The sequence below is a fragment of the Rhizobium sp. 18055 genome, from assembly GCF_902706285.1.
Classification (GTDB): domain Bacteria; phylum Pseudomonadota; class Alphaproteobacteria; order Rhizobiales; family Rhizobiaceae; genus Rhizobium.
On sequence record NZ_CACSKD010000022.1, the window covers coordinates 1 to 57465 of the forward strand.

Sequence of the window (57465 nt, forward strand, 5' to 3'; positions counted from 1 at the left end):
GCCGGAGCGGAATTTCACCCTCTTGTTCACGCCACACCGCGATGGGCGGGCGGCCCAAAGTGCGGTGGATTGACTGATGGTAGTTACCGACAATGTCGAGGGCGATGTATCGCTCGAGTTCGCGGAGAGTCAGCGCCGAATGCTGCTTCGAATCGTATTCGCCAAGCTCCTGTGCATTGCTGAAAGTAGTGCCGGGGAGCAGGTGGAGTCTTCCCATTTGGGTGCCGATCAGCCGCTCAATATGCCCGCCGAAGCGCGGTTCGCCCGGTGGTCGCCAGTCGATCGCAACCCCAGCATCATCGCACCCCCTCTTAAAAGCGCGGCTCCTGAAGTCGCTGCCGTTGTCGACGTGTAGTGTCTCAGGGAGGCCGGCGACCGGCCACGGCTCAATGATCTCGCGCTCCCGTAGCCAAGGCGATTTGTCAAAGACGGAGTGTAGTAAGCACAAACTTGTCGACAGTCGGGAGGGTGCGTCCATCGTGAGGTAGAACCCCGTCACCATCCGACTGCAGACATCCATTGCCAGAGTTAGCCAAGGCCTGCCAATGGGTAGGCGCGTCTCCTCGTCGACGACAAAGATATCTGCCTTCGTATGGTCGACTTGGACGATCTGGAGTGGGCGCGAGGCGGTGAGTCCTCCGGGCACGGCCATTGTCCGCTTCACGATTTCGGATTCGCCCCGTCGTTTGGCGCGTTGGTGAAGGTCGATGTCCTGGAGACGAGTTTCGATCGTCCGCCGATGTGGCGGCTTCAGCCCCGCCGAGAGGCAGCTCGTTCGGATTTCGCGAACCAATTGAGAGATGCCTGGCCGGTTTTTTGTCAGATGATACCGATATATCGTGGCGCGGATGATTTCTTCCCGGCCTTCGTCGAGCACCCGTCGGCCGTCAGGACGGCCAGGTTTCCGCTCCACCAGCGACATCACCGTTCCCCCAGCCCGAAATAGCTTGATAAGACGGAATGCAGTCGCTCGACTGACTCCAAGTTCGACAGCAAGCAGCGCCATATCCCCGGAAATCACATCGCCAGATCGGCGCTTCAGAAACTCTCGGATTGCCTCGGCGCGTCGACACGCCTCTTCCCAAAGCGTTTCATCAATCTCGTCTGGAAACCGATCATCCATACTAACTAAAGCACCGCAGATTTCATCAACGAATGAATCTCACATTAAGTGCTAAAGTCCAAGGGGGAGTCTCAATTCTAGTGCCAAGTCTCAGATTAAGTGCCGGGCTAACTTGTTGAGAGTGCTGGGGCGGAATCTCACGGTTAAATGCAAACCGACATCTGGCCCACGAACGAGACAATGCGACACGGCCGATGTCTGGTGGCCCGTTCGGAAACTTTCTCAAGAAGCTTTCCATCCTGCGCGACATCTATATGGACGAGAAGGGTTTCAGCAAAGTCAGGATCGCCATTGTCACCGCGCGCAATGCACCAGCACATGCGCGCGTCATCCATACGCTGCGTGCATGGGGAACGCCGGCCGATGAAGCACACTTCGTAGGGATCTTCGGTAACCGCCCGATTGGCACCGCCTGCCGCATAAGGCCTTGATGGCCTAAGACACGTGTTTAACGACGTCGTTAGCGACGTGTCTTATGCGGGGATTGCGATGCGCGTTGAAATTCTTGGGCAAGAGCGGCGGCGCCGATGGCGCGACGATGAGAAGCTCGCGATTGTCATGTCGGTTGGGGATGTTGGAGCGACCATCACAGAGGTTGCCCATCGGCACGATATTACGCGGCAGCAGATTTACGCCTGGCGTAGCGAGCTGAAGAAGAAGGGGCTTCTCTCGGCGTCGTCGAATGCATTGTTCATCCCCGTTGAAGTGAAAGCGGTACAGATGGATGTCGCTGATGACCGGGAAAGGTGCTCCGGGATGGTCGAACTGCGATTGAGCTGCGGACGCACCCTTCGCTTCGGCAGTGCGTTCGATACGGCTGCCCTGACGCAGCTCATCCGTGCGGTGGAAGCAGCATGATCGGGCCTGGGACCGGCGTTCGGGTCTATCTTGCATGCGGGATCACGGACATGCGCAAAGGAATTGAGGGCCTGGCTGCGCTTGCGCAGGATGTCTTGCGCCAGAAGCCGACGTGCGGCGCGGTATTTGCCTTTCGCGGCAAGCGTGGCGACCGTTTGAAGCTACTGTATTTTGATGGCCAAGGCTTCTGCCTGTATTACAAGATTTTGCAGAAAGGTCGGTTCCCGTGGCCTTCAGCGTCCGACGGTACAGCGCGACTGACGTCGGCTCAACTGGCGATGTTGTGGGAAGGGATCGATTGGCGTCGTCCTGATTGGGGCGCGCCACCGGCGCGTGTCGGGTGATTTTATCCCTCTGAAACCACTCGTTTTTATGGCAATTTCTCCAGACTTGTGGTAGTCAGGATCATGTCAATCGCAACGACAAATCTTCCTGATGATCCAGCCTTTCTCAAGGCAATGATAATCGCGTTGCAGGCGGAAAACGCGAAGATGTCGGCGACGTTGCAAGCGCACGACCAGTTGATTCAAACCCTGCGGCTGCGCATCGCCAAGCTGAAGAAACAGGTCTTCGGCAAGTCGTCCGAAAAGATTGAGCGTGAAATCGAGCAGTTGGAACTGGCGCTTGAGGTTCTGTTGATCGCCGCCGCTGAGAGCAATACGGCGCCGATAGATGAGCCTGATGAGGAGGCGTCTGTTGTTGCCTTGTCGGATACGTCTGAGAAGATCATGCGCCGGCGCCCACGCGTCTCGGACAAGGCAGTTCGCGAACGCCGGGAACTCGATCCTGGCTGCTGCTGCCCGGAATGCGGAGGTGAGCTGCGTCTTGTCGGTGAGGACACAAGCGAAATCCTCGACATGATTGCAGCGCAGATGAAAGTGATCGAGGTTGCTCGATTGAAGAAGTCCTGCCGCTGCTGCGAGAAGATGGTCCAGATGGCAGCACCCAGCCGCCCGATCCCTGGCAGCATGGCCGGCGCTGGCCTCTTGGCCTACATTCTGGTGTCGAAGTTCGATGACCATTTGCCACTGTACCGTCTGAACGAGATCTTCGCCCGCATGGGTTCCGACATTCCCGACAGCACGATGGTTGACTGGTGTGGTCGTGCCATGCAGGTGCTGCAGCCTCTTATCGAACGGATCGAAAAGGCGGTCATGGCGAATGACCTACTTCATGCGGACGACACCCCAATCCGGGTGCTGGATCGCTCGCTCCGAGACAAGGGGATGGGCAAAGGCGTGAAGAAGGGCAGGATCTGGACATACGTCCGCGATCAACGACCATGGGCAGGCAGTTCTGCGCCTGGTGCAGTCTACTATTTTGCTCCGGACTGGAAAGAAGAGCACGTCCACCGCCACCTCAAGCAATCAAGCGGCATCCTTCAGGCTGACGGCTACAAAGGATACGGCAAGCTATACTCACCTGGAGCGGATGGGCTTCCTCGCTTCAAAGAGGCGGCCTGCTGGGCCCACTGGCGACGCGACTTCCACGATATCTGGACATCGAACAAGTCCGAGATCGCGCGAGAGGCGCTCGATCGTATCGGAGCGCTTTACGACATCGAGCGAGGCATCAGCGGCCAGCCTCCTGAGATCCGGCTTGCCGCGCGTCCGATGCAGAGCAAGCCCAAGGTCGATGCATTCCGCCACTGGGCTGAAGCTCAACTGACGCGCATTCCGGGCAAAGGCGATCTGGCGGCAGCTTTCCGCTACGGTTTGAGCCGATGGTCCTCGCTCTGCCTGTTCCTCGAAGACGGTCGAGTCGCGATCGACAACAATGCTGCCGAGCGAGCGCTACGAGGCTTCGGCGGACCTGAGTCATTGTGCACTCCTTCTCTAAGTGTCTGTAAACATTGGAAGCGTCTCCGTGTCGGCGATGCGACACGGGCGACCCTTTCGGGCCATCGCGGCTTGAACCGTCGCAGAAGTGAGATCGCTGGCCCGGATTTGATACGGCGCGCCGGGAACCACCTGTTCGGCAGCCAACACGTTTGCCTTGATCAGGTAGCGTATCCGATGGTTGGTCACGCCCAGGGCCGCCGCAGCCTCGGTCATGGTCAGCCAATTGCCGTCCTTATCGGCTGATTTGTATGCGTGGATTGCGCGCACACGCCTTACGGAAGAGACGCGGTGTGCAGTCCAGGTTTTTCCTTGTCCTGTGGGCATGCCCATTCGATTGAGCGACGCGGCGATATGTTCATCGGACCAGCGCCCCGCCATGCTGCGCATCACTGCCAGGGCATCCTCCGTGGTAGCACAGCCGTGCTCTCCGCTCTGAGGTTTGCGCACTCGCAGCTCTGAATGCTGACCTCCCTTCCAGTGGATCGTCAGCACCACGTCACGAACAGCATCGTCGACATCGACGACAACGTCGGCAATCAAGGTACGGAGCAATTGCTGGCGCACGCGCATGGTCACATCGGGCGAATCCCAGGCAGCCTGTAGATTATCGGCTAGGTTCGCGAAGGTGCCTGGATCGACCTCGATGATCGAGGGAGTGTCGGCAGGCTTGCGCACTTCCAGATCCCGCACGCGGCGTAGCGCAGTCTCCCAATTCCTCTCGAGCTGCGCCGCAATCAGACGGTTGTCGGGATCGCATGCCGCATAGCGACGTTCAGCCAGGCTGGCCTCGTAGCGAGCCTGCTGTAACTCAAGGTCTTGAATGTGGCGCTGTTCTTCTTGCCGATCCCGGTGCATCCGCTCTGCTTCAAAGGTCGCTTCGATCGCTAACGGTTCTACCGCGCGCAACAACTCGCGCGCAACTGCCGCATCGACCTTCAGGCCGCCGAACGTCATGCACCGGGGCAAGCCCATCATCAGATTCTGCTTGTAGCAGCGATAGACAGGACTGTGTGGATTGCCCGTATAGGCGACACTCAGCCGCTGCCCACACCGTCCGCAAGTCAGGAGACCTGACAACAGCGCTCTGCCGCCGCGGCCCGATTTAGTCCCGCCCGAACGGCCATAGCTGTTGAGCGCCAGTTGCTGTTGGTTACGCTCGTACTCATCCCAGGTGATGTAACCTTCGTGATGGTCCTTGATCATCACCTCCCAGGTGCCGACGGGCTTGCCGTGCCCGTAACTGCGACGTGCTCTTCCATCAACGATGGCAGTCCGCTTCTCGCTTTTCCCATAGACGTAGACGCCAGCGTAGAAGGGGTTTTTGAGGATGCCTATTACGTTGCGATAACGGACCGGTGTCCAGACGAAGTTGGTCATGCGCCCTTCATCCGACGGCCGTGGGAAGTAAATTTGATCTTTTGTCATCGACAGCAGCACCTGCCGTGCGCTTCCAAGCTCATGGAAGCGGGCGAAGATAGATCGGATCACGTCTTGCAGACGCAGATCGGGGTCCAGTCCAAGCCCCGCCTCCCGGTGCCAAATGTAACCGAACGGAACGGAAAGTCGCAATTCGCCGCGTCGCGCTTTCGATCTGGCGGCATCCAGCATGCGGGCTCTCAGCACGCCGAGTTCGAACTCACTGATACTGCCCTTCATTCCCAGAAGCAGCCTGTCGTTCGGGCGGCAAGGGTTGTAGATACCGTCGTGATCTATGACGCGGGCCTCAACGAGGCCGCATAGCTCAAGCAAATGGTGCCAGTCGCGACCATTACGTGCGAGGCGTGAAGCGTCGAAGCATAATACGGCACCAACTTTGCCAGCGCATAAAAGGGCGACGAGGCGATCGAAGCCGGGACGCGCGACCGTTCCGCTGGCAGAGCGTCCCAGGTCATCGTCGATTACTTCGATGTCGCTGAAGCCGCGTTGTCGCGCCACGTCAACGAGATCATATTGCCGTCGCTGGCCTTCCAGATTGGTCATAACCTGCGACTGCGTGGATTGCCGCACATAAACGACGGCCTTGCGCGCGAGCAGCGCTGTCGGAATCAAATCAGTGCTGGTCATCGTTGATCTCCTCGACGACCAGACCGGCTGCCTCCATCAGCAGGCAAGCCAGCGTCGATACCGCCTTCTTGCGATCCTTGTCGCTCAGTGCGTCGAGCGTCCGGGGTTTGAATATCAGGTCGAGCTGCCGGCCTGACGTCGGCACCAGCGTAGTGCGGGATCTCATCGTCTTCCTCCTGAGTGATTCTACGTCCACCCCGGAAGAGTGCAGCCTTGCTGCTGCCGCTGACCAGCCTGTTCAGTTCGACCAGCGTTGCAAGATCGACGCGTGCAACACCCATGGTCATGCCACCGCACACCACAGGATCAATCATCCACCCCGAAATCGAGACCACGACACCTGCGGGCCCCAAAACCTTTAGAAATAAACCTGTCGCTCGCTGCTCGACGCGACGAATACAAACCTTCTGGCCGTAATAGGGATGCCAGCGATAATGAACCTCGACTTCATCGCCGACATGGGCAGAATGAACGGATGATGGGCGTTGGAAGACGCAACTGGCTATTCGCGGGAGCCGACACCGGGGCGGAGACCTTGGCACGCGCCATGACGATCATCGAGACGGCCAAGATGAATGGCCTTGATCCGCAGGCATACTTGGCTGACGTGCTCGATCGCATCCACGATCACAAGATCAATCGGTTAGACGAGCTGCTGCCGTGGAGCTGGTCGCCGCTCGTCACAACCTCTGCCGAGGCAGCCTGATGGCAACAGTTACCTACGTCCGTACGATCAAATTTGTTGCCGAAATTCTCAAAGAGGACCCGGAGCTTCTTCAGGCAATCGTCTCCAACGATGATAATCTGAGCTACGGCAGCATCATCTCCGTCTACACCGGAGACGACGAATCCGTCACCGCACTGACAGACGACGGCATGGACGAGTTGGAGCAGATGCTCAAAGACGCCCGCCGCTCACCCCAAGAATGGAACGACTTCCTCGACAGCTTTGTTGACAACGAGCTGCTCGTCGCTCGCATCAAAGCCAAATCTACGCGGTAGCAATCGGGCGGTTACTTTGTTGGCGATAGAGAGCGGGAAAAAGCCGGGGGTCACGCTGCCAGGTCGAGCTTTGCTTTTTTGAGACGGCCGTCGGCGACGGCGGCTCGAACCTGCAGGACCCGATGAGCGCCAATCGGCGACCAACGCATCTGTCGCTTCTTATTCATGCGGGCATTGACGAGACTGTTTGCTGCGCTTTCAGCGGGGGAACTGGATATGGGCTTGCCTGACCAATATCGCTGGCAGTAGTTGACAATCGAAGTCTTGTTCTGGACCAGATAGGTGCGAAGATTGGTGATCAGCTCATATAGGCGCCTAAGCTTGATGCTGGTGTCGCGCAAACCGGGATACTGGTCCAATTGGGCGAGCAGATGCTTTACTGTTCTGGTCGCCTCCCTGACATACCCGCTCCAAAGGAGATGCCGCATCCTCGGCATATGAACCGCGACGTCGCGAAGGAAGACGTTCAGATCTTGCCGATGTCTGATGCCCTCCCAGGCCTGTTCGATGTGCCCAAGCCGCATCGATAGATGGAACCAGTCAAGAATATGCGTCACAGGCTGGCGCGTTGCGCTTAACACGATGCTTTGCAGTCCGATCTCTCCGTCACTGAAGACAGTAACGTCTCGGCCTGGAAGCCACCCTTGTGCGCGCATCGCTGCGCGAACGACATCGTATTTGGCGGTGGCAATATTAGGCGCAGCAGCAAATTGGCGCGGTGGCCGCCCCTGCACAACAACACGTCCCATGGCGATCTCGAAATGCCGGCTTTGGTAGCCCGGAACTGCGCGAATATAGGCGCCATCAATGAAAACAGAAACGGCCGACTCGCGAGCTCGGCTGATACGATAGGGGCTCGCAATGTCCCACTTTTCGATCTGATCGGCGACCTTTGCGAGCCGGTGACTGACAGTCCGGTGGTTATGTCGATGTGTGGCCGATTCAACCGGCACAACGAGGTCCAGCACGCGGGCTGCTTCTCGAAAGGATAGCCGAGAGCCCAGTTCCGCCTGAATTCGCTCCAATTCTGGTGTTGCTCTTCCATTCAGCAATGTCTCGAGGCTGGATGTGCGGGAATCTTGCGCCTTTCCGCATGCACAGCTGCACCACCGTGGCACGCGCACACAACACGGGCCGAGGAGCGAGTCGATCGTACGGGATCTATAATCATGAACTCTCCGGAGGCCATCACAGTCTTTGCATTTACGATCCTGCTGGCCGGCCTGGGCGGCCTGAAACTGGGTCAACCCGGTTTGTAGACGCCGCTGTATCTCCTTGCCTTCTTCCAGAGAAAGACCAAAATCGTCGAGACGAGCCCCTTCGACAATGCGTTCGACACTGGAAATCTCAAGACGCTGCGGAACGCCGTCCACATGGGGTAATCGCGGGAGCGAGTCGCCCCTGATGCAGTCCCGACAATGGAATCTGGTGGCTGTTCCCCGATAAGATGAAAGTGCGGGCTCAAGACTGGCAGTCAGGCCCAGGCATCTAACGGAGAACAACCATGGAAGAGTATATCGGGCTTGATGTGTCGTTGAAAGAGACAGCCATTTCCATTCGGCGCGGTGGCAAAAAGATCTGGCGCGGTAAATGCAAATCGACCCGGATAGCATCATAACCTTGCTCAATAAGCATGCCCCCGACGCCAGGCGCGTCGTCTTTGAGACTGGTCCCCTTTCGATATGGTTTTATCATGCGCTGACCGATGCAGGGGTTCCGGCGATTTGCATCGACGCGCGGCATGCCAAGGCGGCGCTCGACATGGCTGCGAACAAAACAGATGCGAACGATGCCGATGGCCTTGCGCATCTTGCTGAGGTCGGCTTCTACCGCGAAGTCCGGGTCAAAGGGTACAACAGCATGCTCACCCGGACGCTTGTGGCGGCACGAACGCGGTTGGTGACGATCTGCACGGAGCTGTCAAATCAGATCCGAGGCTTCATGAAGACGTTTGGCTTGGTCATTCCGAGTGGCAAGGGTGCAACCTTCGGAAACAACGTCCGTATGCTCCTAGACGGCCACCAGTCTCTTTCGCGGATCATTCTCCCACTCTTGAAGGCCTGGTACGGCACGCGCGAACAGGCGGCCGAACTCAGTAGGCAGTTGATAGCGATCGCGCGGGCGAGCCAATCGTGCCGGCTACTCATGTCGGTTCCCGGTGTTGGGGTCGTCACGGCAACTTCGTTCGTGACCGCCATTGAAGATCCGGAGAACTTCAAGAAGTCACGGTCCGTAGGAGCCTGGCTGGGACTAACGACACGCCGCTATCAATCAGGCGAGGTCGACTATGACGGTCATATCTCGCGCCGCGGCGACGCCCATTTGCGCGGTCTCCTGTTCGAAGCTGCAACGGTTGTTCTCACGCGCAGCAGTGCCGATAGCGGCCTGCGCTCTTGGGGGTTAAAACTAAGGGAAAGACTGGGGTTCAAACGTGCCGCAGTCGCCGTTGCGCGCAGATTGTCTGTGATTATGCACGCGATGCTCAAGACGGGTCAGCTTTTTGATCGCGCAGTTGGAATGGATCCGGCCAACGGCTAACTGTTCCGAATACTTTCCGCCAGCGTCCTGATGGACCGGCGTCAGAACGTCCCTGCCGGGACGTAGGCAGGGTGATTCCGCGTGTTGGGGTGCAATCGCATGTAAATGGCGAATTGCGTCGTCCACATTGGAACACTCGACCTGCGAAGCCCATCATGCGGCGACCGTGTGTCGACCGCGAAGACGACCCTGCTTCCGGCAAACGCTCACTAGACGCCGTGAAATCATATACTTGGTGCCACATCGTTCGCTCTCCAGCACTGACCACAGTGCCGGCCGGGCTGATCTTTGAAAAAAACGCTTGCAAAATGCCGTGCGATTAGACGACGCCAACAAGCTCGACCCAGATGTTCATCTTCAATTGCGCTGACAACGAGTGCCCTTTCCAAAAAGCTCTCGACTATCCGAAGATTCTTACTCCCACGTTTTTCCCGCTCCCCGTCGGTTCTGGTTACAACCTCAGAGAAACTTGCGCGCGACACGCTGTCGGAGATCGACCGGATCCTGAAGATCCTTCCGACCGCCGAGACCGCGTCCGCATCCTGGCGCGACTACGGCGAAATCATCGTATGCGACACCTACGAGGAGATGCTCGAGGTCGCCAATGACATAGCGTCCGAGCACGTGCAGGTCATGACGAATCGTGACGACTGGTTCCTCCAGAACATGCATTCCTACGGGGCATTGTTCCTCGGCCCACGCACAAATGTCGCCAACGGCGACAAGGTCATCGGGACGAACCATACCCTTCCGACCAAAAAGGCCGGCCGCTACACCGGCGGGCTATGGGTCGGGAAATTCCTGAAGACCCACTCATATCAGAAGGTGGTCACTGATCAGGCTGCTGCCGAAATCGGTGCCTATTGCTCCCGCTTGTGCATGCTTGAAGGTTTCGTCGGTCACGCGGAGCAGGCCAACGTGCGTGTCCGGCGCTACGGCGGCCGCAATGTCCCATACGGTGCGGCCGCGGAATAACCCGCACAGCTCGAAAGGTACCCCGATGACCAGCACGCTACCACGTACCCCTTCGTTTCGGCTCGACGGAAAACGGGCGCTGGTTGTTGGCGCCTCATCAGGTATCGGCTTTGCGGCGGCCGTCGCGCTTGCCGAGGCTGGCGCGGTTGTCTCCCTGGCGGCCCGCCAATCGCCCAAGCTTGACCAGGCTGCCGAGGCAATCGGGGCGGGCGGGTTCAAAGCGAAGGCGCTCGCACTCGACATCACAGATGTCGATGCCCTGTGTGAGGCCGTTGAGGCAAGCGGTCCATTCGATGTCCTCGTGAACAGTGCTGGCCTAGCTATCCACGGGCCAGCACTTGAGACGAAGGCGGAAGATTACGACAAGGTGTTCACGATTAACGTGCGGGGAGCCTACTTCCTGATGCAGGCTGTCGCAAAGGGGCTGATCAGCGCTGGAAAGCCAGGCTCGCTGATCACGATCTCCTCGCAGATGGCTCACGTCGGTGGGATTGACCGGGCCGTCTACAGCGCCACGAAGCATGCCGTGGAGGGGTTTACGAAGTCCATGGCAATCGAATGGGGGAAGATGGGGGTGCGGGTCAATACGATCTGTCCCACGTTCATCCGGACCCCACTCACCGAGCAGACCTTCTCGAATCCTCAGCGCGTGAAATGGATCAGTGAGAAGATCAAGCTGGGAAGGGTTGGGGAAGTCGAGGACATCATGGCGGCAGTTGCATATCTGGCGTCCGATGCTTCAGCCATGGTGACCGGGACGTCCCTCATGGTCGATGGCGGCTGGACTGCTGAGTAGCGCGAGCCCTACATTCCGGTTTTTTGAAAAGTTCATAGTAGTCGGCCCATTGCGGTTTCGAAAGCCGTCATGGGCCGACAATTGAGGATGCGACCGTCGTTCATCTATGAGACGATGAATGTGCTCTGGTCTGCGGCCACGGTTCCAGGTCCTCGCGGACGTAGATTTGACAGTCTGATCCAAGTCCCGCCAGAGCTGCTCGATTTAACGGCTGCCTCGACGAATTCGATACCGATAGCGCCGTCAATGACGTCCGGGAGGTCGCCTATTGCGAAACCGCCGCCCAAGATTAGGTCTGCGGCGTCGGAGTAGATGTTTGCGAATGCTTCAACGAATCCTTCGGATATGCCCCGCGGCAATCGCGAAGAATTCGCCGCCCAGGTTCCATCATCAGTGCGTCGATGCAGAACCGAGACCTCTCCGTTCCCACGGCCGAAAATGAGCTCATTCGGGCGCTCCTGATGCCATGAAAGAGTTCCCTTGTCGCCCGAAACCCGAATGCTTAGGCCGCAGCCACTGCCTTGTGAAACTTGGCTCACCGTCAGCGTGCCCTCGGCCCCAGATGAGAACTTCAGCAGGGCGTGGCCGTAGTCGTCAAGGCGTCTGCCGGGAACGATGCTCCGCAGTCGCGCGCAGACGTCGGTCACTTCTAGGTGCGAGACGAACCTTGCAAGATGCAAAGCATGGGTGCCAATATCGGCGATGCAGCCGCCGGGACCCGCGATGACGGGATCGGTCCGCCATAACGCCTGCTTGTCTCCTAAGGCATCCAGCGGGCTGGCGAGCCAGTCCTGTATGAATTCGACGTGGATCGTATGGATCTTGCCCAGCTCGCCGCCCCGCACGAGTTCACGGGCCTGTCTTACCATTGGGTAACCGGAGTATGCGTGGGTCAGGATGAATTTAGGTCGGCCTACCGTCACGATGTCAACCAGGTCGAGCGAGTCCCGGAGGCTCGTTGCAAGAGGCTTGTCGCAGATGACACTGATACCGTGCTTCAGGAAAATCTTGCTGATTGCGTAGTGCGTGTGGTTGGGGGTGACGATGGCGACCGCATCGATCCCATCTTCGCGTCCCGCCTCAATCAAGCCCATTTCTTCGTAAGATGTGTACGCACGCTCGTTTGCGATATGCCAGTCCCCGGCCGAAGCTTTCGCTTTTGCTGGGTCGGAAGAAAGGCATCCTGCTACGATCTCAAAACGGTCGTCCATGCGCGCCGCCGAAGCGTGAATGGAGCCGATGAAAGCTCCGCGTCCTCCACCCACCATGCCAAGACGCAGTCTTCGCGAGTCTTTCGAACCACGCGCCATTCAAACCTCCCAGGTTTCTCGAAGGAACGGCGCGGCTGAGTAGCCGCGCCGAGCTATCATCGCTATGAGCGAAATGTGATCTTTTCCACGCGTCCGCTCTCTGCAGACCGAGCAATCGCTTCGACCGTTTCCGCCACCCGGTAGCCGTCTTCGAATGTTGCGCGAGGCGCCACCGACTTCCCTGCGACAACCGCTTCCAGCATATGACGGGCCTGATGAGCGAAGCATTCGTTCCAGCCCAGGGGATGCTGCCCTTGAATCCCGATCGGCAGCCAGAAATCGGAGTAGGGGTGATCGGCTTGAGTGGTCATCTGTACCCGCGGCCCGCGACCGGGCTCGTAAATGACAAGCTCGTTCAAGCGCTCCATATGAAATGCGATCGAACGCTTCGTACCATCGACCTCGATGAAGCCACCGAGATTGTGGGCGGCCGCAACACGACTTGCTTCGAACGACGCTGTAGCGCCATTCTCGAAGCGGCCAGCGCATACGAACGCATCATCATTGACGTTCGTGATCATCCCGGCGGAATCCTTGCTCCAGGTTCCCATCATCGCCGTCACGGATGCCAGCTCGCCGACCAGGAAGCGTGCTTGGTCGACGTGGTGAGAACCCAAATCTCCGAGGGCGCCCAAGCCAGCCTTCGTCTTATCGAAGCGCCAGCTTAGAGGGCCACCGTCAAGCATGTTCAGAAGGAAACGGGAGCGGAAATGCCGGATCTCGCCGAGTTCGCCTGCCTGGATCATTTGCCTCGCTAGGTTCAGCGACGGGATCGAGCGGTGCATGAATGCGCAGAGGTTTACGACTCCTGTCTTTTGAACTGCCTTCCACAGCGCGTAGGCCTCATCTGCGGTGCCAGCCAGCGGCTTCTCACAAAACACTGCCTTTCCTGCCTCGGCTGCCGCGATTGAGGGCGCCGCGTGAAGATGGTTCGGCCCGGCGTTCACGAAGAGATCGATGTCAGGCGAGGTCGCTGCTTCGTGCCAGTCCGTGCTGGTGCGTTCGAATTCGTAGCGCTCGGCCAGTTGGGACGCCAATCCCTCGTTTTGATCTGCAATCATTTTGAGGGTGGTTTTGATCTTCGGCTGCCATGACGACATTGAGGCCGTCTTGAAGGTCAGCGCGTGCATCTGCCCGATGAAGCCCGCGCCCAGTATTCCAATTCTCACCATTTCAAATCCTCCGAACGGCTGAATATAGCCTTGGCAACTCTGAAAACCATGTGTTGCCGTTTGTGTCAACTAGATTGTTGACAATCATGATAACAACAATTAGCGTTTGCTCACTGGCACGTCGACCAGCGGGAGGAATTGATGACGATGAAGCTAACAAGACGCATGTTTAATACTGTAGCCGTCAGTGCTGCAGCCTACGCAGCGGTCAGCGGACTGCCGACGATGGCTGCTGGAAAGAAGATCGCGGTCATGCCGAAGACGCTGATCAACGATGTGTTCCAGGTGAAAATCGCTGAGGCTGCAGAGGCTGAGGCCAAGAAGCTCGGATTTGAGACCGAGCGCTTCGCGTCTTCGAGCGATGTTGCCGTCCAGGACCAGATCAATATCATTGAGGCACTGATCGCGCGCGGCGAGTTCGGTGGCATTGTTCTCGCGGCATCGGTGGCGAAGGGGCTTGGTAATGTGGTGCGTCGCGCGAAGGAGGCGGATATATTCGTTGTGCTGGTCGACAGCAAGACGGATGGCGACGACTTCGTGACCGTGATCCAGACCGACAACGCGGCGGCTGCCGCAACAGGCGCGGAATTTTCTGCGAAACTGATCGGCGCCAAAGGCAAGGTCGCACTTCTCGAAGGCGAGCCCGGCGGCGAGACCGCGGCGCTTCGGACGAAGGGCTTCAAGGACGGTGTTTCCAAGTTCAAGGACATCGAAATTGTTAGCTCCATCACCGGGCATTGGACGTTGCCCGGCGGCGTTGAAGCTACCGAGGCCATCATTTCTGCCCATAAGGATCTCGATTTGATCTTTGCTTGCTCGGACATGATGGGCGTCGGTGCCCGGCAGGTTCTGGAGCGAGCGGCCAAAAAGGCTAAGGCTGATGGCGACGACGCCCAGGCGAAGAAATTTGAGGACGTCAAAATCGTCGGCTTCGACGGCGTCGAGGAAGCGGTCAAGCAGATCTGGGCAGGCAAGTTCTCCGGCACTGTTGCCCAGCGTCCAGACATTATGGGCGCCAAGGCAGTTCAGACTCTCGCCGAACTGATCAATGGCACCAAGAAACCCGAAGATTTTCCAAAGGTCATCGACTCCGGCATGCTCCTGGTCACCGCAGAGAATGTCGACCAGTACGCCACCGAGATCGGACTGAAGAAGTCGTAAACTGCCTCCCAAGGCAAGGGGTTGCGGTTCGACCGCAGCCCCATCACTCATTTGGACGGTAGGTGAATGGCAATACTCTCGGTAAAAAACATACAGAAGCAATTCGGCGCCTTGTTCGCGCTTGATGACGTCAGCGTCGATTTTCACGAAGGCGAGGTCGTCGCGTTGCTCGGTGACAATGGAGCGGGGAAATCGACCCTAATCAAAGTTATCTCCGGGACCTATGTTCCAGATGGCGGCGAAATCGTCCTTGGCGGGCAAAGTGTTAAGTTCGACAATCCACGCGCTGCGCTGGATGCCGGGATACAGACGGTTTTCCAGGACCTCGCACTTTGCGACAACCTTGATGTCGTCGACAACCTCTATCTGGGGCGCGAATTGCGCCGATCCTTGGTGCCGGGGATCTCTTTCTTCGATCGGCGCCTGATGCGCGAGAACACGGGGCGGCTTCTGAAGGAGTTGGCGGTGGATCTGCCCTCTGTCGACGCCAAGGTTAAAGATTTGTCGGGCGGACAGCGGCAGTCTGTGGCAATCGCCAAGGCAGTGAATTCCAAGTGCCAGGTTATCATCATGGACGAGCCGACAGCAGCGCTCGGTGTTGCGCAGACGCGAAAGGTGCTTGCGCTCGTCAAGGAGTTGAAGGCACGCGGCATGTGCGTGATCTACATCACTCACAACATGCATGACGTTATGGAGGTCTGCGACCGCTGTGTTGTCATGAAGAACGGCCGAAAAGTCGGCGAAGTCGCAACAAACTCGATCAGCAAAGAGGCGCTGGCGAACGTCATCATCACAGGTGACATGGATCGCTACCGACAAGCCCCCACTGCTGTCCAATAAGGTGAACCATGAGCGATATCGCAACTACAACTCAGTCTGCATCTGGTGGCTTTGGTGTCACCTTCTGGCGCCTCTTCGATAAAGTCGGCCCTTTGCTTCTTTTGATCGTCGTTCTTCTCGTGGTGACAGCGATCAAGCCGTCCTTTCTGACTGGCGCGAACCTCATGACCATCGGTCTTCAGGCATCGGTAAACGCTTTGCTCGCACTCGGAATGACCCTCGTGATTATAGCGGGCGGCATCGATCTCTCAGTCGGGACGTCTATGTCCCTCGCCATGGTGATCATGGCCGTTTGCACGTTGACAGTCGGTGTTCCCATGCCTGTGGGTCTGTTGGTCGCCCTCGGCGCAGGGATGTTGGTTGGCCTAATCAACGGCACTTTGATTGCCTATGGTCGCATCCCAGCGTTCATCGCGACGCTAGGCTTGCTCGGTATTGCCCAAGGCACCGCATTGAAGCTCTCCGGCGGCTATTCGATGTACGGCTTTCCAGACTGGTTCGATTTCATCGGCAATGGACGTATCGCCGGGATACCGATGCCGATCATCATCGTCGCCGTCGCCGCCTTGGGAACCCACTACATATTCACGCAGCGCCCGCTCGGTAGGTATGCATATGCACTCGGAGCGAGCGAGGAGAGCGTACGGCGTGCCGGCGTGAATGTAGGGAGGTTGAAGCTCAAGATTTACCTGTTTGCAGGCGCCATGGTGGGCGTTGCCTCGATCGTACTTTCTTCGCGCATCAGCTCCGCTCATCCGGGAATAGGCCTAGGGTTCGAGTTGGACGCGATCGCAGCGTCGGTCATTGGCGGAGCGAGCCTGATGGGTGGCCGCGGTACGGTCATCGGAGCGATTAGCGGATCCCTCGTTATGGCAACCATCCGTTTCGCTTTGAATGTCTTTGGGATGGAACCATTCCTCCAGCAGATCGTCGTTGGCGTGGTTTTGATTGGGGCTGTCTATCTCGACACGGTCCGGGTTGCTCAGGAAGAGATGCGCACGAAAGCTCGAGCACGCAATTAAACCCGGCATCCGCTGGGCTACCATTGAAACTGTGAGGGGTGTGGCTTTCTGCACCCCTTCTTCATTCAGCCAAGGAGGATAGAAATGAAAGCCATCCGCTTTCACGACCGCAATGACCTACGCTTGGAAGACGTCGCGGCACCAGGGCCGCTTAGGTCCGACGAGATTCTGCTCAAGCCGATCTTCTGCGGCATCTGCGGCAGCGATCTTCACGAGTACGCACACGGACCGATCGGTGCCCGCAGGACCGCGCACCCGTTCACCGGCGCCTCGATGCCACAGATCCTCGGTCACGAATTCTCCGCCACCGTTGAAGCGGTAGGGGACAACGTGGCGAACGTGAAGGTTGGAGACAGGGTCTCCATTCAGCCACAGATGTCGCCGAAGGACCACTTTGGCCGGAAGGGTTGGTATCAGCTGAGTCCAGATTTCGCGGTCGTCGGTTTCAGTTGGCAATGGGGCGGCATGGCACAACAGGCCGTCGTCAAAGACTACAACGTATTCAAGGTGCCGGATGACGTCAGCGACATTCAGGCAGCGCTGGTTGAACCTGCTGCCGTCGCGGTGCACGCTGTCGACAGGGCGGGTATCTCTCCCGGTAATAGCGTTCTAATCACGGGGTTCGGCCCAATCGGGGCTCTGTGTGCGATGGCGGCTCGAGCGGCGGGCGCAACGACGATCTTCGTGAGTGAAACAAACGAGCAAAGACTGGCGCAAGTCAAGGATCTCGTGCCGGAGGCGATCACGATCAATCCAAGGAATGGCGATCTCGTCCAGATTATTCAGCAGCACACGATTGAGGGGCTGGGCGTGGACGCTTCAATTGAGTGCGCTGGCGTCGAGGCGTCCGTCAACGGTTGCATCGACGCGACCCGGCCCCAAGGCAGAATTGTTCAACTTGCCCTGATACCGGAACGAGTAAAGACGGACCTCTTGAAGTTGGTGTTCAAGGACATCGACCTACGCGGCGTCATTGCATATCCGACCGTTATCTGGCCGCGTGTCCTCGAATTGATCAGCAGTGGCCATTTTCCTGTCGAGCGAATTGTGACCAGCACGGTGGCGATGGAGGATGGGATCTCGCGTGGTTTCGATCTCCTTCTCGATCCCTCCAATCGGGAAATGAAGGTGCTGATCGATTTGCGTTAGTGACGAAACGAATTAGGGTAGAGACCGAGCTGCAAAACGACAGCTCGGTTTCTATAAGACATTCGCTAGGGCACCTCTGGAAGTACCTTTTCTCCAGACACAACTAGACGGCGCGGCGGTCGCCGCCGTAGCGAATGTTGTAAATGCGAATATACTCTTCGGGCGAACCGGGGAGGTGGGCGCTTATCAATTCGACCAGCTTCTGGTTGTCTGTTCCCTTCATCGCTTCGATGATCGCCCAGTGCTGACTCACCACCTTTTTCATATGGGTTTGATCTCCATACTTTGTGGCACGGATCAGATGCGCCTTCCTGGCGTAGTCGTGAATTGTCTGAACCAGATGCTTGTTCGGACACGCTGAGTACTGGAGGCGGTGAAAGTCGATATTTAGATGAAACACCTCTCGGAACCGCTCCGCGGAGACGGCCTCCTCGTGCCGGGTTTGCACCGCCTCCATCCGCGAAATCAGTTCCGTTGAGACCGGAAGAAGAGTGATTGCGCCGGCATGTGTTTCAAGCACTCGTCTGACCTCGTAGATCTCCAGAACTTCTGCAGGCGTGAGTTCGGTTACGATGGCTCCCTTGTTCGGGACGCGCTCGACCAAGCCAAGATCCTCAAGCGTAGAGAAAACCTCCCGGATGACGTGCCGTTTGGCATCGAACCGCTCGGAGAGACGTTCCTCGATTAGACGGGACTGAGGTGGCAGCACGCCAAAAACAATATCCTCCTCGATCGCGCTCAAAATCTCACTCGTCTGCATAACTCACCCTCTCGCCGTAGATTTTCGATGCCACCATACAATCGGCAGGTGGCGTCCCGCAAGATTGTTAACAAAATTAGTGACAATTTTTCTTCGCTTGCATTTTTGGTGCTTTACGACCTGCAACTATCATGTTACCGAGATTGTTAACAATCCAATTACGCAGTTTTAACAGATTTCTTGGAGGATCGATGAAGCAGGAATTCATTAAATTTGGCCGACGTTTGCGCGTGGGCATGGTCGGAGGCGGTTTCGATTCCGTTATTGGCGAAACCCACAGGCTGGCTTTTCAAGCTGATGGTCACTGGGATCTTGTGGCCGGGGCGTTCTCTATCAACCCTGTCGTTTGCGAGGAGACAGCAAAGGGACTCTTCATTGCTGATGACCGAAACTACACGGACTATCGCGAGATGGCTCTCAAGGAAGCTGCGCGCGCCGATGGTATCGACGCGGTCGTTATCGCAACTCCTCCCGGTATCCATAATGCTGTTGCAGAAACATTCCTTGATGCTGGAATTCACGTCATTTGCGAAAAGCCGCTGACGAGAACCGTGGAAGAAGCCCGGCAGCTAGAGCAGGCGGTCGCGCGCTCAGGTAAGATTTTTGTGCTTACACATTGCTACTCGGGATTCCCTATGGTTCGCCAGGCGAGAGAACTCGTTGCGTCAGGCGCGCTGGGAAAAATCCGTTTGATCGATATGGAGTTTGCGGGCGGTTCTCCAGGTGTCTCGGAGGAGCCTGAAGACCTGTCGAAGCGCCATTGGCGGTTCCAGCCGCAGAACGGCAAGGAAATGATCCTCGGCGAGGTCGGATCGCACGCATATCACATGGTGCGATACATCACTGGCATGACACCCACTCGTCTGTCGGCGTTCATGCAGACGTTCGTTCCTCGGCGTGAAGTTTACGACAACGCCTTTCTGAACTTTGAATTTGCCGATGGTGCAGCAGGGCGGCTTTGGTCAAGCTATGTCGCGACTGGGACGCAGCACGGTCTTGGCTTTCGCATCTACGGTGATAAGGCGGCAATCGAATGGCATGAAGAGGACGGCGAGTATCTTCGCTTCCGTCCTCTCCGAGAGCCGGAAACCATGCTTCGCGCGGGTCAGGATGGTACCTCGAATTTCGTCGGATATTCTGCGCGGTTCCGTCCCGGTCATACCGAAGGGTACATTCTCGCTTTCGCAAACATCTACCGTGAAGCCGCACTGGCAATCATCCAGGCGGAGACTGGCGGAGATAGCACTCAGTATACATCTGGCCTTCCCAGTGTCTCCGATGGGTTGGCAGGGGTATTGATGATCGATGCAGCAGCTGCCTCTGCGAATGCCGGCGGCACTTGGGTCGATATCGGCTGACCTGAAACTGGGTGCGCATGGTTTGCGCACCCATTCCAGCCAACACCTGAACGAAGACTTGGGCTCAGAGCCCTTTGGAGGAATTAATATGCGGCCGAATGGTCTTCACTCCGTATGGGACGCGGACAAGTATGCCCTCAACGCCTGGCTCTCTATTGGTTCGAGCTACAGCGCGGAGGTAATCGCTAATCTTCCCTACGACGCAGTCACTGTCGACCTGCAGCACGGTATGTTCGACTTCGATACTGCGCTTGTCATGTTGCAGGCGATCTCAGCCACCAACGCTGTGCCTATGGTTCGTGTCTCGCACAATACGGGATGGATGATACAGAAATTGCTCGACATGGGAGCTTACGGCGTCATCTGCCCGATGATCGATACCCGCGCGGATTGCGAGGCATTCGTGCGCTCGATGCGTTACCCGCCAACGGGTGACCGCAGCTTCGGTCCTTCGAGAGGTTTGCTCTATGGCGGCGGCGATTACGCAGCTCATGCCGACGAGACCGTGCTCGCGTGGGCGATGATTGAGACGGAAGCTGCGATCGAGAACCTCAACGATATCGTGAGTGTGGACGGACTGGATGGGATCTATATCGGTCCGAGCGACCTGTCGATGACGCTTGACGGCAAAATCACCAATCCGCTGTCGCCCCGTGTAACGGAGGTGATTGATCTCGTCATCGCTGCTGCCCACGCAAATAAGAAGCGTGTCGGCATCTTTTGTCCGGACGCGAAGTTCGCAAGGGAAATGATCGAGAAGGGGTGCGACTTGGTGACGGTTATGAACGATGCCGGGCTCGTTCGCCAGGCAACAAGCGCGCTAATCAAAGATCTGGAGAGCGCTAAGAGAGTCGCTGCCAGATAAGGGAGGATACCAATGACTGAGACTCAAAGCGGAAACCTTAGTTTCGATAACCACAAGCTTGATCGGCTCCTTGAGCAGGCAGGACTCGATGCTGTCCTCATCACCTCGAAGCATAACATCCAGTACCTGCTCGGAGGATATCGCTACTTCTTCTACAGCTTCATGGACGCGCATGGATTGAGCCGATACCTGCCGTTTATTGTGTACGTTCGGGGCAATCTTGATAAGGCCGCCTACGTGGGCAGCCCAATGGAACGCTTCGAAAAGGACCTTGGCAAATTCTGGATGTCGAAAACCGACTTCACCAGCATGACGACTGTCAAATACGCCGCGGCCGCAGCGGCCCACTTGCAAAAAGTGGGTTTGGCGTCCGGAAGGATCGGAATTGAACCGGGATACCTTCCGGTGGACGCCTACGAAGCGCTCCGTTCGGCGCTACCAGAGGCGAAGCTTGAGAACGCGACGTTTCCCCTGGAGCTGCTCCGTACAGTCAAAACTCCGACTGAACTCGCGATCCTCAAGGCGGCGTCCGAGAAAGTCATCGACTCAATGGCTGCGGTATTTGCCACTCACGGCCCAGGTTCGACCAAAAACGAGCTGATCGCAGCACTGCGCAAGGAAGAACAGGATCGCGGTTTGCTGTTCGAATATTGCCTCTGCAATATTGGTACGGATTTCAATCGCGCTCCATCCAATCAAGTCTGGAAAGACGGTGAAGTTCTCTGCCTGGACTCCGGGGGCAATTATCAGGGATACATCGGCGATCTCGCTCGCATGGCGTACGCAGGCAAGCCTGACAGCGAATTGGAAGATCTTCTTGGATTCATCGAGGAAGTTCAGCAGGCGGCCCGCAAGCCTATCAAGCCCGGTGCGCTCGGTGGAGAAATATATGTGGTTCCCGACCAATTGGTTGCAAAATCGCCTCTCAAAGCGAACCTGGAATTCGTGGCGCATGGAATGGGAATCGTAAGTCACGAGGGGCCATGGCTGACCGACCGCTGCTCCGTCCCCTATGAAGCTTATCATGCTGGGCAACCACTCGAAGCCGGCATGGTGCTCTCGATTGAGACCACTCTTCACCATCCGAAACGAGGTTTCATCAAACTCGAGGACACCGTCGTCGTTACCGACACCTCTTGGGAGTCCTATGGCGATGGCGCCCGAGGCTGGAACGGCTGATCAAATACAATCGGCTCATTAAGGGCCGATCCACATGAAGTTGGATTGTTGACTAGATCGTCAACAAGGGAGAGAGACTATGATTAAGTTTGCGATCGTGGGAACAGGCTGGATTGGCGGAATTCACGCGGACCGCCTTCGGCAGTGTGAAGGCGCAGAGCTTGCGTATGTTTTCGACGTCCGGCCGTACGCTGCACACGCTTTCGCTGCACAGTATGGCGGCGTGGTAACCGGCTCGATCGAAGAAACGTGCCAGAAGGCCGACGCCATAATCATCGCTTCTTCGACCACCTCCCATGAAGCAGTTGCCAAGGCGTGCATCGCGGCGGGCAAGCCTTTTCTGGTAGAAAAGCCGGTTGCGCATAATCAGGCCGCGGCTACCGAAGTTCGTGACGCAGCGGCGAAGTCTGGCGTCCTGTCGATGGTGGGCTTCAATCGGCGATTCCATCCGGGCTATTCTCGGATCAGGGAAGCCATTAGCAATGGCGTGATTGGCAACGTCGAAAGCATCCGCTTCACTGTCAAAACTGCCACTCCGCCATCGGCTGACTTTTTGAAGACCTCCGGCGGACTTTTCGGTGAGTTCGGCATCCATTTCTTCGACCTTGCCTGCTGGCTGACGGACGACCGCCCGGTCGAAGTCTATGCAATGGGCTCCACTCTTACAGACCCAGACTACGAAGCTATCGGTCACATCGATACTGCCGCAGTCGTGGTACGGATGTCTCGCGGAGCGCTGTTTCAGCTGGATATTGGATGGCGCTCGACCTACGGGCACGACGAACGTCTCGAGGTGTTCGGCTCTAAGGGCGTTTTCACTAGCGGCGACGCCGTGATTACAATGCCGATCACCGCTGGTGACGCTCCGCGCGATCCTGAGCAAAGCCTGCCAGACTGGTTCGAGCGTTTTGAAGCAACCTACTTGATAGAACTCGAAGCGTTCGTCGGTATGATTTCTGGTAACGAAGCCTTTGGCGCATCGCTCCAGGATGGCTTGGTCGCTCAGGCACTCGCCGACGCGGCAGGAAAATCGGTCAAGCTAAACCAGCCAGTGAAGTTGGAAGTCCCACCTCTTCCAGGCGTTATCGATTACGTGCGGGAGGCTTCGTCATGAGTGGCCAAGCGCGCAGCCCTGTATGCGCTCTGCGTAGCGTTGGTAAGCAGTTCGGACCAGTAGTTGCCTGCGAGGGTATCTCGATCGAACTGTTCGCGGGCGAGGCGGTTGCGCTCGCAGGCGAAAACGGTGCAGGCAAGAGCACGACCGCAAAATGCCTCTACGGGTATTATTCGCCCACAGCTGGCCATATCGAGGTGGATGGCCAGGAGGCTACCTTGCGCTCGCCGCGGGACGGTGAGGCAGCTGGGATCGTAGTCATCCCCCAGGAGCTAGATCTTTTTCCAGAGCTTTCGATCGTCGAAAACATGTTCATGGGCCAGGAACGTCCACGAACGAAAATCGGCACGTTTGATTGGGGACGCATGAAGAAGACAGCGCAGGACATCCTTGCGCGACTTGGGTTGCGTCTGGACGTCTCCCTCCCTGTAAAACTACTTTCGGCTGCAAACTGTAAGCTCGTCGAGATCGCGCGTGCGCTTAACCGCAACGCGCGGGTCATCATCATGGACGAGCCGACCGCAGCGCTAACGGATCGTGAGGTGAGGCGTCTTCTATCGATCGTCTGCGACCTTAAAGCCCAGGGCGTTGCCGTGGTCTATATCTCTCATCGCCTCGACGAGATCTTCGAGGTCTGTGACCGCATTGTCGTCCTGCGAGATGGCAAGACCGTCGGTGACAAGCCCACTTCGGAGTTCACCGAAAGCAGCCTTGTCAAGATGATGGTTGGTAGGCCGCTTGAGAGCCTGTTCACGCACAGTCCTCATCCGACGGGCGCCGTTGCATTGGAAGTAAAGAGCCTGACGAGCTCACCTTCTTTCCGCGATGTTTCGTTTCAGCTTCGTCGCGGTGAGATTCTAGGAATCTCAGGTTTGATCGGCGCAGGGCGGAGCGAACTTGCTCACGCGTTGTTCGGTCTGCGGCCTTACAGCGGGCAGATTCTGGTCGACGGGACGGAGACTAAGGTTAGATCGGTCTCGGACGCCTTCGCAAATGGTATCGCTTATCTGCCAGAAGAAAGGCGTTCGCAGGGTTTGATCCTGCCGTTCTCTATTCAGGAGAACATATCCTTGGCAAGCCTTGGCCGCTTCACGCGTTTTGGTCTTGTCAGCGATAAAAAAGAATCTGACTTCGCCCACAAGGCGGCTAACGACTTTACCGTGGTGGGAGCAGGGATCGATGCCGCAGTCTCAGTTCTTTCGGGTGGCAACCAGCAAAAGGTTCTGATCGCCAAGACACTCGCTAGGAACCCGAGGATTATCATCCTCGACGAACCCACCCGTGGAGTGGATGTCGGCGCGAAGTCCGAGATCTACAAGATCATCGACGATCTAGCGCGCCAAGGGTGTGCAGTGCTTCTTATATCGTCCGAACTCAACGAGGTCCTAGCCATGTCCGACCGGATCCTCGTTATGAGAGAAGGCGTCGCTGTCCAGACATTCGAGCGAAACGAGTTTTCGCCTGAAGCGATCGGTGCCGCGGCTGCAGGGCAGAAGGTAGTTTCTGATGTCGCTTGAAATCGAAAGCCAGACTCGAACGGTAGATGGTATCGACAACATCTCAATGTGGAAATCGTTAGCTGCATTGCCGGCGGCACCTTCGGCGATCTTTCTAGTCGTTGCTGTGTGCGTCATCGGTGCATTCACAAACGGATTTCTTACCGTAGCAAACATTCAGGGTATCCTGGAACAGGCCGTTCTCATCTCGATCGTCGCGCTTGCCGTGAACCAGGTCATCCTTAGCGGTGAGATCGACGTCTCGACCGGCTCGCTGTTAGCCGTTTGCGCGTTTGTATATGGCAATGTCGCCGATGTTGCCGGCCCATGGGGAGCGTTACTGGCGGCGTTGGTTGTGGGTGGCCTTATCGGAACTTTCAACGGCGTTGTGTCGACGTACGCAAGAGTGCCATCCATCATCACGACACTCGGAATGCTGTTCATTCTGCGCGGCGCCGTCCTGCTATTCGGGGGCGCGCAGGTTTTGAATATGGCTCCCGAATGGCGAATTTTTGGTCAGGGCTTACTCATCGGGATCCCGGTGACCATCGTCCTGACTATTCTTGTCTTCGTGGCGATGGAGATTGCTAGCCGTCACACCGTCTGGGGACGTAACACGATTGCTATCGGCGGCAACGAGAGTGCAGCGCGGACACTTGGCTTGCCCATCCGTCAAACCAAGATCGTATGCTTCGTCTTGAGTGGGCTCGGCTGCGGGCTAGCGGCTGCTGTCTTCCTTGGCCAAATCGGACAGTTGCAGGCGACGGCAGCAACGGGCTTCGAACTCAAGGTTATTGCTGCGGTCGTGCTCGGAGGCACCAGTATTAAAGGTGGGCGTGGTTCGAACGTATCGCCGATCGTCGGAGCCATCCTAGTTGGCGTCATCCTCAACGCCATGACGCTAAATCGCGTACCCGGAACTTTCGAGCTGCTTGTTCTCGGATCGTTGATCCTTGGCGCTGTGTCCTTCGAGGGCATTCGGCAACGGCTCCTTGCGAAAGGTCACTGACATGAACACCTCGATCACAAAAAAGAACGCAAACCCAATTCAGCTCAATAGAAGTGTCGCGCTGGCCGCGCTGTTTGTTGTCCAAATCGCGGTAACGAGCTGGCTCGTTCCCGGATACTTTGATGTCGGCGGACTTCTGGATGCGACCCGATCTTTTTCCGAGGCAGGACTGGTCGCGCTTGGAATGACGCTGATCATCATCACTGGTGGTATCGACCTATCGGTTGGTGCATTGATGGCTTTGGTTTCCGTTACCATCGGGTTCAGCTATCAGGCCGGCTTGCCGCTTTGGTTGGCGTCCACCGCCGGCGTGGGTGTCGGTGTGCTGGGAGGCCTCTTCAATGGCCTGTTCATTACCTACTTCCGCCTCCATCCGCTGGTGGTGACGCTTGGGACATTCGCACTCTTCCGAGGGATTGCTTTCGCAGTCTCCGATGCGAACGCCGTCTCGGGATTCCCTGACTGGTTTTCTGTATTCGGACAAACGATCGTGGGCTCGTTCCCTCTCCAGTTCCTCGTACTTTGCGCGTTTGTCGTTCTGTTTTGGGTCTTGTTGTCGAAGAGCCAGTTTGGTCGCTATGTCTACGCGGTCGGTCACAACGATATTGCTTCGAGGTTCGCGGGAATTCCGACGAACGCGGTGATCATCGCCGTCTATACGCTGACCGGCTTTCTGGTCGGGATTGCGGGGCTGATCTACACCTCGAGAATTGCAAGCGCGCGAGGAAACGCGGGTCTCGGGCTGGAGTTGACCGTCATAGCGATGGTCGTACTTGGCGGAACCAAGATCACGGGAGGGTCCGGCACGATTGCTGGGACGGTGATGGGTATCCTCATTCTATCCTATCTGCAGGACGGCCTCACCTTTGCCGGCGTGCGTGGTGATTGGGGTCTAATCTTTATTGGCATTTTTCTAATCCTTGGCGTCTTCGCCAACGAATTCTTCCGCGAACGCTCGCGGTAAGTGGATGACCAATGGTGGTCTTTTACGGGAGGAACGTATGTACAAGTCAAATACAAGCAATCTGAAAGGCCGCCGAGGCTTTCTCATGACTGCCGTAGCCGCGGTCGCGCTGATGGGCGTCGCCGCGCCGGCATTAGCGAAGGATGTTGTGATCGGCCTTATCCCGAAGTTCACAAGCGATCCATATTTCGTGGCGGCGAACAAGGGGGCCCAGGAAGCGGCGAAGGAACTCGGGTACACAGTCGAGTTCAATGGTCCGGTTGACGCAAACGTCGCGACCCAATCCGACATCATTGACAAGTTCATTCGTAGGCGTGTTACCGCTATCGCGGTTTCTGCGAATGATCCGACCGCGCTTGCTCCCGCGATGAAGCGCGCCCAGGCTGCAGGTATCAAAACGATCACCTGGGATGCTGACGTGACGCCAGATGCTCGGTCTGTTTTCCTCAATCAGGCGACTTTCGAGGGCATGGGCCGCACATTCGCGGACATGATGGTACGTTCCGCTGGGACCGCCGAGGGCGACTTCCTTATCGTTACGGCCGTGTTGACTTCGCCGAACCAGAATAGGTGGATCGGCGAACTGAAGAAGTACGCAGCCGAGAAGTACCCCAAGATGAAGTTCCCGGCGATCCTTCCTGGTGATGAAGATCTTGAGAAAAGCAAGAACGTCACCCTGAACTATCTCCAGGCAAACCCGAACACCAAGGGCGTCATCGCCGTCACCGGGATCGCAACGCCAGGCGTTATCGAAGCGGTTAAGCAGCTTAATCTCGTCGGCAAAGTTGCGGTGACTGGTCTAGGTGTTCCGAGCCTCATTCGAAGCTATCTCATGGACGGCTCCCTGAAAGAGGCCGCACTGTGGAGCCCGGTGGATATCGGCTACGGTGCAATCTATCTCGCCAAGGGCGAGATCGACGGCACAATCAAGCCGGAATCGGGAAGCGTTGATGCAGGGCGCCTTGGTAAGCTGAAGTTCATTAGCAAGGATACCGTTCTTCTCGGCGACCCCTTCATCTTCACGAAGGACAACGTCGACCAGTTTGACTTCTAAATTCCTACGCGCCGAGGCCAGACATAAGCTGGCCTCGGACTTCAATTAGTATGCCCTTGGAGCATTCGGTGTGCCAAAGCTAGCTGCCAATCTGACCATGATGTTTAACGAGGTGGAATTCCTCGATCGCTTCCAGGCCGCTGCAAAGGCAGGGTTTAAGGCTGTAGAGTATCTGTTCCCATATGATTTCGAGGCGGAATTGATCGCTGACAAGCTCGCAGCGGCCGGACTGACTCAGGCTCTCTTCAATATGCCGCCCGGCGACTGGTCAAAGGGTGATCGAGGCACTGCCGCTTTACCCGGTCGAAAAGAAGAGTTCAGGCGCTCGGTCGCAAAGGCTGTGGCATACGGGAAGGTCATCAACACACCCCTTCTTCATATGATGGCTGGCATCGCGGAGAGTGCTGACACCGCAGCAAGAGCTGCTTATCTCGATTCACTCAAGTTTGCTGCAGATCTGACGGGAGAGGCGGGTATTGGCCTTGTGATCGAGCCGATCAATCGGCGAGATATGCCGGAATACTTCCTGAATGATTTCGCGCAGGCAGCCGAGTTGGTCGCCGCCGTGGACCGACCTCATGTGAAGTTGCAGTATGATATCTACCATCGACAGATACTGCACGGCGATGTCTTAGTTTCGCTGGAAGCTTTGCTGCCTATCGTCGGCCACGTGCAAATCGCCTCCGTTCCCAAGCGCAATGAGCCGGGCACCGGCGAGTTGGACGATTTTCGTATCCTTCGCCGGTTAGACGAACTTGGTTACGACGGTCTAGTGGGCTGCGAGTACCGGCCCGCGGGAGACACTGTGACTGGCCTGTCGTGGATCGACAGCATGAAGTCCGCCGCTCTGTGATTTAGTTAAGGAAGAAATTATGTTGCTAGGAGCAATTGCTGACGATCTGACAGGAGCCACGGATCTAGCTCTAACGCTGTCCCGCGAGGGTATGCGCACCGTGCAAGTCGTTGGGGTTCCAGATCAAAACCTGAATCTTGGCGGTGCAGATGCAGTGGTCATTGCGCTGAAGTCGCGGACGATACCTGCCGAAGACGCTGTCAATCAGTCCGTATCCGCGGCTCGCTATCTCCTTGAACATGGAGCGCAACAGCTATTCTTCAAATATTGCTCGACATTCGACTCGACGACCGACGGAAATATAGGTCCGGTCGCAGATGCGCTTCTCGACCTTCTGGGTACGAAAATTGCCTTCGTGTGCCCGGCTTTCCCGACCAATGGGCGCACTGTTTACAACGGGCATCTTTTCGTTGGACAGTCCCTGTTGTCGGAGAGTCCAATGAAGGACCATCCGCTTACGCCGATGAGGGATCCCAACCTTCTGCGGGTACTTCAGTCGCAATCGACTTCGAAAATCGGACTCGTACCGTTCACTTCAGTAGAGGCAGGTGAGACATCGATACGGTATGCCGCTGAGGGACTTGCGAAAGAAGGCGTCAGACTAGCGGTTGTCGATGCCATCAGCGACAGGCATCTGCGCGCAATTGGACATGCCGCTAGCGAAATGAAGCTCGTAACCGGCGGTTCGGGTGTCGCTCTCGGCCTTCCGGACAATTTCAGACGGTCTGGAAAGCTGGCGGATACGACTATCTCGTTGTTCGCTCCTCCGGCTGGCAGAGGCGTGATGTTCGCTGGCTCTTGCTCTGCCGCTACCCGCCGTCAGACATCGGCTGCCATTGCCGCAGGGACGCCAACGTTGAAAGTCGATCCTTTCGAGATTAGCACGGGCAAAGTCAGCGCCAACGACGTCGTCTCTTGGGTGAGGGCGCTACCCTCGCACCAAATCCCGCTAATTTACTCGAGCGCCGACCCAGCTGAGGTTCAGTCTGCCCAAGAGCAACTCGGTCGTGAGAGGGCAGGCACAATTATCGAAATGTTCCTCGGTCAAGTCGCACGCGAGCTGCGTAACGAGGGATTTGACCGGTTCGTCGTTGCGGGAGGAGAGACCTCAGGCGCCGTCGTGCATGCGCTCGGCGTGGAGGCTATCGCAATTGGGCCCGAAATCGATCCTGGCGTGCCGTGGACGGTGAGTATCGACCAGGGGACTCCTGTCGCCCTCGCTTTGAAGTCCGGCAATTTCGGTGCAGATGATTTCTTCGCCAAAGCTTGGCGGTCGATCTAGTGGTCGCGTTCCTGCATGAAGAGACACGGCTTCGCGATGAGATCGTGGCGGTCGGAAAATCGTTGTTTGACCGAGGTCTCACATTCGGGTCCACCGGTAACATCAGCGCTCGCCTTTCGAGCGGCGAGCTCTTGATGACGCCTACCAACGAATCCTTGGGAAGCTTGAACCCGAAGACGCTTTCAAAGTTCTCCGCTGAAGGTGTGCACGTGTCTGGGGCACGCCCCACTAAGGAGGCCTTCCTTCATCAGTGTATGTACTGCCATCAAAGAATGAGTGGGGCAGTCGTTCACCTTCATTCGACCTACGCTGTCGCCGCAAGCATTCTGGACAATGTTAACGCCGACGATGTTCTACCACCTTTAACCGCCTACTATGTGATGCGTGTCGGATCGTTGCCGCTGGTTCCGTACTTCCCCCCCGGTGATGATCAGCTAGCTGCCGCAGTGGGCGAAAAGGCGAAACATAGCCACGCCGTGTTGCTCGCCAACCATGGTCAGGTTGTAGCCGGTCGCACGCTCAAAGACGCTCAGTATGCCGCCGAAGAGCTGGAAGAGACAGCAAAGCTATTCATATTGTTAGCGGGAAAAAGGACGCGGCCACTGTCAAGCGAGCAAGCGGTAGCCTTAAAGGCGAGATGACAGCCCCGCGATCGACCCCCAACTACTCAAACATGTGATGGTTGACGAGATTCTTGAGAGCCGCCGAGCAAAGGGTGGCGGCGTCATGCGAATTACGAGGGATGAAGCTCTTGCTTCACCCCTCGTCAGATTCAATCGTACTTGATACTCTGGCCGGCAGTTCTTGCAGCGGCGGTAACTGCATCAGCAATGGTCTGCACGATGACCGCATGGTTTACATCGAGAGCGTTCTGCTTCCCGTCCAGCGTGTCGATAAAGTATTCCAGTTCGGCCGCATAAGCCGCTGCATACCGCTCAAGGAAAAACGGTGCGTGGACCGCTGTTTGGATTCCACCTGCCGTCCACGATTCCGTCAAATCGACGGGTTGGTTTCTGGTCCGGAGCGTCCCCTTTTCTCCATGGACTTCGACGCGTTGGTCGAAACCGGCGGCCGACCTTCTGGACACTGAATGTGTTGCGATCGCTCCTGACGGCATCTTCAAGATGGCCGATGCAGTATCATGGTCGTGGACCTCGGCGCATACGGGTGAGATCAGCGCGGATCCAGTTGCCCACACTTCTGTGGGATATTCGCCGGCCAAAAAGACCGCGAGGTCGATGTCGTGGATCATCATGTCCCGGAAAATGCCGCCGGACGTCCTGATGTAATCGCCGGGAGGGGGTGATGGATCTTTCCCGATGAGCATCAAAGCTTCGAGGCGACCAATCTCGCCGGATTGTATCCGAGATCGCAATTGCGATAGGGACGGATCGAAACGCTTGTTCAGAGCGATCATGAAGTGCGCGTTGCGCGCCGCAACGAAGTCGCGAGCACGCTTTGCCGTGTCCAGATCGAGCGAGAGCGGCTTCTCGCAAAGCATCGGCCTCCCAATCTTCGCAGCCGCCATTACCTGGTCAACGTGTAGCTCAGTGGGCGAGGCAATTACGATCGCGTCGACCTCAGGATCGCTCAAGAGATCTTCGAACGTGCTATGCTGTTTGCAACCATATCGCTTTGAGGCCTCCTGAAGTCGCGATCCGTCGGGATCATACACCGCAGCAAGTGTTGCTCGCGCTGATGCAGAGACGTTGTATGCGTGGATCTGACCGATCCTTCCTAACCCTATGACACCAAGTCGAACCATTTTTTCTCCGTTACGCCATGACGTTTGTTGAAGCGACAAGACAATTGCGACGGCAGGTCACCCCACTTCCAAGGCAGTCCTTGCCGCGTATGAGGAGAGATAGCCGTCTTTCGCTCGAGGAAGATGGATCTTGACCAAATCGATAAGAGCGTTGCGATCATGCTTCTTAAGAGCATCGATCATTCGCCAATGTTCATCGCAGACGCCGGACAAGAACTCACGCTGTTGGTAGGGATGGAATCTGACGAGCAATGCCCGATTTGCCATTATGTCGATCATCTCGACCAGGTGCTCATTGCCGCATAATCGATACATCTCGCGATGAAACTCGTTGTTGGTGACGAAAATCTTTCGCTGATCAAGCGCTTGAACCGCTTCGGTGTGCGTCTGCTGGATTGCCGTCAGATGTTCGAGCGCGTCATCGTTCAGCGGAAACGGAATGCGATCTACCGCCAGCGTCTCTAGTTCGATTCTGACGTCGTAGATTTTTTCGACTTCGACGGGCGTCAAATCGCGAACGGCTGCGCCACGATTGAGTGTTCGTTGCACGAGGCCGTCCAGTTCAAGCCGCGACAACGCCTCCCGAAGAGCCGCTCGATTCGTTTGTAGACGTTCTACTAACTCGCTTTCGATCAGACGTTCGCGCGGATGGCGTATCCCGAAGACTATCTCTTCTTTCAGCCGCTCGTACGTGGCGGTTGCCGACGGTGAAAGTCGTGACGGCGAATGCATTTTCGTTCCTTTTTAATAGGCCTATGGCCGCCCGACTAGGCACCAAGATCGAACGCTAACTTCCCGAGCGCTTGATGTCAAACACGATTGTCTTACTAAGTTGTTTGACAATCTAGTAAGGCAATGCTTATTTCGACCTCGGGAGGATCGGGAAGAATGGACAACACGAGTGCAGTGGGACTGAGTGTCCCTCTTATCCATGCTGAGGGCGTGACGAAGTCCTACGGGGGTGTTCGGGCCTTGCTTGATGGCCGTCTCACGCTGCGGAGAGGTGAGGTTCACGCTCTCTTAGGCGGGAACGGTGCGGGCAAGTCCACATTTCTGAGCATCCTCACCGGGATCGTCCGCGCAGATGGCGGCCAGGTGAATATTAAGGGGCGGCCTGTGCGCTACATGCGCCCATCGGACGCGCTGGCCGACGGCATTGCAATCATTACTCAGGAGTTGAGTGCGCAGCCTGAAATGACGGTAGCTCAGAACCTTTTTCTCGGCATCGAGAACAATGCTGCTGGGTTCCTCAATGACCGTGCGATGATTGCCGACGCAAAGAAGCTACTTGATACGCTTGGGTTTGATCTCGATCCGAATGCAAAGATGAAGCGTTTGTCGGTCGCGCAGCAGCAGATCGTTGAGATCGCAAAAGCTATCAATCGCCGCAGCGACATCCTGATTATGGATGAACCTACCTCCGCTCTCGGAGATCGTGAGACCGAAATCCTCTTCGAGGCCATACGACGCCTACGGTCGAATGGTATCGGGATCATCTATGTTTCGCACAGGCTCACCGACATTTTCCAGATAGCTGACCGCTATACCATTTTTGGTGATGGTCGATTTGTCGAGACAGGGAACATCGCGGATATTGACCGGGCTGGACTCATCCGCCTGATTGTAGGGCGGACGCTTCCCGATCAGGTCAGGGAACAAAAGCTGGCCGTGACGGAACCTCTCCTGGAGGTACGTGATTTTTCCGCAGCAACGCTCTTCACAGATATCAACTTGACGGTTTGCAAAGGTGAGGTGCTTGGCATCTTCGGCCTGATGGGCGCTGGACGTAGCGAGTTTGCCGAGGCGCTTTTCGGCAATGCGCGAAAAGACCGAGGTGAGGTGAAACTGAACGGTCAGCCTATCGACATCAAGAGTCCTACCGACGCTCTCTCGGCCGGTATCGCGATGGTCACGGAAGATCGCGCGAGCACAGGACTTATCCTGCTCTCATCGATCCGCGACAACATCTCGCTTCCCGCGCTTCGGCAATTTTCACGCGGGGGGATAATCAAAGGAAAGGCGGAGGCCGCAAGTGTGCGAGCACTTATGGAAAAGCTCCGCGTCAAGGCTGCGTCGTCGGCGACGCGCGTTAGAAATCTCAGTGGCGGCAACCAACAGAAGGTAGTTCTGGCCAAGTGCCTTAACACCAGTCCGAAGTTTCTAATCTGCGATGAGCCCACACGTGGTGTCGACGAAGGCGCGAAGCGTGAGATCTACGCGTTCCTCGCGGACTTCGCTTCGCGAGGCAATGGGGCCCTGTTCATCTCTTCGGAGGTTCCCGAGCTAATCGCCAACACCGACAGAATAATCGTGTTTAAGCGTGGTTCTATCGTGGCCGAGGTCAAGTCGGCCGAGACCAGCCAAGAACAGCTTCTACACTTGGCATCATAGGGGTAAAAGTCTTGAGCGTTATCACCACAGATCGGTCGTCGCGAGTTTCGCAGTTCGTCGTCGACTACGGGATTTTCATCTCATTCGCAGCTATCTTCGTCGCGCTATCATTGATGAACGAGTACTTTCTGAGTTCGCAGAACCTACTCAACGTCATGCGGCAGATTTCAATCAACGGCGTGCTCGCAGTTGGGATGACGTTCGTTATCCTGACAGGTGGGATCGACCTTTCCGTTGGTTCGATTTTGGCTTTCGCTGGGATGGTCGCCGCTAGCCTGGTTCCCGCTGCAGATCCACATATGACAGTCGTTGCACTGCTGGCCGCGATCGCTGTAGGCGCCGCTTTTGGCCTGGTCAACGGCTCCACGATCTCGCTTTTTTCCCTGCCTCCCTTCGTCGTTACGTTGGGCATGCTGAGCGGGGCGCGAGGCGCAACGCTTCTCTATAGCGACGGCAGGCCAATCGCAACGCTGGCGGATAGCTACAAGTTCCTAGGGCAGGGTACGCTCCTCGGACTGCCCGTCCCGGTTATTGCCTTCGCTATCATCGCTTTGCTTGGATGGATGCTTCTGCGCTTCACCGTGTTTGGTCGCTATGTATATGCCGTTGGTGGGAACGCTCGCAGTGCACGCACAAGCGGGGTGTCAGTCCGACAGGTGACTGTCCTTGTTTACGTCATCATGGGCTCACTGGCTGGATTGGCTGGTGCGTTGCTCACGGCCCGCACCTCTGCCGCCGTTCCTCAAGCAGGACTTGGCTATGAGCTCGATGCAATCGCCGCAGTAGTTATCGGCGGAACGAGCCTAACCGGAGGCGTGGGCCGCATTGGATACACGATCATCGGCGTCTTGATCATTGGCATGGTCAATAACGGCTTGGACCTCATGGGGGTCTCTTCTTACTACCAGCAGATAATTAAGGGATTTATTATCGTGCTGGCCGTCCTGATCGACAAATCCCGTCATCAACACTGAGTGGAGGAGGAACAAATGAAAGTGTTTACCGGGAAAAACAAATGGTCTGTCGCGGCACTCGCAACGTCCTTTATGCTAGCCAGTTCGGTAGTGGCATCGGGCGCTGATAAGCCGCGTATCGCGATCATCCACCAGAGCTTCGACACCGAGTACAATGTAATCTGGGCGGATGCCGCCAAAAAGCATCCGGCGGTTACCGACGGATCGGTTGAGCTCACCATCCTCGACGGACGACAGGATCCTTCCGTACAAGCGGGGATGATGGACACAGTCCTCGGTCAGAAATACAACGCGATCGTCTTCATTCCTGTTGACTCCGAAGCGGGTAACGATCCGGTTCGCAAAGCGAAGGAAGCAGGTGTTCCAGTTTTTGGGGCGAACACGCTCATCACCGATCAGTCTCTATACACTGCATTTGTCGGTTCTGACGACGTCGAAGCCGGCAGGCTTCTGGCCAAGGCGGTGACGACGCCAAACCAGCCTGGGAACATCGTTATTCTCGAAGGCAAGATCGGGCATTCCGCTCAAGTCCAGCGGCTACAGGGCATTAAAGAAGCGCTCAAAGATATGCCGGACGTCAAAATCCTCGAGACCAAGACAGCAAATTGGTCCCGTGCAGAAGCTCAAGCTCTCGTAGAAAACTGGATCACCGCACATCCTGGCAAGATCACTGGCATTGCTGCCGAAAACGACGAAATGGCACTTGGCGCGCTGGATGCTGTCAAGTCCGCCGGTCTTGACCCCAAGAAGGTCAAGATTGCAGGCATCGATGGTATCGATGACGCGCTGAATGCCGTCAAGCGCGGGGAAATGCAGTCCGTACTGCAGGACGCGACCAACCAGGCGCAGGGTCTAATCGACGTCGTTCTTGGTAACTTGGAAGGTGAAAGCTTCAAGCCCAGCGCGACAATGTGGAAGGTCAACGGTGGGACCGTTGATTGGACACCAGGTCAGCATACCGGCGTCATGGTTCCGTGGGTACCGGTGACACCCGAAAACGTCGACGCGCTGATCGCATCGCGCACAAAGAAGTAGTCGACGGTGTCTCGCGCTGCGGGCGGCGATGCCGCCCGCAGTCCCACAATCGGAATGCGAATGCACTCCAATTCAGAGAGCGACGAAATGTTTGGAAAATTGATTTCTGAGATGAAAAATGCGCCAAACGGCGCAAAGCGCGGAACGTGGATTCATTCGACATCGATGCTAGGCGCCGAAATGCTGGCGATGTCGAACTGGGATTTTTTGACGATCGATTTGCAGCATAGCCTTTCCGACTATTCTGATCTCGTTTCGCTTATCGCGGTCACAACGAGCCACGGCACCCCTACGCTTGCGCGCGTACCGTCACTGGAGCCTGCGATCATTGGACGGGTGCTGGACGCCGGTGCATCAGGCATCATTTGCCCGATGATTAACTCTGCCGAGGATGCAAAGTCCTTCGTCGGTGCTTGCGCTTACCCACCGAACGGCAAACGAAGCTTTGGCCCTATCCGGGCTAAGCTGATCTGGGGTGATAACTATCTCCAGAAGGTGGATAGCGAAATTGCAAAGTTTGCGATGATCGAAACGCGCGAGGGCCTTGAAGCTGTCGATGCGATCGCAAACACAAAAGGGATTTCAGGCCTCTTCGTTGGTCCTAATGACTTGGCGCTTGCACTAGGTTTCTCGCCCTCTATGGACACGGAACAGCCTGAACTCTTGGCGGCCTTCGACAGAGTCGCCGCAGCGGCGAAATCAGCGGGGATCGTCTGCGGCATGGCCTGCGAGTCTCCGCAGTACACGGTTCGCATGATCGCACGAGGCTACCGCTATTTCAATATTTCATCCGACCTCAGGATGATGGCGGCACGTTCGGCGGAAATACACAAACTTCTCGACAACACTATCAATGCCTAGCTCAGAGCCAAGGAAATTGGAGACAATTTAGTGAGTTATGATCTTCTCGCAGACTTCGGACGTCCACTGCGCTGGGGAATGGTCGGTGGTGGCACGGATTCTCTAATCGGTGAAACTCATCGGCTAGCGGCACGGGTCGATGGGCGATATCAGCTTGTCACTGGCTGCCTGTCCTATGATCCGGCGATAGCTAAGCGCTCCGCCGAAGTCTGCCTCCTTGAGCCCTCGCGTTCATACACGAGTTTTGAAGCAATGGCTGAGGCTGAGGCTAACCGCGAAGACGGCGTCGAAGTTGTCACCGTCTGCACGCCACCACACCTTCACGCGGCAGCATCGGAAGCTTTTCTGAAGCGTGACATCGCCGTGCTTTGCGAGAAGCCGATGACTAAAAACTTGGCGGAAGCCCGAGCACTGAAGGAGACGGTGGACAGTTCACAGGCAAAATTTGCTCTAACGCATTGCTATACCGGGTACCCGATGGTGCGCGAAGCACGAGCCCTTATTTCGTCGGGAGCAATCGGCGCCATCAGACAAATTGAATGTGACTTCGTCAGTGGACCGTTTCTCGATGAGAATCCAGACCGCTCCAAGCGGCATTGGCGTTTCCTGCCCGAATACATGGGAACGGCTTCAATCCTCGGTGAGATCGGCGCGCACGCCATCAACATGATCTCCTACACGTGCGGCGAGCTACCTCAATCGGTCTTGGCAAAAATGGTGACGCTTACACCAGGTCGAGAAGTAGCCGATGACGCTCAGATACTGCTTCAGTTTCCTGGGAACCGCATCGGAAGAATGTGGCTCAGCTTCGTCGCGACGGGGTCCGAGCATGGCCTGGCTTTCAGGGTTTTTGGCGACAAGGGCTCTCTTCAGTGGCGTCAGGAACAGCCTGAGCAGTTGATCCACACTCCGCGCGGTGAGTACGCTAGAACGATCACCAGTGGACATCTCGACAGGCTGACACCACTCGGGGCTCACTCTTGCCGTCTCAGAGAAGGGCACCCCGAGGGTTACGTTCTCGCTTTCGCCAATCTCTACCGAGATTTCGCAGACCAGATCATCGGATCGAGACTTGGCGTAGCTTTGAATCCGCACGTCTCTACGGTCCCCGGCGCCGACGAGGGCGTCGAGACGCTTCGGTTCTTCGAAGCGTGCGTGCGATCCAATGATGCCGGGAGCACCTGGCAAAACCTCTAACATCAAAAGAACTGTCTCAGACAAGGTATATGCAATGACTTCAATCACCATGCTTGGCGCTGGCTTCATCGGCCAGATGCACGCTCTTTCCATCCGATCCTGCGAGAATTCCCGTCATATTCTCAACCAGAAGCCAAGGCTGCTGCGTCTCATCGAGCGGGAGGAGGCAAAGAAAAGCGCAACCCAGACCGCTGCACGTTTTGGCTTCGAGGAGCTGCGACTTGAACCATGGCAGGATCTCGTCAAGTCCGACGACTGCGATCTGTTCGTAAATGCGGGACCTAACCCGGTCCACGCCGATGCGTCGATTGCGTTTGCGCAGGCAGGAAAGCACGTGTTTTGCGAAAAGCCGCTTGCCGGGTCTGCTAACGAAGCCCATCGCGCCTGGGCCGGTGTGCATTCAACTGGTGTGAAGCATATGTGCGCTTTCGTGCATCGCTTCATTCCAGCAATCAAGCAAATGCGCCGCATGATCCTCGCCGGTGACATCGGCGAGGTCCTGCACTACCGCAGCCAGTTTCTTCTCGATATGCGCGATCCTAGCGGGGCACTGAGCTGGCGTTTCAGCGAGCCGGGTGGCGGTGCAGCAGGCGACCTCGGATCGCACCATATTGATGTCGCCCGCTTTCTTGTCGGCGAAATTGAAGAGATCAGTGCGTTTACCCGTACTTCGTCCAAGGATCCCGAAGGCAAGCTAAAGCACATTACAGACGACTCGTTCGTAGCTGTAGCAACTCTTGCGAACGGAGCAGTCGCAACTTTCGACGCGTCACGTATTGTCGGCGGTCATGCGCTTACTGGTCGGATCGAGGTCGACGGCACCAAGGGTTCGATTTCATTTGATATGGAGCGGCTCAACGAGCTTCGGCTCTCAGTTAACAGAGGCGGATGGAGGACATTCCTGATTACCGGCCCTGACCACCCTTACGCCGACTTCTACCTTCCCGTCGGTATTCAGGGAGCACATCCGGTGTCTTGGCGCGATTGCTTCGCCTACCAGATGCATCACATGCTGCAGGCTGTACAGCAGGGTTCTAATGTTGCTGAACTCGGAGCGACATTCGAGGACGGCTATCGCGTGGCGGAAATCGTAGAGGCTGTTATTGCGGCTTCAGAGGAACGCGCCGTCAAGAAGGTCAAGTACCGGAACCACTCAGATCGTTCGGCATGACACGCTTTGACGCTCTCAAAAGTTTATCGGAGAATGCAATGCTAGACTTAAAATTTGACACCTCGAAGCTTGACGATCTGATGGCTGAGGCGGGTATCGAGGTCCTCATCATTAATTCAAAACACAACATCCAATATCTGCTGGGTGGCTACCGATTCTTCTTCTTTGAAGCCGCCGATGCGGCTGGCCTTAGCCGTTACCTTCCCTTGATCGTCTATCGGCGCGGTCGACCGGAAGATGCCGTATACATCGGCAATCCGATGGAGCGGGATGAGGAGCAGCTAAACCAACTAGCATTTCCGAATTTGCGCTTGAATACGTGGGGCACAATCCAGGCAATCGATTCTGCGATCTCGGTTGCGGAGTCTTGGGGTGCCAGCGGCAAGATCGGTATCGAGAGTGGCTTCTTGCCTGCCGACGCCTTTATGCGCCTGACAAGCAAGGTCACCAAGAACGAGCTGGTTGACGCCGTTGTCGTTCTCGAGCGACTGCGCGCAATCAAAACAGACGCCGAGATCGTTCTCCTCAGGGAGGCGTCGGAACGCGTTGTTGCCTCGATGTTGGCTGTTCTTCAGTCGCACGCGCCGGGCTGCACCAAGCGTGACCTGAATGAAGCACTCAGGCGAGAGGAAGTTAACCGCGGGCTCGTATTCGACTATTGCCTGATCACCGCAGGGACGAGCTTGAACCGAGCTCCGACGGATCAGGTTATCAAAGAAAACGATATTATCTCGCTCGATTCTGGAGCCAATTACCATGGATATATCGGGGACCTTTGCCGAATGGGCATTTTCGGAAAGCCGGACTCTGAACTGGTAGACCTACTCGGAGAGATCGAAGAAATTCAGCAGTCTGCTCGAAAGAGCATTGGACCTGGAAACCGGGGGGCTGATTGCTTCGAGGAGCCGACACGCCTTATGGCAAACTCCAAACATTCCGCTCAACTCAGCTATATGGCGCATGGCATGGGGCTGGTAAGTCACGAGGCCCCCAGACTGTCGGACAAAGCGCCGCAAGGTTATCCAGCGTTCGATGCTGAGCGACCGCTCGAGCCTGGAATGATTATTTCGGTCGAGACCACGCTGCTTCATCCGAAGCGTGGATTTATTAAACTGGAAGACACCATTCTGGTGACGGCTACGGGTCACGAGAGCCTTGGAGATACCGGACGCGGATGGAGCATTGCGGGCCGATAATCGGGGGTCGAAGTGAAAAGGCGAGGCGCCGAAAGGGCGCCTTGCTGAAAATAGGTGAGCTGCCTGGCAGGTGGCGTCGCCTTAACCGAGCACAGCACGCGATCGTTGCTTCGGCGTGAATTTCACGCTTTGATCGACAAGGCGATTTCACGCCAGGTGGTGCTGGCTTGGGCGCGGAGTTGGCGATGATCGGCGGCAGTCAGGTGTTTTCGATGAAGATGGAAAAGATTGGCAATCTGGCCGTGGGTTGAGACGAAACGCTGGCATTGCCGCGGCGACTTGAACCGCATCATACGGCGCTCTCGTCGTCGCACGGGAAGGTGAGAATTCTCGACGCGGTTGTTGAGGCCCTTGTGCGAACGGTGCTCGATAACCGGCATGAGCTGTCGCCTTGCGGCGGAGTAAGAGCGCAACTTGTCTGTCACCAGCACGCGTGGCGTGACGCCCTGGCTCTTCAGCAGTTTGCGCATCAGCCGAAGAGCGGCTCCCTTGTTTCTGCGGCTTTGTAGCAGAGCATCGAGAACGTAGCCGTTGGCATCGACGGCGCGCCACAGCCAGTATTTCGTAAGCGGCAAGCTGACCCCATCTGGCGTGGTTAGAGCGTGTGCCTGTATTGCGGATAGACGATTCACAAGCTGTGAGCTTCTATGTCTGCGCCTAGCTCTGGAACCAGAAACTTCCATATGATCGAGGCCGTTGCGGAACGGCTTGAAGGCGCGCCGCGGCAGTTTCGGCGTCGTTGGTCCGATGAATTCAAAGAACGGGCAGTGGCTGAGGCGATGGAGCCTGGCGCAAGCGTTTCAGCGATTGCGCATCGCATCGGCATTCATCCATCACAACTATTTGGCTGGCGTCGCGATGCTCGTGCCGGACCAGGACGCTCTTCGTTGCCTGCGGCTGTCGAGGCGGAAATTGGGTCGGTTTGCGCGAGGGCGGTGATTGAGGTGGTTATCGGCGACGTCGTTGTCCGGGCGGGGGCGGATGCCGATGAAGCGCACCTGCGTCGCGTAATCCAAGCGGTGCGATCGGCATGATCCCGTCGAACGTAAAAGTCTTTCTGGCGAGCCATCCGACCGACTTTCGTAAGGGGCCGGATGGCTTGCTTTCGCTGGTTCGAGATGCTGGCAGTGATCCGTTCAACGGAGCTCTCTATGTCTTCCGGGCGAAACGAGCAGACCGGATCAAGATCGTATGGTGGGATGGCTCCGGCGTTTGCCTTTACGCCAACGATTTGAATTCATACTGCATCTCTCTTCTGGCTTCAGTTGAAGGTTTTGGCTTGGCTTTCGTACTGGTTACGCGCGGCGACGCGATCAACGAGTTGGTTCCACCGGCTGCATTGCTTTTGCGGTATGTCTGCCGTGGGAAGCTCGTACAGGTAGTAGTGTCCGTTGTAGGCATGGCTGGTGACGAGGCCGTGTTCAGCCCATCTGGCGAGGGTATGCTCATGGATATTGAGGCGTGCGGCCGCCTCCTTTTTTGTCAACATCCCACGATCCCGGAGGCGGTCATAGCGTGATCTCAGCTTGTACTCGCGAACGAGATAGGTGACGCGTTTGGTTGTGAAGCGGGCGTTGCGCTGGTCGCGGCGCGTCACCGAGCCGGGACGGTATCCCTGATTATTGAGAATCTCTGCGATGTCGGAAAAAATATGATTGTCGAGGAGTTTGTCGATCAATTCGATGATGTTGCGGTTCGTCTTGATCAGCTGGCTGGGCGATCTTGGGCTGATGGTGACGAGCGTCTGCGTTTTGCCGCCCTTGAAGCGAATATGAGCCTTGGTGGTGCCTCTCTTGGGTAGTTTGAGGAGGGTGACGTCCTCAATGATGTGGGCAAGCAGGCGCTTTCGCTCATGGTTCGGAGTCTCTGGATTGGTCCAGAGCTCTTTGAAGTCCGCCGTCATTGCGATCAACCGCTCGTGTACGGCCTTGTCGAGGATGAATTGATCGTGCTCCCGGCCGCGCTCGCGCTCTTCGCGGGCGTTAGCCAAGATGCGGAGCTTCCCGTTCCATTCGCCCTCGAGCGTGTCGGCGACGAGGCGGTTATTGGGATCGACGAGCATGAAACGGCGCTGGGCGAGATCGGCTTCCGTTTGGGCACGCTCGATCGCGCGACAGCGCAGCCGGTCCGCTTCTTCATGTCGCGCTTCGATCTCCTTGCGGACTTCAATCGCCAATTCGATGGCCGCCGGCGTCATCTGCTCCGCGATCAGCATGCCGATGGCTTCGTCGACGGGAGGTGCAGCGATTGCCTGGCATAGGGGTTCACCGCGATTGGTACGGGCGCGATCACAAACGTACCAGGCTTCCTGCCGGTCACGCCGCGCAGCATAGCGCATGTGAAAATGTCTGCCGCACTGCCCACACACGGCCCGCCCCTGCAGCAACGCCGAGCCCTCCCGCGGAGGTGATGCGACCGCCGCGTTCCATTTATGGCAGATGTTCGACTTTAGAATCCTCAGATTCTCCTGATGCTGCTCCCAATTGATATAGCCGGGATGGGCATCTGGAATACACGCCGTCCAATCGTCACTAGCTTGTTCACGCACGAGCTTTTTGCCATCAATGGTTCGTCGATAGCGACGGCGGCCATAAACATAGGCTCCGGCGTAACGTGGATTGTGCAGCACGCGCATCGCCGTCGAAGGCGTCAGTGGCCGGAAAACCGTCTGGCTGTCGTGCAAGCGGGAGGGAAAGAGAATGCCTTCTTGACGAAAGGCCTTGACGGTCTGGGAGGCGGATCCGACGCGAGAGAACGTCTCGAAGAAATGGGCGATCGTCTCTCTGACTTGCATGTCTGGATCAAGCGTCACATTGCCGGAATGATCGTAGACCATGCCGGTTGGCAGTGGGCAACGAAACTCGCCGCGGCGCGCCTTGTTGAGGATGCCGCCGCGCAGCCGTGCCTTGATCACATGTAGTTCGGCCTCACTCATTGTTCCCTTTAGGCCGAGCAGAAGCCGGTCGTTGAAACTTGCCGGGTCATAGACACCGTCCTCGTCGAGGATCAGGGTGTCAGCAAGGGCGCAGATCTCGAGCAGACGCTGCCAGTCGGCATTGTTGCGCGCCAGACGGGAGACCTCTAGGCCCATGACGATCCCGGCATGCCCCATGCCGACATCGCTGACCAGGCGCTGAAATCCTTCACGCCAGACCGCCGATGCACCGGATTCGCCTTGATCGTTATCGATAACGATAATCTGCTCCTCGCGCCAACCCAGGGCGATAGCGCGGCCGCGAAGCGCATATTGGCGCATGGCGCTCTCGGTATTGTCGATGACTTGCCGCATCGAAGATTGGCGGACGTAGAGGTAGGCGCTGCGTTCCCGGTGATGGGACTGGACTTTGAGGTGTACATTCATGGTGCTCTCCGTTGGTGGATGCTCATGGCGATGGTCGCCAGGACATGAACGACGGCGCTGAGTTCGCCGTGCGCCGGTCGGGTGGCCGATGACGGGTAAAACTGCTCCTGGTCAGGGCTTGCCGCTGCAGGCAGTGCGCGGGCCCATCCCCACATTCCGCGGCGCAGAAAAAGCATGAGCCCGCTACGAGCCTTGAGCGGCAGAACTTCGCCGAGAGCTGCGCTGCGCAGCACCTCGTACTGGTCCGCGATGTCGGGCAATGAACATGCCGGTCCCACGGTAACGTCTAGCGGATCGTTTTTTTTAACACCCGCTCGATCGTCCGGGGATGTAGTGCGATATCGAGTTCGTTGCGGACCAGCCTGGCGAGATCGCGTGCATGAACGGGTTCGCCCGGCACCAGCCTCGCCTGCAGAAATGCCAGGACTTTGTCGTCGACCTTGTGGGGGCCGCGAGGACCCGGCTTTGCCGGCACCAGTCCGGCAATCCCGGTCAGGTCGAAGTTCGCCCTGGCTGGTCTGCCCCCTGAAAAGTGATCCTTCTTGAAGTATGGCTTATGAGCCGAAGAAGGACATTGGAATGGCAGCGAAAAGACACAAGGCAGAAGAGATCGTCACGAAGCTTCGTCAGGTTGACGTGCTGAATGCGCAGGGCAAATCAATGGCGGAAGCGATCCGGTCGATAGGCGTAACGGAAGTTACATATTACCGCTGGCGGGCTGAATACGGTGGCCTGAAGGGCGATCAGGTAAAGCGCCTGAAGGAATTGGAGACCGAGAACGCTCGCCTGCGCCGGGCAGTTTCCGATCTGACATTGGACAAGATGATCCTTGCGGAGGCTGCCAGGGGAAACTTCTAAGCCCCGCCCGCCGCCGTGCCTGTGTGGACCATGTCACCACTGAATTGGGCGTGTCCGAACGACGGGCATGCCGGGTTCTCGGCCAGCATCGTTCTACGCAGCGCAAAATCGCAAAGACACCGGATGACGAGGCGGCATTGACCGCCGACATCACGGCACTCGCTCTCCAGTATGGCCGCTATGGCTACCGTCGCATCGCCGCAATGCTGCACCAGGCTGGTTGGATAGTGAACGTCAAACGGGTCGAGCGAATATGGCGTCGTGAGGGGCTGAAAGTTCCTTCCAAGCAACCCAAGCGCGGTCGGCTCTGGCTGAACGACAGCTCGTGCATTCGGCTTCAGCCGGAATACCCCAACCACGTCTGGTCCTATGACTTTGTCGAAGACCGAACCCACAACGGAAAGAAAATCCGAATGCTCAATGTGATCGACGAGTTCACACGAGAATGCATTGCCATCAGGGTCGAGAGAAAACTGAAGGCGGTGGATGTCATTGATGTGCTCTCCGACCTCTTCATCCTGCGCGGCATCCCGGCACATATTCGTTCCGACAACGGTCCTGAGTTCATCGCCAAGGCTTTGAGGGAGTGGATTGCGCTGGTCGGTGCCAAAACGGCGTACATCATGCCGGGCAGTCCGTGGGAAAACGGCTACTGCGAGAGCTTCAACTCGAAGCTCAGGGACGAACTGCTCAACGGAGAAATCTTCTACACGCTCAAGGAGGCAAAGATCATCATCGAGGGCTGGCGGCAGCACTACAACACCGTACGTCCGCACTCAGCGCTCAACTACAAGCCACCAGCACCCGAAGCCACCGTGTGGCCGCGTCAGAACGGACCGGCATCAACCCCGGCGGTAGCGGCCAGACCCAGCATGCACTAACATTAAACCCGGATCACCCGATTGGGGCAGGCCATTCAGAAGATCCCGAGCCCTCCCTTTTTGCCGCGCCGGGCTATGGTTCGGATTCACGGGACGTGCTGAAACAGTTCGGATACGACGATGGCAGGATCGCCGACCTGCTCGCTGGCGGTGTGATCGTCGCGGCGTAATCCTGGCCAGCGAAACGCGAGGGGTGTGCACTATGGTAAAAGAGCGGGTCTCGCGCGTTGCCAATGTTTTACGAGAGATTGGGGCCGACTTCGCGCTGCTGACGAGCCATGATGCGGTCTGTTATGCGACCGGTCATATTGGGCAGATCGAACTCGGACCGTCGCCTTTTGCCGGCGGTCCCGTCCTTGCCATGGTCGGACGCGATGGAAATGCCGGGCTGCTTCGATCAAACGCGGATGTCACGACGGCGGCCGATTTCGTCGAACAGGAGGTCTACGACGGCCTTGTCAACGATCACGAGATCGACCGGGTTGCTCAATATCTGGCCGGGTTCAAGCGGTTGGCAGGCAGGCTCCGCCTTGGCGGCAGGATTGCGGTCGAACGGGCGACGTTTCCGTCCTCAATTTCCGACTTGGTTTCAAGTCTGGCGGTGGGCAACCTCGTGTCCGTCGACGATGCGCTGTGGCGGGCGCGCGCGATCAAGACCGAACGTGAATTGCAGCTATTGAGGCGAGCCGCGCACGTTGCCGCCGCGGGACAGATGGCGGCGCGACACGCAGTGCGATCAGAGCGCAGCGAAATAGAGGTGTTCGGCGACATCCGAGCGGTGATGGAGCAGGAGGCAGGCGAGCGTTGCGCCGTTTACTGCGATCTTGTCTCGGGCATTGACCGCACCGCCAATATCGGCGGCTGCCCGAGCGGGCGGCTGGTTGGTCCCCGGGATCCGCTGATCGTGGATCTTGCCCCAAGGGTCGGCGGCTACTGGGGCGACAGCTGTGGCTCGTTCTGTCTGGGGAACCCCACGGATGCTTACCTGCGAATGTTTTCAGTAGTCCGGGAGGCACTTGACCTAGCTGCTTCAGAGATGCGCCCGGGCTTATCGACAGCGGCGTTCGACAACCACCTGCGTACCTTCATCACAGCGAATGGATACCGATTTGCGCATCACTCGGGCCACGGAATAGGCACATCGGTCCACGAATATCCCCGGATCGTACCCTACGATCAGGGCACTTTCGAAAGCGGCATGATGATCATGGTCGAGCCGGGTGCCTATCATCCCGACATCGGAGGCATTCGGCTTGAGTGGATGTTCGAAATCATACCATCGGGCGCGCGTACCGTCGCAGAGTTTCCGATGCATCCATCGATCTAGTGACCCTCAAGCCGACCGTCGGCATTGGCGACACCGCAAGCTAGAGAAAAATTATGACGAAGACCAGACTCATCGGCCTGACCTGGGGTCACCGCCGGGCAATCGATCCCTTGAAAAAATCCGCCGAGGCATTCTCGCTCGTGCATCCAGATATCGAGATCGAATGGAAGGTGCGTTCGCTACAGCAGTTCGAGCATCAGCCTTTCGCCAAGGCGGTTGCGTCAGCGGATCTCGTCGTTTTCGATCACCCCTATTGTGGGACGATCATGCGCGACAATCTCTTGTGGCCAGTTGACGATCTGCTTTCCGAGGTAGCGGGAGGGCTCGATCCGGAACGCTATATCGGGCCATCGCTTCAGAGCTATCAGACGGGCGGCCGGACCTGGGCGGTCCCCGTCGATGGTGCGACAGTTCATTCCATTTATCGGGAGGATCTGTTCGGTAAGCTCTCAGTCGATCTGCCGGAAAACTGGTCCGAGGTAATGACTGTTGCCAAAGCAGCCAGCCGCGCCGGCCTTAAGGTCATCATCGCGGCACGGGGCCACCATGCGTTTCTGACGGTGGTAAGTCTGATGGCAAACCTTGGTGGAATCTGGGAAAAGGACCGCGCCTTGGACGCGCCCGCTCTATCCGAGGCGCTTGATTTGTACGATCGATTGCTAGACGTCACGGATCGCGAGCTTTGCCTTACCCTCAATGCCATCGACGTTCATGAACGTTTGGCAAGTTCTCCGGATGCCGCTTATTGTCCGGCATCCTATGGGTACGCAACCTATGGAGAAGCGGTAGGAGCGCATGTGGTTCGTCTTCGGTTTGCGGACTTTCCCGGCCCCCTCGGTGCGTCAGGCGCCGTTCTGGGAGGCGCGGGCGTCGGCATTTCACGGGTATGTTCGAACCTCGAAACAGCACGCTCCTATCTCGCCTATCTTGGACAACCTGATGTGCAACGGTCGTTTTCGCATTCCTCGGGTCAGCCTGCGCGTATCGAGAGTTGGCTGGAACCGGCAACCGACAGCAGGTTCAACGGCTTCTACTCCGCCGTTACCCGAACGATGGAGCAAAGTTCCATTCGTCCGCGCGCTGCCGGTTACGCCGCAGTCGAACAGAATCTGTCCTCCGTTGTGACCAAGTTCCTGCAGGGAAGCATGCAGCGGGCGGCGGCAGTGCGGTCCATGCAGGAAATCTGGCGGCGATTTCTGTAAGGGCTCCTTCAGAGCCGGGCCTACCCGAAGCGATTTGACCTTCGGCCGCATTTTCCCGTGTCGATGGCCAGCAGGGCGCCTTCGAGCGGATTTCGCCTTAGCTCTTCGTCCGTCATCGCAAAGCGGGCTGAGGTGACGAAAAGCCTTGAGAGATCGTTGCCGCCAAAAGTGCAGCTTGTCGGCTGGGAAACCGGCAGGTCAATCACTTGGTCCAGCCGCCCCGTTGGATCGAACCGGACGATGCAGCCCCCTCGGGCGACGCGGCAATTCCAGATGTACCCTTCTTCGTCGAGGCACGAGCCATCCGGAAGGCCCCGATCGAAACCGGCAAATACGGGAACGCGGTTGCGGAGTGTGGAGCCGGCGATCTCATAGGAATAGATCGTGTTTTGAATCGTGTCCGCCGTCAGCACCGTACCGTCGCCTAGCCAGACCAAGGTGTTGGTGATGCCGAACAGATCATCCGTCAGCGGCAGCACCTTGCCATCGGGTGTATAGCGGTAGAGCCGGCCCTTCTCGCCGCTCATAGCCATAGGCGTCCCGTCATCGGCGATGTTGTTCTCCATAGTGCCAATCCAAAAGGCACCATCTGGGCCGACAACGCCTTCATTCAACCGATTGCTGGTCGTTCCGGGCTCCACTGTCGCAACAGTCCGGTACGCATCTCCATAGTCCCACAGCGCGATCGTGGTGGCGAGGCCGACAATCGCTCCGCCGTCTTGCCTCAGTCCGATCGAGGTTGGCATGTCTGGCGTCGGCCAGCGTTGGTGCTCACCTGTTGCCGGTGCTAAGGCGTGGATGGCTCTTCCAACGATATCGACCCACAGCAGACGCTCCCTGCGGTCATCCCACACAACGCTTTCCCCGACGACATTGGCCGCCGCCAGAGCAACCTCGATATTTACTCCCACAGATACCTCCGGTCTGAAATTGACTGTTGACAGACAGGGTAATCATAAAATACGCATAAATCAATAAAAGCTGTAATACAGGTTTTGAACTTTTGAACGGAGTTACACATGGCGACTTTTCCGGAGGTCGGAAACGCGGGGCTGGTCAGCAATGCGATTGGGGCGATCACCGCTCACATCCGCATGAACGAACTCGGGCCGGGTGATCGCCTGCCGAGCGAGGCGGCTCTGTCGAAGGAGCTCAGTGTTTCAAGGACGGTGGTTCGCGAGGCCTTTCGGTCGCTCGCCGCGATGCGACTGATCGACCTGAGCGTCGGCAAGCGGGCGACGGTCGCGCAACTGGATCACGGTGCAATGTCGCTGATGATCGAACACGGCATCGACACAGAGCAGATCAATGTCCAGCAGATCTACGATGTTCGCCGGACGATCGAAGTACGCACAGCCACCCTTGCGGCCCTGCGCCGTTCCAATGATGAAGCCCGTGCGATCCTCGAGCATGCCGAGGCGATGCGGACAAATTTCGATGCGCCGGAACGGGTCATGGAGAGCGACCTGGCATTCCATCTTGAAATTGCCCGCGCCTCGAAGAACCCGATCTTCGCGATGATTGTCGGCGCATTTCAGGGTGTCTCGCGACAGACCTGGCCAATCGGTTGGCGCAGTCGATCATCAGACAATGAGCGGCATGCCATGAACGACCTGCATGTTGCGATCGCCGAGGCGATTGGTGCGGGTGATCCTCAGGCCTCAAGCCAATTGATGGCCCAGCATTTTGACGAGAGCGTGAAAGCGTTGCTGGCAGCCGGCGTCGCATAGGGAAGCATCTATGAAAATCACGAAACTAGAGACCGTGCGTGTCGCGGAACGCCAGAACTTGCTCTGGGTATTGGTCCATACGGACGAAGGCATCACCGGTCTCGGGGAGACGTTCTTCGGTGCGCAGACCGTGGAAACCTACATTCATGAATACGTAGCGCCACGCGTTATCGGACGCGATCCGCTGCAGATCGATCTCCTGGCCGCCGATCTCGTCGGCTATCTCGGATTTCGGTCGTCAGGAGCTGAGGTACGGGGCAATTCGGCATTCGACATTGCGCTCTGGGATATCTTCGGAAAGGCGACCGGACAGCCGATCGCACAGCTCTTGGGTGGGTTTAGCCGCCGCGAAATCCGCACCTACAACACCTGCGCCGGTACGGAATACATCAAGAAGGCAACTGGCCAGACGACCGCCAACTACGATTTGTCAGCATCAGCGACCAACGCCTATGACGATCTGAACGGCTTCCTTCTCAACGCGGACGATCTCGTCCACTCCCTGCTTGAAGAGGGGATAACGGCGATGAAGATATGGCCGTTCGATATCGCGGCCGAGAAGACCCGCGGCCAGTACATTTCGTCACCCGATCTCAGGCGCGCGCTGGAACCGTTCGAAAAAATCCGTTCGGCCGTCGGCGACAAGATGGACATCATGGTCGAGTTCCACTCGATGTGGCAACTCCTGCCTGCCATTCAGATCGCAAAGGCGCTGACGCCCTACCAGACGTTCTGGCACGAAGATCCGATCAAGATGGACAGTCTCTCCAGCCTCGGACGCTACGCTGCCGCATCACCTGCACCAATCTCGGCATCGGAAACACTGGGTTCGCGCTGGGCCTTCCGCGATCTGCTGGAGACGGGGGCTGCTGGTGTGGTGATGCTCGACATCAGCTGGTGTGGCGGACTGTCGGAAGCACGCAAGATCGCTGCTATGGCGGAAGCCTGGCACCTGCCGGTCGCGCCTCATGATTGTACCGGGCCCGTCGTGCTTTGCGCTTCGACGCATCTGTCGCTCAACGCGCCCAATGCACTTGTCCAGGAGAGCGTTCGGGCCTTCTACAAGACTTGGTATCGCGATCTCGTCACGGCGTTGCCCGAGGTGAAAAACGGCATGATCACCGTGCCGCCTGGTGCCGGATTGGGCATGGAGCTGCATCCGGATCTCGAGAAGGCATTCACGGTGTCCTGCCGCGTATCGGACGCCGCAAGCATCTGACGTGGTACTGAACCAACACGTAAACCTGGGAGGAAAAGGCATGAGAAAGAGCATTATCTGCGGTGCATGGGGACTTGCCCTCATGGCCACCACGAGCGTCGCACAGGCCGAGCCGCTGAACATCGTGTTCGCGCACCATTCTTCGGCATCGAACACCTTCTGGCAGGCGGTCAAGAAGGGCTTCGACGACGCCTGCGAGAAGATCGGCGCGAACTGCCAGATGGTCTTCACTCAGACCGAAGGATCGGTCGAGCAGCAGCTGTCGAACATTGAAGCAGCACTTGCGCGCAAACCTGATGCGCTCTTGACCTCGATCGTCGATGACAAGGCGCTCGACGACGTGATTGATCGTGCGGTCAAGGACGGCGTCGTTGTCATTGGCGTCAACGTTGATGACAGCAAGGGGGCTGATGGCAACAAACGTGCGGCGTTCGTCGGTCAGGGCTTCCGGCCGGCCGGTCATTCGCTCGGCAAGGCGATCTCGGAGAGTTTTCCGAAGGATGGGCCGGTCAAGGTTCTGGTTGGCGTCTCCGCACCCGGACAGAATTGGTCGGAGGCGCGCGGGCGGGGCGTCATGGATTTTCTTGAAGAATACAAGGCTGCCAACCCGACGCGGGATATCTCCTGGGAACGTATTGACAGCGGAACCGACCTTGCTGTGACCGCAGACCGTGTCGGCGCCTATCTCAACGCGCACCCGGATACCACCGCCTATCTCGATACCGGCTTCTGGCATGCGTCGGTCGCACGCGTCCTAAAGGATCGCGGCATTGCGCCCGGAAAGGTTCTGCTCGGCGGTTTCGACCTCGTGCCTGAAGTGGTTCAGCAGATGCAGGCCGGCTATGTGCAGGCCGAGGTCGACCAGCAGCCATACATGCAAGGTTTCATGCCCGTGATGGAAGTCTACCTCGCCAAGAAGCTAGGCCTTGCCCCGTCGAACATCGATACCGGTCAAGGCATCGTGCGCCCGGCGGATGCAGATATGATCATGGATCTGTCCGCTAAGGGCCTACGCTAAGGTGCGGCAGGAAGGGGATCACTCAAGAGCCCCTTCCGTTCTGGAGATTGCTTAATGAAAAGACTTCTGAAGATTTACATGGAGAAGCCGGAGCTTGCCGCTCTCCTCCTGCTGGTCGTTCTGATCTTACTGTTCCAGAGCCGGTCGGGAGGTATATTCCTTACCGCCGGCAATCTACGAGGCGTGTTCGGAATTCTGCCGGAGATGGCCTTGGTCGCCATCGGCGTGACCGTCTTGATGATATGCGGCGAGTTCGATCTCTCCGTTGGCGCGGTGTTCGCGTTGATGCCGATGACCATCGCGGTCCTGATGATCCATGATGTTTCCTTTCCCGTGGCGCTGGCGGCGGGGCTGCTTGTGTGCGTTGCGATCGGGTTTCTCAACGGTTTCCTGACGATCCAGTTCACCATCCCAAGTTTCATCACAACACTCGGGATGATGTTCGTGGCGCGCTCCTTGACGGTGGTGGTCTCCGGTGGATTTCCGCCGTTGTTGTCACCGGACCTGCCGACCTGGTTGTTCACCAGTTTCGTCGGACCGGGCGGGCTCTTCCGTATGTCCTTTATCTGGTTTGTTGTTGTCGCAATCCTCGTGTCCCTGCTGCTGAGCCGCACGAATTTCGGCAATTGGGTACGCGCGACCGGTGGCTTCTTGCCCGCAGCAAATGCGATGGGCATTCCGACGGCGCGGGTCAAAATCGCCTGCTTCATCCTGTGCTCGGTTCTGAGTGGATTTGCTGGCCTGATTCAGGTCTTGCGCCTCGGCTCTCCGCTGCCATCGATCGGGGAGGGCATGGAATTGCAAGCCGTTGCGGCTGCCGTCATTGGCGGAACTGCGCTTACAGGCGGTATCGGCGCGGTTCTCGGAGGCATTATCGGCGTGGCGCTGATCCGTGTCATCGACAACGGCTTGATACTGAGTCAGGTCGACGCCAACTGGTTCAAGTTCGCTATCGGATCGCTGACGATCTTCGCGGTTATTGCAAATTCCTGGCTGCGCAAACGCGCCAAGGCGATCAAGGTGGAGGTGTGAGCCATGAACGAACCCATCGTATCGGTTAAAAACCTGCACAAGTGGTATTCTGGAGTCCATGCCGTCAAAGGGGTCTCGGTCGATTTCGCCAGAAACGAGGCTGTTGGACTGATCGGTGACAACGGAGCCGGAAAGTCGACGCTCATCAACATCCTTTCCGGCGTACAAAAGCAGGACGGAGGCGAGATCTTCGTGGAGGGCCGGAAGGTTGCCATTTCCGGACCTCGTGACTCGATGAGGCTCGGCATCGAGACCATCTATCAATACAATTCCATGGTCCCAACCATGTCGATCGCGCGCAACCTTTTCATCGGTCGGGAGCCGATGCGGTTTTCGATTGCAGGCGTCGGCGTAATGGATATGCGCAAGATGCGTGAGGAAAGCGTCAAGGCCATCAGCAATGTGGATTTGCATCTGAGATCGCCCGACGCACTTGTCGGCGAGCTCTCGGGCGGGCAGCGGCAGGGCGTCGCCATCGCGCGCGCCATGCATTTCAAATCGAAGGTGATGATCCTTGATGAGCCGACCAATCACCTCTCGGTCAAGGAAACCAACAAAGTCATCGGTTTCGTTCGCTCCCTCAAAGAGCAGAACGTCACCGGCATCTTCATCAGTCACAACATGCACCACGTCTTCGAATGCTGTGATCGGGTTGTCGCCATGGCCCGTGGCCAGGTCGTGCTCGACAAGCGGATCGGCGACACGACGATCGAAGAAGTTCAATCGGTGCTCTGAGGAACGACATGGCAATACTAGAAGGAAAGACGGCGCTGATCACTGGTGGACTCGGTACTTTGGGTCGTGCGCAGGCGAGGCGGCTTCATGCTGAAGGTGCCTCGGTTGTCGTTCTCGATCGGCCGACCGCGGACGACGGAGCCGACCGGGCGGCAGAACTTGGAGCCGGTGTACGGTTTCTCGGTTGCGATCTCAACCAGTTGCAGGTCACGGAGGAAATTGTCAGCAAGGAAGCCAAAGCCTCAGGTGGCATCGACATCCTCATCAACAATGCCGCCTTGATCATCAACAGGCCGTTCGAGGCGTTCAGTCTCGAAGAGTACGAAGATCAAATCCGCGTCAACTCATCCGCCGCTTTCGCAACGGTAAGGGCGGTCGCGCCATTCATGAAGGAACGCCGCAGCGGGAAAATCCTCAATTTCACCTCGATCACCATGAACGGACAATGGGATGGCTACGTGCCCTACGTGGCGTCGAAAGGAGCCATGGCTGGCCTTACCAAAGGGCTCGCACGGGAACTTGGCCCGTACGGCATCCACGTCAACGCCGTCTCGCCAGGTGCGGTGGTTTCAGAAGCCGAGGAACGGGTGTTCGGGGATCGGCTGCAGCAATATAGCGACTGGGTTCTGGACCGGCAGTGCCTGAAAAAGCGGATCGACCCCGACCATGTCGCAAGCCTCGTTCTCTTTCTAGTCTCACCGGCGTCGGATATGATCTCGGGCCAGAATTTTGCCATCGACGGAGGCTGGTAATTGCATCCGCAAGTGATCGCTCTGGAGAACGACAGGGCCCGCGTCGGTGTTGTTCCCAGCTTGGGTGCAGGTCTGGCGCTGCTTGATGTCCGTGACGCCGCGGGGAAGTACCGGCCTCTCCTGCGGCCATGGAGCGGGCGGATCGTTGATGGTCCCTTCGCTCTGGCCTGTAATGTTTTGGTCCCCTTCTCCAACAGGATATCGCAGGGAGGCTTTGTATTCGGCGAGCACTTCCACGCCATCAGTCCCAATTTGGACGGTCAAGAGCTTCCGATTCACGGAGATGCGTTCATGCGGGAGTGGCTGATCTCGGGGCGGGATGCATCGACGATCACGCTGCATTGTCCTCACGGTAGTATCGGCCCGTTTCGGTATGAAGCGAAGCAGACGCTGGTCTTGTCGCAAACTCGGCTTGTCGTCCATCTGGAGGTGACGTCGGCAGCACCGACGGCCTTGCCTTTTGGCATCGGGTTTCATCCCTGGTTTCCACGAAGCCCACAGACAAGAGTTCGCTTTTCAGCGGACAAAGTCTGGCTGGAGAATGAAAAACATCTGCCGCTGGGATTGATCGATATCGACGCGGAAGGTCGCTGGGATTTCTCGACTCAGATCCCTTTGCCGAGCCGGTGGATCAACAATGCATTCACTGGCTGGGCGGGCTTTTGCGATGTCGACCAAGGCCCTGATGCCGTTTCCTTCCGCTTGAGCGCATCTGACAATCTCGGCGTGGCTGTCGTCTATTCGCCGGGGCCAGATGCGGATTTCCTCTGCCTCGAGCCTGTTTCCCATCCAGTGGATGCGCACAATCTTCCCGGTATGCCGGGGCTGGCGGTTCTTCAGCCCGGCGAAACCCTCACAAGTTCGATGACTTTGGACTGGAGTTCCTCATGGCACTGAATTCGTTTGCCCGCGGCACGTTTGTAGGCCGGATATTCCGCGCGGAGCTTGGCGGTCCGTCCGTGGTCGTCGTGCGCGACGGAATGGTGTTCGATATCACCTGTGCCGAGGCGCCGACGATGCGCGACGTGCTGGAGAAAGACGATCCGGTCTCGTTCGTTCGCGCGCAGCCCGGCGAAATTGTCGCGCCGCTGGGAGCGATCATGGACCCGGATCTGCCCAACCATGCCCCATATTCGATGCTTGCACCCTGTGACCTGCAGGCGGTGAAGGCGTGTGGTGTCACCTTCGCGCGCTCGATGCTCGAGCGGGTGATCGAAGAACGAGCAGCCGGAAACCCAGACCTGGCGCGGTCGATACGCGAACGGGTGACGAGGGTTATCGGGGATAGTTTGCGCGACCTGCATGCCGGATCTGCGGAAGCCGCAAAGGTCAAAGAGGCATTGATCGAAGTCGGCCTCTGGTCGCAATATCTGGAGGTGGGGATCGGACCAGACGCGGAGGTCTTTACCAAGGCCCAGGTCCTGTCGTCTGTCGGCTGGGGCGCGACCGTTGGACTTCATCCGGTGTCGAACTGGAACAACCCTGAGCCCGAGATTGTACTGGCCGTCGATAGCCGGGGGTGCGTGAAGGGGGCAACACTGGGCAACGACGTCAACCTGCGCGATGTCGAGGGCCGTTCGGCACTCCTGCTGGGCAAGGCGAAGGACAATAATGCCTCATCTGCTATCGGTCCTTTTATCCGTCTGTTCGATGAGACCTACTCGATTGACGACGTGCGCAATGCCGAACTTGAATTGCGGATCGAGGGCAGGGACGGTTTCGTTCTTAACGGCAGCAGCTCGATGAAGGAGATCAGCCGCGATCCTATCGATCTCGTCGCGCAGACGATTGGCCGCCACCACCAATATCCGGATGGTTTCATGCTTTTCATGGGAACGCTTTTTGCACCTGTCGAGGATCGCGATACGCCTGGCCAAGGCTTCACGCACAAGATCGGCGACCGAGTGACGATTTCGAACGCCCAGTTGGGGAGCCTGATCAACACGGTGGCCCTGTCGACCGAATGTCCACCCTGGACCTTCGGAACCGCCGCAATCATGCGCAACCTTGCCAAGCGCGGCCTGATTGGCAACTAGGACCAATCATCGGCCAGCTCCCCTGCGCGTGGCCCGGAGGGGTAGCGGTCACTCGGCACGCTCGAGCTGCTGGAGGCATGGACCTAGCAGGGTGTTGAAAAAGCCCTAGCGCCCGGGCTCTGGTCATGATTCACTCGCTGTATTGCGATTTGGAGCTGATGGATGCGCGGCGGCGATGTGAGGACAGGCGAACTCTTCAGCTATGTCGATCTTGAGGATCGGGTTCGAAAAGATCATCCTTTACGGGCCATCCGGCAGATCGTGAACGAAGCGCTTCTTTTATTGGAACGAGATTTTTCGGCGCTTTATTCGCCGATCGGACGGCCGTCGATCGCGCCTGAGAAGCTTCTACGTGCCATGCTTTTGCAAGCCTTCTATTCGATCCGTTCTGAACGGCTTTTAATGGAGCGGCTGGAATACGACCTTCTTTTCCGCTGGTTTGTTGACATCGGCATTGACGATCCGGCTTGGGACCACTCGGTGTTTTCGAAGAACCGCGACCGGTTGCTTGATGGCGACATCGCTGCGAAGTTCCTGGGTGCAATCCTTTCCCAGCCCAAGGTAAAGCGGCTGCTGTCAACAGACCATTTCTCCGTCGATGGCACACTGATCGAGGCCTGGGCGTCGATGAAGAGCTTCAAGCCGAAGGACGGCCCAAGGGCGATAATGGCGAACCACCATCAGATAGCGGCGGTCGGAATGCGGAAGCAGACTTCCACGGCGAAAGGCGTTCCAACGAGACGCATGCTTCAACGTGTCGTTTGGCAGTTAACCGTGAGATTGCGGCCGTTGTTTTCCCATTTGGCACTTAGTTAGAGATTCTGTCGGCCGAGAATCTCAAATTAAGTGCAACTGTGACGACCCAAGCGACTGACGCGAACAGTCTAAGATCTCTTCTATAGCGCTGTCGAAGCGGGCTTTGTTCTCACCCATCATATG

Annotated in this window: 50 protein-coding genes and 7 pseudogenes; 45 read left to right on the forward strand and 12 right to left on the reverse strand. The window is 57.3% G+C overall.

Annotation, left to right across the window (positions count from 1 at the left end; all coding sequences use genetic code 11):
* Positions 1-1123 (reverse strand): DDE-type integrase/transposase/recombinase (locus tag GVL52_RS25615; RefSeq protein ID WP_160012257.1); only part of this gene is annotated, 1123 nt, incomplete at its 3' end.
* A 161-nt stretch (positions 1124-1284) separates the two neighbouring features.
* Here GVL52_RS25615 and GVL52_RS25620 point away from each other — a divergent pair.
* The 4 genes from GVL52_RS25620 to GVL52_RS25635 all read left to right on the forward strand — a co-directional run bounded on the left by GVL52_RS25620 (position 1285) and on the right by GVL52_RS25635 (position 4065).
* Positions 1285-1554 carry a 5'-nucleotidase gene (locus GVL52_RS25620; protein ID WP_280179118.1) on the forward strand — a complete coding sequence of 90 codons (270 nt, stop codon included), beginning with the start codon at positions 1285-1287 and terminating at the stop codon, positions 1552-1554.
* 58 nt (positions 1555-1612) lie between these two features.
* Positions 1613-1981, forward strand: a complete 369-nt coding sequence (locus GVL52_RS25625; RefSeq protein WP_160012259.1) for a transposase — start codon at positions 1613-1615, stop codon at positions 1979-1981.
* Entirely contained in the window at positions 1978-2325 is a 348-nt protein-coding gene (tnpB, locus tag GVL52_RS25630) for an IS66 family insertion sequence element accessory protein TnpB (RefSeq protein WP_160012260.1), read from the forward strand. Before GVL52_RS25625 ends, tnpB (GVL52_RS25630) begins: the two co-directional genes overlap by 4 nt.
* A 63-nt stretch (positions 2326-2388) precedes the next feature.
* Positions 2389-4065, forward strand: coding sequence for an IS66 family transposase (locus tag GVL52_RS25635; RefSeq protein ID WP_306440388.1), 1677 nt, complete (start codon positions 2389-2391; stop codon positions 4063-4065).
* A gap of 678 nt (positions 4066-4743) precedes the next feature.
* Here the strand turns inward: GVL52_RS25635 and GVL52_RS31280 are convergent.
* Both GVL52_RS31280 and GVL52_RS25645 read right to left on the reverse strand, forming a co-directional pair.
* Positions 4744-5886, reverse strand: a pseudogene (locus GVL52_RS31280) (recombinase family protein); the annotation flags it as partial.
* Positions 5873-6052 (reverse strand): hypothetical protein, encoded by a 180-nt coding sequence (locus tag GVL52_RS25645; RefSeq protein WP_148201402.1) that lies wholly within the window; start codon positions 6050-6052, stop codon positions 5873-5875. The gene GVL52_RS25645 and the pseudogene GVL52_RS31280, both read right to left, overlap by 14 nt.
* Positions 6053-6364: 312 nt before the next feature.
* Between GVL52_RS25645 and GVL52_RS25650 the strand changes: the two are divergent.
* Together GVL52_RS25650 and GVL52_RS25655 are read left to right on the forward strand one after the other, a co-directional pair.
* Positions 6365-6592 (forward strand): annotated as a pseudogene (locus GVL52_RS25650) (transposase domain-containing protein); the annotation flags it as partial.
* Positions 6592-6888 carry a hypothetical protein gene (locus GVL52_RS25655; RefSeq protein WP_113198220.1) on the forward strand — a complete coding sequence of 99 codons (297 nt, stop codon included), beginning with the start codon at positions 6592-6594 and terminating at the stop codon, positions 6886-6888. The pseudogene GVL52_RS25650 and the gene GVL52_RS25655, both read left to right, overlap by 1 nt.
* Before the next feature lie 50 nt (positions 6889-6938).
* Here GVL52_RS25655 and GVL52_RS25660 read toward each other — a convergent pair whose 3' ends face one another.
* Positions 6939-8261: an ISKra4 family transposase gene (locus tag GVL52_RS25660; protein WP_244619281.1), complete on the reverse strand. Its 1323-nt coding sequence runs from the start codon at positions 8259-8261 to the stop codon at positions 6939-6941.
* A 131-nt stretch (positions 8262-8392) separates the two neighbouring features.
* Here GVL52_RS25660 and GVL52_RS25665 point away from each other — a divergent pair.
* From GVL52_RS25665 to GVL52_RS25675, 3 genes and pseudogenes are all read left to right on the forward strand, one after another.
* Positions 8393-9426: pseudogene (locus GVL52_RS25665) on the forward strand (IS110 family transposase).
* A gap of 435 nt (positions 9427-9861) precedes the next feature.
* A pseudogene (locus tag GVL52_RS25670) lies at positions 9862-10401 on the forward strand (histidinol dehydrogenase); the annotation flags it as partial.
* A gap of 25 nt (positions 10402-10426) precedes the next feature.
* A complete protein-coding gene (locus tag GVL52_RS25675) occupies positions 10427-11197 on the forward strand; it encodes an SDR family NAD(P)-dependent oxidoreductase (protein WP_160012262.1) in 771 nt (256 codons plus the stop codon).
* Between the two features lie 104 nt (positions 11198-11301).
* Here GVL52_RS25675 and GVL52_RS25680 read toward each other — a convergent pair whose 3' ends face one another.
* Complete coding sequence (locus tag GVL52_RS25680; RefSeq protein WP_160012263.1) at positions 11302-12507, reverse strand: Gfo/Idh/MocA family protein; 1206 nt, start codon at positions 12505-12507, stop codon at positions 11302-11304.
* Positions 12508-12569: 62 nt separating this feature from the next.
* Positions 12570-13679, reverse strand: a complete 1110-nt coding sequence (locus tag GVL52_RS25685) for a Gfo/Idh/MocA family protein (RefSeq protein ID WP_160012264.1) — start codon at positions 13677-13679, stop codon at positions 12570-12572.
* 141 nt (positions 13680-13820) lie between these two features.
* Here GVL52_RS25685 and GVL52_RS25690 point away from each other — a divergent pair, with 141 nt between their 5' ends.
* The 4 genes from GVL52_RS25690 to GVL52_RS25705 all read left to right on the forward strand — a co-directional run bounded on the left by GVL52_RS25690 (position 13821) and on the right by GVL52_RS25705 (position 17851).
* Positions 13821-14840 (forward strand): sugar ABC transporter substrate-binding protein, encoded by a 1020-nt coding sequence (locus GVL52_RS25690; protein ID WP_160012265.1) that lies wholly within the window; start codon positions 13821-13823, stop codon positions 14838-14840.
* Positions 14841-14906: 66 nt separating this feature from the next.
* Positions 14907-15680: an ATP-binding cassette domain-containing protein gene (locus tag GVL52_RS25695; RefSeq protein WP_160012266.1), complete on the forward strand. Its 774-nt coding sequence runs from the start codon at positions 14907-14909 to the stop codon at positions 15678-15680.
* An 8-nt stretch (positions 15681-15688) separates the two neighbouring features.
* The gene (locus GVL52_RS25700; protein WP_160012267.1) at positions 15689-16702 is read left to right on the forward strand and encodes an ABC transporter permease; all 1014 of its coding nucleotides are present in this window, start codon (positions 15689-15691) and stop codon (positions 16700-16702) included.
* 84 nt (positions 16703-16786) lie between these two features.
* Positions 16787-17851, forward strand: a complete 1065-nt coding sequence (locus tag GVL52_RS25705) for a zinc-binding dehydrogenase (RefSeq protein WP_160012268.1) — start codon at positions 16787-16789, stop codon at positions 17849-17851.
* A gap of 103 nt (positions 17852-17954) precedes the next feature.
* On the opposite strand, the gene GVL52_RS25710 is transcribed toward GVL52_RS25705, so the two are convergent.
* Complete coding sequence (locus tag GVL52_RS25710; protein WP_160012269.1) at positions 17955-18593, reverse strand: GntR family transcriptional regulator; 639 nt, start codon at positions 18591-18593, stop codon at positions 17955-17957.
* 209 nt (positions 18594-18802) lie between these two features.
* Between GVL52_RS25710 and GVL52_RS25715 the strand changes: the two genes are divergently transcribed.
* The 11 genes from GVL52_RS25715 (at position 18803) to otnC (ending at position 30426) form a co-directional block, all read left to right on the forward strand.
* Positions 18803-19969: a Gfo/Idh/MocA family protein gene (locus tag GVL52_RS25715; protein ID WP_160012270.1), complete on the forward strand. Its 1167-nt coding sequence runs from the start codon at positions 18803-18805 to the stop codon at positions 19967-19969.
* Positions 19917-20834: an HpcH/HpaI aldolase/citrate lyase family protein gene (locus GVL52_RS25720; protein ID WP_160012271.1), complete on the forward strand. Its 918-nt coding sequence runs from the start codon at positions 19917-19919 to the stop codon at positions 20832-20834. Before GVL52_RS25715 ends, GVL52_RS25720 begins: the two co-directional genes overlap by 53 nt.
* A 12-nt stretch (positions 20835-20846) precedes the next feature.
* Entirely contained in the window at positions 20847-22013 is a 1167-nt protein-coding gene (locus GVL52_RS25725) for a Xaa-Pro peptidase family protein (RefSeq protein WP_160012272.1), read from the forward strand.
* Positions 22014-22092: 79 nt separating this feature from the next.
* Positions 22093-23127: a Gfo/Idh/MocA family oxidoreductase gene (locus tag GVL52_RS25730; protein WP_160012273.1), complete on the forward strand. Its 1035-nt coding sequence runs from the start codon at positions 22093-22095 to the stop codon at positions 23125-23127.
* The gene (locus GVL52_RS25735) at positions 23124-24644 is read left to right on the forward strand and encodes a sugar ABC transporter ATP-binding protein (RefSeq protein ID WP_160012274.1); all 1521 of its coding nucleotides are present in this window, start codon (positions 23124-23126) and stop codon (positions 24642-24644) included. Before GVL52_RS25730 ends, GVL52_RS25735 begins: the two co-directional genes overlap by 4 nt.
* On the forward strand, positions 24634-25632 hold the full coding sequence (locus tag GVL52_RS25740) for an ABC transporter permease (protein ID WP_160012275.1): 999 nt from the start codon (positions 24634-24636) through the stop codon (positions 25630-25632). Before GVL52_RS25735 ends, GVL52_RS25740 begins: the two co-directional genes overlap by 11 nt.
* Before the next feature lies 1 nt (position 25633).
* Positions 25634-26596 (forward strand): ABC transporter permease, encoded by a 963-nt coding sequence (locus GVL52_RS25745; RefSeq protein ID WP_160012276.1) that lies wholly within the window; start codon positions 25634-25636, stop codon positions 26594-26596.
* A 37-nt stretch (positions 26597-26633) separates the two neighbouring features.
* Positions 26634-27650 carry a substrate-binding domain-containing protein gene (locus GVL52_RS25750; RefSeq protein WP_160012277.1) on the forward strand — a complete coding sequence of 339 codons (1017 nt, stop codon included), beginning with the start codon at positions 26634-26636 and terminating at the stop codon, positions 27648-27650.
* A 70-nt stretch (positions 27651-27720) separates the two neighbouring features.
* The gene (otnI, locus tag GVL52_RS25755) at positions 27721-28503 is read left to right on the forward strand and encodes a 2-oxo-tetronate isomerase (protein ID WP_160012278.1); all 783 of its coding nucleotides are present in this window, start codon (positions 27721-27723) and stop codon (positions 28501-28503) included.
* Positions 28504-28522: 19 nt separating this feature from the next.
* Positions 28523-29785 carry a 3-oxo-tetronate kinase gene (otnK, locus tag GVL52_RS25760; RefSeq protein ID WP_160012279.1) on the forward strand — a complete coding sequence of 421 codons (1263 nt, stop codon included), beginning with the start codon at positions 28523-28525 and terminating at the stop codon, positions 29783-29785.
* Positions 29785-30426 (forward strand): 3-oxo-tetronate 4-phosphate decarboxylase, encoded by a 642-nt coding sequence (gene otnC / locus GVL52_RS25765; RefSeq protein ID WP_160012302.1) that lies wholly within the window; start codon positions 29785-29787, stop codon positions 30424-30426. Before otnK ends, otnC begins: the two co-directional genes overlap by 1 nt.
* A gap of 131 nt (positions 30427-30557) precedes the next feature.
* Here otnC and GVL52_RS25770 read toward each other — a convergent pair whose 3' ends face one another.
* Together GVL52_RS25770 and GVL52_RS25775 are read right to left on the reverse strand one after the other, a co-directional pair.
* Positions 30558-31550, reverse strand: coding sequence for a Gfo/Idh/MocA family oxidoreductase (locus tag GVL52_RS25770; protein ID WP_160012280.1), 993 nt, complete (start codon positions 31548-31550; stop codon positions 30558-30560).
* Positions 31551-31607: 57 nt separating this feature from the next.
* Entirely contained in the window at positions 31608-32282 is a 675-nt protein-coding gene (locus GVL52_RS25775) for a GntR family transcriptional regulator (protein ID WP_160012281.1), read from the reverse strand.
* A 156-nt stretch (positions 32283-32438) separates the two neighbouring features.
* Between GVL52_RS25775 and GVL52_RS25780 the strand changes: the two genes are divergently transcribed.
* The 7 genes from GVL52_RS25780 to GVL52_RS25810 are packed head-to-tail and all read left to right on the forward strand — an operon-like array spanning position 32439 to position 40375.
* Complete coding sequence (locus GVL52_RS25780) at positions 32439-33941, forward strand: sugar ABC transporter ATP-binding protein (protein WP_160012282.1); 1503 nt, start codon at positions 32439-32441, stop codon at positions 33939-33941.
* 11 nt (positions 33942-33952) lie between these two features.
* Positions 33953-34915 (forward strand): ABC transporter permease, encoded by a 963-nt coding sequence (locus GVL52_RS25785; protein WP_244619282.1) that lies wholly within the window; start codon positions 33953-33955, stop codon positions 34913-34915.
* A 15-nt stretch (positions 34916-34930) separates the two neighbouring features.
* The gene (locus tag GVL52_RS25790; protein WP_160012283.1) at positions 34931-35950 is read left to right on the forward strand and encodes a substrate-binding domain-containing protein; all 1020 of its coding nucleotides are present in this window, start codon (positions 34931-34933) and stop codon (positions 35948-35950) included.
* A 60-nt stretch (positions 35951-36010) separates the two neighbouring features.
* Positions 36011-36811, forward strand: coding sequence for an HpcH/HpaI aldolase/citrate lyase family protein (locus GVL52_RS25795; protein ID WP_160012284.1), 801 nt, complete (start codon positions 36011-36013; stop codon positions 36809-36811).
* A 30-nt stretch (positions 36812-36841) separates the two neighbouring features.
* Entirely contained in the window at positions 36842-38008 is a 1167-nt protein-coding gene (locus GVL52_RS25800) for a Gfo/Idh/MocA family protein (RefSeq protein WP_160012285.1), read from the forward strand.
* Between the two features lie 34 nt (positions 38009-38042).
* Complete coding sequence (locus tag GVL52_RS25805; protein WP_160012286.1) at positions 38043-39179, forward strand: Gfo/Idh/MocA family protein; 1137 nt, start codon at positions 38043-38045, stop codon at positions 39177-39179.
* On the forward strand, positions 39176-40375 hold the full coding sequence (locus GVL52_RS25810; protein WP_160012287.1) for a Xaa-Pro peptidase family protein: 1200 nt from the start codon (positions 39176-39178) through the stop codon (positions 40373-40375). The genes GVL52_RS25805 and GVL52_RS25810 overlap by 4 nt, the downstream gene beginning before the upstream one ends.
* Before the next feature lie 122 nt (positions 40376-40497).
* Here GVL52_RS25810 and GVL52_RS25815 read toward each other — a convergent pair.
* A pseudogene (locus GVL52_RS25815) lies at positions 40498-40938 on the reverse strand (transposase); the annotation flags it as partial.
* Positions 40939-41058: 120 nt separating this feature from the next.
* Here GVL52_RS25815 and GVL52_RS25820 point away from each other — a divergent pair.
* Both GVL52_RS25820 and tnpB (GVL52_RS31350) read left to right on the forward strand, forming a co-directional pair.
* Entirely contained in the window at positions 41059-41409 is a 351-nt protein-coding gene (locus GVL52_RS25820; RefSeq protein WP_244619283.1) for a transposase, read from the forward strand.
* Positions 41406-41600 (forward strand): annotated as a pseudogene (tnpB, locus tag GVL52_RS31350) (IS66 family insertion sequence element accessory protein TnpB); the annotation flags it as partial. The gene GVL52_RS25820 and the pseudogene tnpB (GVL52_RS31350), both read left to right, overlap by 4 nt.
* 36 nt (positions 41601-41636) lie before the next feature.
* Here the strand turns inward: tnpB (GVL52_RS31350) and GVL52_RS25830 are convergent.
* Complete coding sequence (locus tag GVL52_RS25830) at positions 41637-43736, reverse strand: recombinase family protein (RefSeq protein WP_160012290.1); 2100 nt, start codon at positions 43734-43736, stop codon at positions 41637-41639.
* A 579-nt stretch (positions 43737-44315) separates the two neighbouring features.
* Between GVL52_RS25830 and GVL52_RS25840 the strand changes: the two genes are divergently transcribed.
* The 3 genes from GVL52_RS25840 to GVL52_RS25850 all read left to right on the forward strand — a co-directional run bounded on the left by GVL52_RS25840 (position 44316) and on the right by GVL52_RS25850 (position 48004).
* A protein-coding gene (locus GVL52_RS25840; RefSeq protein WP_113523553.1) for an IS3 family transposase occupies positions 44316-45475 on the forward strand; the annotation gives its coding sequence in 2 pieces (ribosomal slippage) (positions 44316-44580 and positions 44580-45475; 1161 coding nt in all).
* A gap of 202 nt (positions 45476-45677) precedes the next feature.
* On the forward strand, positions 45678-46802 hold the full coding sequence (locus tag GVL52_RS25845) for a Xaa-Pro peptidase family protein (RefSeq protein ID WP_160012291.1): 1125 nt from the start codon (positions 45678-45680) through the stop codon (positions 46800-46802).
* Positions 46803-46912: 110 nt separating this feature from the next.
* The gene (locus tag GVL52_RS25850; protein WP_160012292.1) at positions 46913-48004 is read left to right on the forward strand and encodes an ABC transporter substrate-binding protein; all 1092 of its coding nucleotides are present in this window, start codon (positions 46913-46915) and stop codon (positions 48002-48004) included.
* A 20-nt stretch (positions 48005-48024) separates the two neighbouring features.
* Here the strand turns inward: GVL52_RS25850 and GVL52_RS25855 are convergent, their stop codons facing one another.
* Positions 48025-48915: an SMP-30/gluconolactonase/LRE family protein gene (locus GVL52_RS25855; RefSeq protein ID WP_200847904.1), complete on the reverse strand. Its 891-nt coding sequence runs from the start codon at positions 48913-48915 to the stop codon at positions 48025-48027.
* Between the two features lie 108 nt (positions 48916-49023).
* Between GVL52_RS25855 and GVL52_RS25860 the strand changes: the two genes are divergently transcribed.
* The 9 genes and pseudogenes from GVL52_RS25860 to GVL52_RS25900 all read left to right on the forward strand — a co-directional run.
* Positions 49024-49734, forward strand: a complete 711-nt coding sequence (locus GVL52_RS25860; protein ID WP_160012293.1) for a FadR/GntR family transcriptional regulator — start codon at positions 49024-49026, stop codon at positions 49732-49734.
* Between the two features lie 10 nt (positions 49735-49744).
* On the forward strand, positions 49745-50953 hold the full coding sequence (locus GVL52_RS25865; protein WP_160012294.1) for a mandelate racemase/muconate lactonizing enzyme family protein: 1209 nt from the start codon (positions 49745-49747) through the stop codon (positions 50951-50953).
* A 40-nt stretch (positions 50954-50993) separates the two neighbouring features.
* A complete protein-coding gene (locus tag GVL52_RS25870; protein WP_160012295.1) occupies positions 50994-51971 on the forward strand; it encodes a sugar ABC transporter substrate-binding protein in 978 nt (325 codons plus the stop codon).
* Between the two features lie 54 nt (positions 51972-52025).
* Entirely contained in the window at positions 52026-53003 is a 978-nt protein-coding gene (locus tag GVL52_RS25875) for an ABC transporter permease (protein ID WP_160012296.1), read from the forward strand.
* Between the two features lie 3 nt (positions 53004-53006).
* Positions 53007-53738: an ATP-binding cassette domain-containing protein gene (locus GVL52_RS25880; RefSeq protein ID WP_160012297.1), complete on the forward strand. Its 732-nt coding sequence runs from the start codon at positions 53007-53009 to the stop codon at positions 53736-53738.
* A gap of 8 nt (positions 53739-53746) precedes the next feature.
* On the forward strand, positions 53747-54490 hold the full coding sequence (locus GVL52_RS25885) for an SDR family oxidoreductase (protein WP_160012298.1): 744 nt from the start codon (positions 53747-53749) through the stop codon (positions 54488-54490).
* Positions 54491-55387, forward strand: a complete 897-nt coding sequence (locus GVL52_RS25890) for an aldose 1-epimerase (RefSeq protein WP_160012299.1) — start codon at positions 54491-54493, stop codon at positions 55385-55387.
* The gene (locus tag GVL52_RS25895) at positions 55378-56526 is read left to right on the forward strand and encodes a fumarylacetoacetate hydrolase family protein (RefSeq protein ID WP_160012300.1); all 1149 of its coding nucleotides are present in this window, start codon (positions 55378-55380) and stop codon (positions 56524-56526) included. The genes GVL52_RS25890 and GVL52_RS25895 overlap by 10 nt, the downstream gene beginning before the upstream one ends.
* Positions 56527-56688: 162 nt before the next feature.
* Positions 56689-57281, forward strand: a pseudogene (locus GVL52_RS25900) (transposase); the annotation flags it as partial.
* Positions 57282-57465 lie beyond the last annotated feature (184 nt).

Excerpts from the sequence above, each read along its gene's own strand:
- GVL52_RS25720 (WP_160012271.1), top strand. The coding sequence starts at position 19,917 with ATGCAGCAGCTGCCTCTGCGAATGCCGGCGGCACTTGGGTCGATATCG.
- GVL52_RS25790 (WP_160012283.1), top strand. The coding sequence starts at position 34,931 with ATGAAAGTGTTTACCGGGAAAAACAAATGGTCTGTCGCGGCACTCGCA.
- GVL52_RS25725 (WP_160012272.1), top strand. The coding sequence starts at position 20,847 with ATGACTGAGACTCAAAGCGGAAACCTTAGTTTCGATAACCACAAGCTT.
- GVL52_RS25730 (WP_160012273.1), top strand. The coding sequence starts at position 22,093 with ATGATTAAGTTTGCGATCGTGGGAACAGGCTGGATTGGCGGAATTCAC.
- GVL52_RS25870 (WP_160012295.1), top strand. The coding sequence starts at position 50,994 with ATGAGAAAGAGCATTATCTGCGGTGCATGGGGACTTGCCCTCATGGCC.
- GVL52_RS25745 (WP_160012276.1), top strand. The coding sequence starts at position 25,634 with ATGAACACCTCGATCACAAAAAAGAACGCAAACCCAATTCAGCTCAAT.
- GVL52_RS25740 (WP_160012275.1), top strand. The coding sequence starts at position 24,634 with ATGTCGCTTGAAATCGAAAGCCAGACTCGAACGGTAGATGGTATCGAC.
- GVL52_RS25655 (WP_113198220.1), top strand. The coding sequence starts at position 6,592 with ATGGCAACAGTTACCTACGTCCGTACGATCAAATTTGTTGCCGAAATT.
- GVL52_RS25700 (WP_160012267.1), top strand. The coding sequence starts at position 15,689 with ATGAGCGATATCGCAACTACAACTCAGTCTGCATCTGGTGGCTTTGGT.
- GVL52_RS25690 (WP_160012265.1), top strand. The coding sequence starts at position 13,821 with ATGACGATGAAGCTAACAAGACGCATGTTTAATACTGTAGCCGTCAGT.
- GVL52_RS25805 (WP_160012286.1), top strand. The coding sequence starts at position 38,043 with ATGACTTCAATCACCATGCTTGGCGCTGGCTTCATCGGCCAGATGCAC.
- GVL52_RS25750 (WP_160012277.1), top strand. The coding sequence starts at position 26,634 with ATGTACAAGTCAAATACAAGCAATCTGAAAGGCCGCCGAGGCTTTCTC.
- GVL52_RS25775 (WP_160012281.1), bottom strand. The coding sequence starts at position 32,282 with ATGCATTCGCCGTCACGACTTTCACCGTCGGCAACCGCCACGTACGAG.
- GVL52_RS25685 (WP_160012264.1), bottom strand. The coding sequence starts at position 13,679 with ATGGTGAGAATTGGAATACTGGGCGCGGGCTTCATCGGGCAGATGCAC.
- GVL52_RS25880 (WP_160012297.1), top strand. The coding sequence starts at position 53,007 with ATGAACGAACCCATCGTATCGGTTAAAAACCTGCACAAGTGGTATTCT.
- GVL52_RS25680 (WP_160012263.1), bottom strand. The coding sequence starts at position 12,507 with ATGGCGCGTGGTTCGAAAGACTCGCGAAGACTGCGTCTTGGCATGGTG.
- GVL52_RS25770 (WP_160012280.1), bottom strand. The coding sequence starts at position 31,550 with ATGGTTCGACTTGGTGTCATAGGGTTAGGAAGGATCGGTCAGATCCAC.
- GVL52_RS25715 (WP_160012270.1), top strand. The coding sequence starts at position 18,803 with ATGAAGCAGGAATTCATTAAATTTGGCCGACGTTTGCGCGTGGGCATG.
- GVL52_RS25830 (WP_160012290.1), bottom strand. The coding sequence starts at position 43,736 with ATGAATGTACACCTCAAAGTCCAGTCCCATCACCGGGAACGCAGCGCC.
- GVL52_RS25780 (WP_160012282.1), top strand. The coding sequence starts at position 32,439 with ATGGACAACACGAGTGCAGTGGGACTGAGTGTCCCTCTTATCCATGCT.
- GVL52_RS25860 (WP_160012293.1), top strand. The coding sequence starts at position 49,024 with ATGGCGACTTTTCCGGAGGTCGGAAACGCGGGGCTGGTCAGCAATGCG.
- GVL52_RS25645 (WP_148201402.1), bottom strand. The coding sequence starts at position 6,052 with ATGAGATCCCGCACTACGCTGGTGCCGACGTCAGGCCGGCAGCTCGAC.
- GVL52_RS25675 (WP_160012262.1), top strand. The coding sequence starts at position 10,427 with ATGACCAGCACGCTACCACGTACCCCTTCGTTTCGGCTCGACGGAAAA.
- GVL52_RS25705 (WP_160012268.1), top strand. The coding sequence starts at position 16,787 with ATGAAAGCCATCCGCTTTCACGACCGCAATGACCTACGCTTGGAAGAC.
- GVL52_RS25795 (WP_160012284.1), top strand. The coding sequence starts at position 36,011 with ATGCACTCCAATTCAGAGAGCGACGAAATGTTTGGAAAATTGATTTCT.
- GVL52_RS25625 (WP_160012259.1), top strand. The coding sequence starts at position 1,613 with ATGCGCGTTGAAATTCTTGGGCAAGAGCGGCGGCGCCGATGGCGCGAC.
- GVL52_RS25635 (WP_306440388.1), top strand. The coding sequence starts at position 2,389 with ATGTCAATCGCAACGACAAATCTTCCTGATGATCCAGCCTTTCTCAAG.
- GVL52_RS25845 (WP_160012291.1), top strand. The coding sequence starts at position 45,678 with ATGGTAAAAGAGCGGGTCTCGCGCGTTGCCAATGTTTTACGAGAGATT.
- otnK (WP_160012279.1), top strand. The coding sequence starts at position 28,523 with ATGTTGCTAGGAGCAATTGCTGACGATCTGACAGGAGCCACGGATCTA.
- GVL52_RS25885 (WP_160012298.1), top strand. The coding sequence starts at position 53,747 with ATGGCAATACTAGAAGGAAAGACGGCGCTGATCACTGGTGGACTCGGT.
- GVL52_RS25875 (WP_160012296.1), top strand. The coding sequence starts at position 52,026 with ATGAAAAGACTTCTGAAGATTTACATGGAGAAGCCGGAGCTTGCCGCT.
- GVL52_RS25820 (WP_244619283.1), top strand. The coding sequence starts at position 41,059 with ATGATCGAGGCCGTTGCGGAACGGCTTGAAGGCGCGCCGCGGCAGTTT.
- GVL52_RS25810 (WP_160012287.1), top strand. The coding sequence starts at position 39,176 with ATGACACGCTTTGACGCTCTCAAAAGTTTATCGGAGAATGCAATGCTA.
- tnpB (WP_160012260.1), top strand. The coding sequence starts at position 1,978 with ATGATCGGGCCTGGGACCGGCGTTCGGGTCTATCTTGCATGCGGGATC.
- GVL52_RS25735 (WP_160012274.1), top strand. The coding sequence starts at position 23,124 with ATGAGTGGCCAAGCGCGCAGCCCTGTATGCGCTCTGCGTAGCGTTGGT.
- GVL52_RS25695 (WP_160012266.1), top strand. The coding sequence starts at position 14,907 with ATGGCAATACTCTCGGTAAAAAACATACAGAAGCAATTCGGCGCCTTG.
- GVL52_RS25895 (WP_160012300.1), top strand. The coding sequence starts at position 55,378 with ATGGCACTGAATTCGTTTGCCCGCGGCACGTTTGTAGGCCGGATATTC.
- GVL52_RS25865 (WP_160012294.1), top strand. The coding sequence starts at position 49,745 with ATGAAAATCACGAAACTAGAGACCGTGCGTGTCGCGGAACGCCAGAAC.